Below are 55,972 nucleotides of genomic sequence, written 5' to 3'. Positions count from 1 at the left end.
ATCGGGTGCTTGGCCAGCGTGCGCTGGCGACGCCAGGCGCTAAGGGACCACATTGCGAGTCAGCGCGGGTGGGCTTTGGACGCGGTGTTGCCGAAGCGGCTGCGGATGACGCCGATGATCATCGGTACCAGCGACAGCAGAATGATACCGACCACCAGCAACGACAGGTTTTGCTTGATGAACGGTACGTTGCCGAAGAAGTAACCGAGGGTGACCAGGCCGCCGACCCACAGGATGGTGCCGAGAATGCTGAAGCCGAAAAAACGTGGATACGGCATTTTCGCCACACCGGCGACGAACGGGGCAAAGGTACGGATGATCGGCAGGAAACGCGCCAACGTCACGGTTTTGCCGCCGTGCTTGTCGTAGAAATCATGGGTTTGTTGCAGATAGTCGCGGCGGAAAATTTTCGAGTTCGGGTTGCTGAAGAGTTTCTCTCCTGCGGTTCGTCCGATCACGTAGTTGGTGCTGTCACCGAGAATCGCCGCCAGCATCAGCAGGCCGCCCAGCAGTACCGGGTCCATACCGCCGCCGGCCGCTACGGCGCCAGCAATGAATAGCAGGGAATCGCCCGGCAGGAATGGCATCACCACCAGGCCGGTTTCGCAGAAAATCACCAGAAACAGGATGGCGTAGATCCATGGCCCGTAGTTGTTCACTAGCAAGTCGAGGTAAACATCGAGATGCAGGATAAGGTCGAGCGGGTTGAAATCCATGGAGGGCACCTGTGGTGACGGCCCGACTCAGCAGGCCTGTGCGGATGACTTCGCGAAAGCCTACAGACGGGTGTAGTTTTTCTTACAAGCCGGAACGGTCGGCATTATACGGGCTGAGAGGTGAAAAGCGCGTCGAGTTTGTAGCCGGGAATGTCGATGGAGTTATATCGGTTGGGGGGGTAATCGTTTCCTGCGGGGTCGAGCCTGCTAGCGATTCAGGCACCTTGGTGTGTCAGTCACACCGAGGCGATGCTATCGCGAGCAGGCTCGCTCCCACAGTTTGCGGTACGAATCAGAGGCCTTCGCTGATCGGCAATACATAGTTCTTGAACTCGGTGTCTTCCTTGAACCCGATAGACTCGTAGGTTTTTTGCGCAACTTCGTTGTTGCTGCTGGTGGAAACCCGCATGCGCACGGCATTGGTTTCCTTGGCCATTTTCTTCGCGGTGCGGATCAGATTGTCGGCCACCAGTTGTCGGCGGGCTTCTTCGGCGACATAGATGTCGTTGAGGATCCACACGCGTTTAAGCGAAAGAGAGGAAAAGCTCGGGTACAACTGACAAAAGCCCATCAGTTTGTTGCTGTCATCATCGGCCAGGGCCAGGTAGATCACCGATTCCTTGCGGCGCAGGCGTTTTTCGAGGAACGCCCGGGACGAGTCCGGATACGCCAGAGAGCCATAAAACTCGCGATATTTGACGAACAACGGGGTCAGCAGGTCCAGGTGTTCGAGGGTCGCTTGAATAATCCGCATGGTAGGTCTCGTCTTCAAGTGGCTGTCTTGCGCGGTGACGGCGAGGGGGAAATCCTGGCAGCCGTGCTTCGATCCTGCCTGAAACGGGAATAGAAGCGCAATGCAGAAACGGTTCAGGAGTTCGGCGGAATCAGTAGGAAATTACCTTTCATGGCCGCTCCTGCGTCCGACTCCAGTGTCTGAACCTGGGCTTCGTCCTTCAAGTTGACCCCCGATAGCTGTCGTCGGCAGGCCTCGCGCATCAAATACAGCAATCGGTGTGCCGCCATGCCATAACTCAAGCCTTCGAGCCGCACATTGGAGATGCAGTTGCGATAGGCATCCGTCAGCCCGACCTTGGGATTGTAGGTGAAATATAACCCCAGGCTGTCTGGCGAACTGAGGCCAGGGCGTTCGCCGATCAGGATCACCACCATTTTTGCGCCCAGCAGCTCGCCGATCTCGTCAGCCACCGCGACCCGGCCTTGTTCCACCAGAATCACTGGAGACAAAGACCAGCCCTCAGCTGAAACCTGTTCTTCCACCCGCGCCAGAAACGGCAGGGTATGACGATGAACGGCCAGTGCCGATAAACCATCGGCGACGACGATAACCAGGTCTACACCGCCAGAATTGGCCGACGCGTATTCGCGCAGGATCTTCGCCGATTCATCACTTAGCTTTCGTCCCAGATCGGGGCGTTGCAGATAGCTGTCGCGATCCTTGGCCGCGCTGTGCAGTAGCAAACTCTCTCGCCCGCACTCGGCCAGTTGCGAGCTGAGCCCGGCATGGTCGAACGGCAAGTGCACCGCATCCCGAGCCTGGGCGTGGGCATACTGGAAATCCAATTGCGCGCTGGTTGGCATGCTGGTGCCGGTGCGGCCCAAGGCAATCCGCGCCGGGGTCAGGCGGCGCAGAGCCAGCAATGGATTTTGTGGATCAACAGGTGGTTTATCCATCTCAACACTCATCCCAGTTGCGCCATGGCCTGGCGAAAGGCTGGCGGCAGGTTGTTGCCGAAGTGAATCTTGCCATCCGCCTGAGTGAAGATGCCCATTTTTGCCAGCCATTGTTCGAACTCCGGTGCGGGTTTCAGGCCCAGCGTCTGGCGGGCGTAGAGCGCGTCGTGGAACGAAGTGGTCTGGTAGTTGAGCATGATGTCGTCGGAACCGGGGATGCCCATGATGAAGTTGATCCCGGCCACGCCCAGCAGGGTCAGCAGGGTGTCCATGTCGTCCTGATCGGCTTCGGCGTGGTTGGTGTAGCAGATATCGCAGCCCATTGGCACGCCCAGGAGCTTGCCGCAGAAATGGTCTTCGAGGCCGGCCCGAATGATCTGTTTACCGTTGTAGAGGTACTCCGGGCCGATGAATCCTACGACAGTGTTCACCAGGAACGGCTTGAAATGACGCGCCACGGCGTAGGCGCGGGTTTCGCAGGTCTGTTGATCGATGCCGTGGTGGGCGTTGGCCGACAAGGCGCTGCCCTGGCCGGTCTCGAAATACATCAGATTCTGGCCCAGCGTGCCGCGATTCAGGCTCAAACCGGCGTCGTAGCCTTCCTGCAACACATTCAGGTTGATACCAAAACTGGCATTGGCCGCTTCAGTCCCGGCGATCGACTGGAACACCAGGTCCAGTGGCACACCGCGATTCACCGCTTCAATCGACGTGGTGACGTGGGTCAGTACGCAGGCCTGGGTCGGGATCTCATAGCGCTGAATGATCGCGTCGAGCATCTCCAGCATGGCGCAGATCGAGGCGATGCTGTCGGTGGCCGGGTTGATGCCGATCATCGCGTCGCCGTTGCCGTACAGCAGCCCGTCGAGAATGCTCGCGGCGATGCCTGCCGGTTCGTCGGTGGGATGGTTCGGTTGCAGGCGTGTGGATAACCGACCGCGCAGGCCCATCGTGCCGCGGAACTGGGTGACCACGCGGATTTTCTGCGCCACCAGCACCAGATCCTGCACGCGCATGATCTTCGACACGGCGGCGGCCATTTCCGGGGTCAGACCGGGGGCGAGGGCGCGCAGGCTCTGTTCGTCGGCAGCGTCGCTGAGCAGCCAGTCGCGGAACCCACCGACGGTGAGGTGGCTGACCGTAGCGAAGGCCTGTTTGTCGTGAGTATCGATGATCAGCCGGGTGACCTCATCGGCCTCATAAGGAATCAGCACTTCCTGTAGGAAATGAGTCAGTGGGATGTCAGCCAAAGCCATCTGCGCGGCCACTCGCTCGCCATCGTTGAGTGCAGCGACACCCGCCAGAAAGTCCCCGGATCGCGCCGGACTGGCTTTTGCCATGACCTCCTTGAGGCTGGCGAAGCGGTAGGTCTGGGCGCCGACCGTGTGAGCAAAACTTGCCATACAGATTCTCCGTGACGGCGCAGACAGGGCCTGCGCCGTGATTTCTGGCCGTTAGTGCAGGGCTTCTTCAGCTTTCTGAATGGCCGCGAATTCTTCTTCGGGCGTGCCTGCTACCAAGTGATGCCGACTGTAGAAAGCAAAGTAAGCAATTAACACTCCATAGATGATCGCCGCGCCGATCACCACGCGCGGATCCACCAGAAAACCTGCTACCACGGCGATGCAAGCCAGCACCAACGCCACGCCTGAGGTGAAGATACCGCCCGGCGTGCGGTATGGCCGATCCATTTTGGGGCGCCGAATGCGCAGCGTGATGTGGGCCGCCATCATCAAGACATAAGAAATGGTGGCGCCGAACACCGCTACCAGAATCAGCAGGTCACCCTGACCGGTCAGCGACAACCCGAACCCGATGATGCCGGGAATGATCAACGCCAGCACAGGCGCCTTGCTTTTGTTGGTCTCGGAGAGTTTGCGCGGCAGGTAGCCAGCGCGGGACAGCGCGAAGATCTGCCGCGAGTAGGCGTAGATGATCGAGAAGAAACTGGCGATCAGCCCGGCCAGGCCCACCAGATTGACGAAGTGGCCCATCCAGGTCGAGCCGCCATAGGCCTTGCTCAGCGCTTCGACCAACGGATTGCCCGACGTCACCAGGGCATTGGCGCCCGCACCACCAGGGCCGATCACCAGAATCAGCAGGGCAAAGGTCGCTAGCACCAGCATGGCGCCGATCAGCCCGCGGGGCAGGTCGCGTTTTGGGTTTTTGGTTTCTTCGGCCGCCAGTGGCACACCTTCGACGGCCAGGAAAAACCAGATCGCGTAAGGAATGGCCGCCCACACGCCGACGTAGCCGAATGGCAGGAAGCTGCTGGCGCCCTTGGCGTCGGTCACCGGGATATCGAGCAGGTTGGCGACGCTGAAGTGCGGCACCATCGCCACCAGAAACACGGCCAGCGCCAGAGCGGCGACGGCGGTGATGACGAACATCAGTTTCAGGGCTTCACCGACGCCGAAAATATGGATGGAAATAAAGATGATGTAGAACGCCAGATAAATCATCCAGCCACCGATACCGAACAGTGACTCGCAATAGGCGCCGATAAACACCGCGATCGCCGCTGGGGCGATGGCGTATTCGATGAGGATCGCGGTTCCGGTCAGGAACCCGCCCCATGGGCCGAACGCACTACGGGCAAAACCGTATCCGCCGCCGGCGGTAGGGATCATGGAAGACAGTTCGGCCAGGGAAAAACACATGCACAGGTACATGGTCGCCATCAACAACGTGGCGAGAAACATACCGCCCCAGCCACCTTGGGCCAGGCCGAAGTTCCATCCGGCATAATCGCCGGAGATGACGTAGGCCACACCGAGCCCGACCAACAGGACCCAGCCTGCCGCACCTTTTTTCAGTTCACGCTGCTGGAAATAGTCGGAGCCGACTTTTTCAAAGTCGACCGAGGAGGTAGCCGGCTGCACGCTGGCTTGATCGCTAGGCATAGGGTTCACCTGTTCTTATTGTTTTTGACCGGCGTGATTGCCGGGTTGGCGCGAAGGCCTGATGTGCAAGCAAGCTCGCTCCCACAAGGGCAGCGGCTTGCTTGCGACAGGCGCTTTAGAAGAAGCCCAGCGGATTGATGTCGTAGCTCACCAGCAGGTTTTTGGTCTGCTGGTAGTGATCGAGCATCATTTTGTGGGTTTCACGACCGACGCCGGACTTTTTGTAACCACCGAATGCGGCGTGCGCCGGGTACAGGTGGTAGCAGTTGGTCCACACACGACCGGCCTTGATGGCGCGGCCCATGCGGTAGGCGCGGTTGATATCGCGGGTCCAGAGGCCGGCACCGAGGCCGAACTCGGTGTCATTGGCGATGGCCAGGGCTTCGGCTTCGTCCTTGAAGGTGGTGATGCTCACCACCGGGCCAAAGATTTCTTCCTGGAACACACGCATTTTGTTGGTGCCCTTGAGCAGGGTCGGCTGGATGTAGTACCCGGTCGCCAGGTTGCCCTCGAGTTTTTCCACTTTGCCACCGGTCAGCAGCTCGGCGCCTTCGCCCTTGGCGATTTCCAGGTACGAAAGGATTTTGTCGAATTGCTGCTCGGACGCCTGGGCGCCGACCATGGTGTCGGTGTCCAGCGGGTCGCCACGTTTGATTTGCAGGACTTTCTTCATCACGACTTTCATGAAGTCGTCATAGATCGATTCTTGCACCAAGGCGCGGGACGGGCAGGTGCAGACTTCGCCCTGGTTGAAGAACGCCAGCACCAGGCCTTCGGCAGCTTTTTCGATAAAGGTTTCTTCAGCTTGCATGATGTCGGCGAAGAAGATGTTCGGCGACTTGCCACCCAACTCCACGGTGGACGGAATGATGTTTTCGGCGGCGCATTTCATGATGTGCGAGCCGACCGGGGTCGAACCGGTGAAGGCAATTTTGGCGATGCGCTTGCTGGTGGCCAAGGCCTCACCGGCTTCTTTGCCGAAGCCTTGCACCACGTTCAGCACGCCCGGCGGCAGCAGGTCGCCGATCAGCTCCATCAGCACGGTAATGCCCAGCGGCGTTTGTTCGGCAGGCTTGAGCACTACGCAGTTACCGGCCGCCAGGGCCGGGGCGAGTTTCCAGGCGGCCATCAGGATCGGGAAGTTCCACGGAATGATCTGCCCGACCACGCCCAGCGGTTCATGGATGTGATAGGCCACGGTGTTGCCGTCGATCTCGGCGGCGCTGCCTTCTTGGGCGCGGATGCAACCGGCGTAGTAGCGGAAATGGTCGGCAGCCAGCGGGATGTCGGCGTTGAGGGTTTCGCGAACGGCTTTGCCGTTGTCCCAGGATTCGGTGATTGCCAGGACTTCCAGGTTCTGTTCGATGCGGTCGGCGATTTTCAGCAGCACCAGCGAGCGCGCCTGGACGGACGTGGCGCCCCAGGCATCGGCAGCGGCGTGGGCAGCGTCCAGGGCCTTGTCGATGTCTTCGGCCGTGGAACGCGGGAATTCGGCAATCGGTTGGCCATTTACTGGCGAGGTATTGGTGAAGTACTGACCTTTAACAGGCGCGACGAACTCGCCGCCGATGTAGTTACCGTATTTGCTCTTGAACGAAACGATAGCGCCTTCAGTACCGGGGTGAGCGTAACGCATGATGTTTTCTCCTTGGCTTTTGTACTTATGAGAGAGGCGCGCTTGTGCGCTTGCTATAAGCGTAGAGCAAAGGTCGGGCCACTGCCTTGCAGGTCAGGCAAATCAAGGCCTTGCGAGGTTCTTGTCGGGTAAGCGGGCGCAGCCTGTGACGGTTTCGGTACAGCCTGCGTGACACTTTGTACCGTTTGTGGCACAGGCTGTGACTGGACAGTCTTGCCAGCATTGCAATACCTGCCCGGCTGGAGGATGCTCGGCTTCGGCAGTTGCTACATAGAAGCGAGCCAGATCCTGCGGGGAGAACAATAAGAAATGCACGACAACCATTTGAGTCGCCATGCCCAGCAGGTCCTGACCGTCACTCAGGGGAAATCCCACCTGCACGGGCCCGGCAGCGATCCGTCGATTGCCCGTTCCTGGCTGCGCTGTCTTGAGGACTATCATCTCGACCCGGCCCTGACTATCGCACCGACGGTGCTGGAGCATGGCCGCGTCCTCGAAAGCCGCGAGCGCTTGCAGCAAGTGCTGCACATCGCCGGCAACGAAATGACCAGCCTTCATCAGCAACTTTCCGGCGCCGGCCACGCGGTGCTGCTGACTGACGCCCGCGGCGTGATCCTCAATTGCGTCACCGCGCCGGCCGAAAGTAAGATTTTCGAGCGCGCCGGCCTCTGGCTCGGCGCTGACTGGAGTGAAGCCTGCGAAGGCACCAACGGCATCGGCACCTGTCTGGTGGAGCGTCAGTCCCTGACCATCCACCAGGACGAGCACTTTCGCGGCCGTCACACCGGGCTGACCTGCTCGGCGAGCCCGGTGTTCGACCCCCACGGCGAACTGCTGGCGGTGCTAGACGTGTCCTCGGCGCGTCACGAAGTCTCGCGGCAGAGCCAGTTCCACACCATGGCCCTGGTCAATCTTTCGGCGAAGATGATCGAGAGCTGCTATTTCCTGCGTTACTTCGACAATCAATGGTTGCTGCGTTTTCACCTTCAGGCCGAATCCGTCGGGTTGTTCAGCGAAGGGTTACTGGCGTTTGACGGGGAAGGGCGGATCAGTGCCGTCAACCAAAGTGCGTTGAACCTGTTGGGGCATATTCGCGGCGGGTTGCTGGGCAAACCGGTGGAGGCGTTTTTCGATTGCTCGCTGGATGAGTTGCTCGGTCGCGCAAGCGTCAATGCCAACGCCAGTTGGCCATTGCGCACGCGTGACGGACGGAATTTGTTTGCCGTGTTGCGCGGGCAGCCACGCAGCATTCCGATGCCGGTGGTGCAAAGCCCGGTGATCGCCGAACCTTCGCGCTTGGCGGGCATTTGTCTGGGCGACACCGGGTTGCAGGAAGACTTCCGCAAATCCTTGCGTGTGTTCGAGCGGGACGTACCACTACTGATCAACGGCGAAACCGGATCCGGCAAAGAAGCGTTTGCCAAAGCCGTCCACCAGGCCAGCCTGCGAGCAGAAAAAGCCTTCGTCGCCCTCAACTGCGCCGCCATCCCCGAAAGCCTGATCGAGAGCGAACTGTTTGGCTATCGCGGCGGCAGCTTTACCGGCGCACGCAAGGAAGGCATGCGCGGCAAGTTGCAACAGGCCGATGGCGGGACCTTGTTCCTCGATGAAATCGGCGACATGCCCCTGGCCTTGCAGACCCGGCTATTAAGGGTGCTGGAAGATCGTCAGGTGGTGCCGATCGGCGGCGAGCCGGAATCGGTCAATGTGAGGATCATCAGCGCCACTCACCGTGATTTGCTGGCGCGGGTGCAGGACGGCAGCTTCCGCGAAGATTTGTATTACCGGCTCAATGGGCTGGAAGTAGCTTTACCAGCGTTGCGTGATCGCACGGATAAATCCCAACTGCTCGACTTTTTGCTGGCCGAGGAGGCGGGCGGGGAAACCGTGCTGATCGACAGTCCGGCACGCCAGGCGTTGTTGGCCTTCTCCTGGCCGGGGAACGTGCGGCAGTTGCGCAATGTGCTGCGTACGTTGGCGGCGCTGTGTGACGGCGGGCGAATCGGGCTGGAGGATTTGCCAGCGATGATTCGCCAGGCTCGGCCGGCGGTAGCGGTAGTGGTTGAGGAAGCGTCCGAGCATCCGTTGGATGATGCAGAACGGTTGGCGTTGTTGAATGCGCTGGAGCAAATGCGTTGGCATATGACTAATACGGCTGAACAACTTGGCGTCAGCCGTAACACGCTTTATCGGAAGCTGCGTAAACACGGCATCGCCCGCTCTGCGTGACTGATCGTTCCCACGCTCCGCGTGGGAATGCCTCCCGGACGCTCCGCGTCCGCTTCTGGGACGCAGAGCGTCCCTTGCTGCATTCCCACGCGGAGCGTGGGAACGAGCGGCTTACAGCTAAAGAGTGCGATTTTCCCCACCCTACGCTAACCTGCGGCCATGTTTACGAGGTCGACTATGCACATTCATATTCTTGGTATCTGCGGCACTTTCATGGGTTCGATGGCGGTTCTGGCCAAAGAGCTGGGCCATCACGTGACGGGCTCCGATGCCAATGTCTATCCGCCGATGAGCACTCAGCTTGAGGCTCAGGGCATTGAGTTGACCCAAGGTTACGACCCGGCGCAACTCGATCCGGCCCCCGACCTGGTGGTGATCGGCAACGCCATGTCGCGCGGCAATCCGGCCGTCGAGTACGTGCTGAACAAAGGCCTGCCTTACGTATCTGGCCCGCAATGGCTGTCTGATCACGTGCTGCAAGGTCGCTGGGTGCTGGCCGTCGCCGGTACGCACGGCAAGACCACCACCAGCAGCATGCTCGCCTGGGTACTGGAGCACGCGGGCATGAGCCCGGGTTTCCTGATCGGCGGCGTACCGCAGAATTTCTCGGTCTCGGCGCGTCTGGGCGACACGCCGTTCTTCGTGATCGAAGCCGACGAGTACGACAGCGCGTTCTTTGACAAGCGCTCCAAGTTCGTTCATTACCGCCCGCGGACGGCGATCCTCAACAACCTTGAGTACGATCATGCCGACATCTTCCCGGATCTCCCGTCCATCGAGCGGCAGTTCCACCATTTGGTGCGGACCATCCCGAGCGAAGGCCTAGTGATCCATCCGACCACCGAGCCTGCTTTGCAGCGCGTCATCGAGATGGGCTGCTGGACCCCGGTACAAACCACCGGAACAGGCGGTCAGTGGCAGGTCAAGCTACATAGCGAAGACGGTTCGAAGTTCGAAGTGATGTTCGAAGGTGTGGCCCAAGGCGTGGTCGAGTGGGACATGACCGGCCAACACAACGTCGCGAACGCGCTGGCCACGTTGGCTGCGGCGCGCCATGTCGGCGTCGTACCTTCGATGGGCATCGCGGCGCTGAGCGCATTCAAAAGCGTCAAGCGCAGGATGGAGAAAGTCGCGGAGGTCCGTGGCATTACCATCTATGACGACTTCGCTCACCATCCGACGGCTATTGCGACGACCCTCGACGGTCTGCGCAAGCGCATCGGCGATGCACCATTGATTGCGATCATCGAGCCGCGCTCCAACTCCATGAAACTCGGCGCTCACCGCGACGGCTTACCGGAAAGCGTGGTCGATGCCGATCAGGTGATCTGGTATGCGCCGGCCAACCTCGGTTGGGATCTGGGGGCTACCGCTGCGTTGTGCACGGTGCCGTCGATCGTCAGCGAATCGCTGGAAGGCATTATCGAGCGCGTGAAAAGCCAGGCCCAGCCCGGCACCCACGTGGTGATCATGAGCAACGGCGGCTTCGGCGGCCTGCACGGCAAACTCGCCGAGGCGCTGAAATGAACAACGGCCCGGAACGCATTACGCTGGCGATGACCGGCGCTTCGGGCGCCCAGTACGGTTTGCGACTGCTGGACTGCCTGATCCGCGAAGACCGCGAGGTGCACTTCCTGATCTCCAAGGCGGCGCAACTGGTGATGGCCACCGAAACTGACGTTACGCTGCCGCCAAAAACCCAGATGATGCAGGCCTTCCTCACCGAATACACTGGCGCTGCCGCCGGGCAGATTCGCGTGTACGGCAAAGAAGACTGGATGTCGCCGGTGGCCTCGGGTTCCGGCTCGCCGGCGGCGATGGTGGTGGTGCCGTGTTCCACCGGGACCTTGTCGGCCATTGCAACAGGTGCCTGTAACAACCTGATCGAGCGCGCTGCTGATGTGACGTTGAAGGAGCGCCGCCAGCTGATCCTGGTGCCGCGTGAGGCGCCGTATTCGAGCATTCATCTGGAGAACATGCTCAAGTTGTCGAACATGGGCGTGACGATTTTGCCGGCATCACCGGGCTTTTATCATCAGCCGCAGACCATCGATGACCTGATCGACTTCGTCGTGGCGCGGATTCTCAACCTGCTGAACATTCCACAAGACATGCTGCCGCGTTGGGGCGAACACCATCTGACCAGCGATGAATAAGCTGCTGACGATTGTGCTGGCGTTGCAATTGGCTGGCTGCGCCACGGCGCGCACGCTCGATGCCGCCAAACCCGGGGCGCCAGTGGTGTATTCGGGGACCCGGCTGGATTTGTATGCCATGAACGGCGGTTGCTGCGCCATGGACCGCTTCGGCGCAGAAGCACCGAGCTATCCTGGCATCGACCTGCCGGCCAGCGCGTTGCTCGATACGCTGCTGTTGCCGTTGTCGTTGCTCACGGTGATCGGCGTCAGTTTTCAGGCTACAGGCGGTCTCTGACAGATCGTTCCCACGCTCTGCGTGGGAACGCCTCAATGGACACTCTGCGTCCGCTTTGGGACACGGGGCGTCCCGGGCTGCATTCCCACGCGGAGCGTGAGAATGATCTGTGCTAGGTGATTATTTGCCGAGCTTTCTCAACTCATCCGACTCGACAATCCGCACTCCATTCTGCTCTTCCAGCGCCAGTCGCCACATGGCACGGGCTAGTTGGCAGGCTTCGATGCCACGGTATTTGCCGGGGATCAAGCGGGACAACGGCCCAGCGAATTGCTCGGCCAGACGCGGCTCAAGGCGATCGCCCAGCAGCAGCGAAGGGCGGCAAATGGTCAGTTGCGGCCAGTCCTGCGCGCGCAATGCGTGTTCCATCTCGCCTTTAACCTTGTTGTAGAAAATCGAGGATCTGCGATCAGCCCCCAAGGCACTGATCACGATCAGGTGCCGAGCGCCCATCTCCCGTGCACGTTTGGCGAACGCCACCACCATGTCCAGGTCCACCGCGCGAAACGCCTGTTCCGAACCGGCTTGCTTGATGGTGGTACCCAGGCAGCAGTAAGCGATGTCGACACGACCATTCAATTGCGGCAGAAACACCGCCGGGTCACCGACGGGGTTTTCAAGGTGGGGATGCTCGGCCAGTGGCCGCCGTGAAGGTGCCAATACCCTTGTGATCGTTGGCTCATTGAGCAGGCGATCAAGCAAATGTTCACCGGTTAACCCGGTAGCTCCGGCAAGCAATACGTGCTGAGGCGTCAAGTACATAGTGTTTCCCCCTTGATACTATTCAGCTTAGTTGCTCTTTGCATCCTTGCTGCTGATAGAGACACTTTGTAGTGCTTTTCGTGCCTGCTGTTTGCGTAACAGCTGCCAGTGAGAGAGGACGGTTTTCGGCGCCCAGATCTGCGGTTCAGAGGCTTCGAAGTTGTCGGCCAGCTCGCGTTCGGCAACGTTGGCCTTGGCCAGTTTGAAGGCTTGTTCCAGGTCATCGGTCTGGTTCAGCGCCTGGGCGAACAGGGCGTCGCCGAAGTAGGTGAAATTGGCTTCTTCCGAGCAGCCGAACGATACCCGGTCAGCGCGTGAGGCGGTCATGATCAGGGTGCGTTCATCCTTGAGGGCCGGGATGAAGCCGCCGGAGTAGCAGGACGAAATCACGATGATTTTGTCGCGGTTCTTCAGGGGCGCGAGGACGGCGGCGAGCTCGTCGGCCGGCAGATCGGCCAGCTCCATGCGTGGCTGGTCGAGCACCAGTTCGTGTTCGCTGGTGCCGTGGCTGGTCAGGTAGATGAAAATCAAATCTTCCGGGCCACTGCGTTCGGCCAGGGTCAGGGCCGCGCGACGCAGGCTTTCCCGGGTGGCCATCGGCCGGTCGACGAGGTGGTCGCGATGGTTCACCAGGCGGATCTGGCCGAACGCACCGAAGCGGCTGCTGAGCATGTTGCTGACGTAATCGGATTCGCGCAGGAAGACGCTCTGCTTGCCGTCACCACCGACCGTCAGGGTGTAGAGCTCCACCGCCGGGGTCGAGGCCGGCAAATTGAGCAGTGCATCGTCGAGCAAGCGACCCTGAGCCAGTAAACCGAGCTCGAGCGTGTCGGGCAGCAACTTGCCCTCGGCGTCGCGCACGCGCTGGCCATTGATCCAGCTGCCGTTCAGCACCGTGCCATCAGTCAGCACCAGCGTGCCGTGGCCCTGATAATTGTCGCTGTCAAACTGGCCGATGTAGAAGCTGCCGTCGGGCAGGTTCAGTCGCCCTTGCCCGGTGAAACGCCAGTCGCTGAACTGGCCGATGTAGTGGCTGCCGTCGGCACCGATCATCTCGCCTTTACCGTTCAGCGATCCTTCCTTGAACTGACCGAGCCAGACATCGCCGTCGGCGTTCTCGTAGCGGCCCTTGCCGTGCAGTTGATTATTCTTGAAGCCGCCGACATAGATGTCGCCGTCGGCGCTGTTGAACGTGCCATTGCCTTCCAGTTGACCGTTGACGAAATGCCCGGTGAACTGATTGCCACTGGCGTCGCCGCGCTGGCCTTCGCCGTTGGGTTTGCCGTGGGCGAACTGGCCCTGATACGAGCTGCCGTCTTCGAGTTCGAGACGACCGAGCCCTGAATATTGATCGGCCTTGAATTCGCCGCGGTAGGTCATGCCGCTTTCTTTGAGAGTGCCTTCACCGTCACGCCGACCGAGTTTGAAACCGCCGGTGTAGCTGCTGCCAGTGGTGGTCAGCGTGCCTTGGCCGTCGAACAAGCCCTGATTGAACAGGCCGCGATAGGCCTCGCCATTGCTGCCGTGCCACTCACCCTGGCCGTGCCATTGACCCTTGTCGAAGTCGCCGGCGTACCAGCTGCCGTTCGGGTAGTCGATGCGGCCCTGACCTTGCAGCAGCCCGTTGACCAGGTCGCCACGATAACGTCCGCCGTCCGGCAGGCGGGCGTCGGGGGGCAACAGCGATTCACCATCGCCGCAAGCGCTGAGCAGTAGGGTCAAAGCGAGGAGAGCAAGTGAGCGCATAGCAGGATCCGGGCAATTAGGCGACCGAGTATGCCGCAGCTCTATGACCTTATATAGACGGGAAAACAGCCGAGGGCGCGAAACAGCGTGAGCTGCTTCGCATCCGGGATGGTTTACACGAAGCAGAGGGACAGCGGTTCGGCGATATACGCCGGTTTGTCCGACCCTTCGATTTCCAGTGTGGCGGTGGCTTTGAGCAGCCATTGACCGGGTTTTTTCTCGGTGACTTCGTTCATGTCGACCTTGAGTCGCACCCGGGAATTGACCTTCACTGGCTGGATGAAACGAACGCTGTCCAGACCGTAGTTGACCACCATCTTCACCCCTTCAGGGAGGATGAGGATGTCTTCCATCAGTTTGGGGATCAGCGACAGTGACAGAAAACCGTGGGCAATGGTGCTGCCAAATGGCGTTTGCGCGGCTTTGACCGGGTCGACATGGATGAACTGATAATCCCCGGTGGCTTCAGCGAACAGGTTGATGCGCGCCTGATCGATGGTGAGCCATTCGGAACGTCCAAGTTCCTTGCCGACATAATCTTTGAGCTCTGCAACGGGAACATAGGGCATTGAGACTCTCCTTGGGTTCATCGGTATTTTTAGTTTTGAGGTGGGGGGATTTGGCCGCCCGGATTACCACTTTAGATCAACATGGCAAATGGCTCCGGTCAACTGACCATGCTTTTGGCGAATGCCGATCCATAGCGTTGACGTGCTTATAATGCTTGGCCCGCCACTGCGGGAGATAAGTTTTGCGGGAGAGGAAGGATGTTGTTACGTGGCCTGACCTGGCTCGTGCTGTTCCAATTGCTGGGCACAGCCATCAATCATTTGTTTTTACCGGTGCTGCCGGGGCCGATTGTCGGCCTGCTGCTGTTGCTGGTGTACCTGATCTGCCGTGGTCAGGTCGGCGAGCCGCTGAGCCTCGCGGCCAGCAGTCTGCTGCGTTACCTGCCTTTGCTGTTGGTGCCGCCCGCCGTGGGCGTGATGGTTTACGCGGCCGACATCGCGGCAGATTTCTGGGCCATTGTCGGCGCGCTGGTGTTGTCGCTGGTGCTGTCCCTGGCGTTTGCCGGTGTGCTGATGCAGCGCATGGTCAAGCGTCACGCTCATCCTGAGGACAGCCAATGATCTTCGACTGGCACGGCGCCTGGGCGTCGGTGATTCATCATCCGTTGTTCGGCATCGGTATTACCCTGGGTGCGTATCAACTGGTGTTGGCGGCGTTTGAAAAAACCCGCTGGATCTTTCTGCAGCCGGTGCTGGTCTCGATGCTGCTGGTGATTGGCGTTTTGGTAGGCTGTGGCCTGACCTACGCCGAGTACCGCAAGAGCACCGAGATCCTCAGTATCTTGCTCGGGCCGGCAACGGTTGCCCTGGCGGTGCCGCTGTACCTCAATCTGCGAAGGATTCGGCAGTTGTTCTGGCCGATATTTACTACGCTGGTGATAGGCGGTGTGGTTGCCACGGGAATGGGCGTGTTGTTGGGCTGGTGGTTCGGTGCCGAACACATGATCCTGATGACCATGGCACCCAAGTCGGTGACGTCGCCGATTGCCATGCTGGTGGCCGAGCAGATCGGTGGCGTCGCGGCGCTGGCGGCGGTCTTCGTGCTGATCACCGGCGTGATCGGCGCGATCTTCGGCCCGGCGCTTTTGACCCGGCTCGGCGTCCACAGCGCCGAAGCCCGCGGCATGGCACTGGGCATGACCGCCCACGCGGTCGGCACGGCGGTGGCGATGCAGGAAAGTGAGGAGTGCGGCGCCTTTGCGGCGCTGGCGATGAGTCTGATGGGCGTGGCCACGGCGGTTTTCCTGCCGTTGGCGGTGTCGATGGTGGTGTAAGGAAATGTCTATGAGCTTGCCGCTTTTTCCGCTGAACACGGTGCTGTTTCCTGGCTGCATCCTCGACTTGCAGATCTTCGAGGCGCGCTACCTGGATATGATCAGCCGCTGCATGAAACAGGGCGGCGGCTTTGGCGTGGTGTGCATACTCGACGGCGAAGAGGTCGGCATCGCCCCGGCGGGTTATGCGTTGGTCGGATGCGAGGCGCTGATCACTGATTTCAAGCAGCAGGACAACGGCCTGCTGGGCATTCGGGTGCAGGGTGGACGGCGTTTCCACGTGTTGCGCACCGAGACTCAGCGCGATCAGCTGACCGTCGCCGAGGTCGAGTGGCTGGAAGACGAGCCCGAGCAGCCGTTGCAGGATGAGGACGCCGACCTGGTCGCACTGCTCCAGGCCCTGGCGGAACATCCGATGGTCGAAGCGTTGAACATGGGCACCGAAGCGACCGGGCAACAGTCGCTGGCCAATCAGCTGGCGTACCTGCTGCCGTTTGCCGAGGTAGACAAGATCGACCTGCTGCAACTCGATGATCCGCAGCAGCGGCTGGATGCGATTCAGGCGCTATTGGATGAACTGCAAGGCGAATTGTTTGCCTAGACGCAGCTGCTGCAAGTGATCCGGCGTCAGTAGGCGTAGCGCAGCATCGTATGCGGCAAATGTCTCAGGGCAAAGAACCCGAACAATGCCACCATCGCCGGCAATACCAGCCACCAGACTTTGGGCGGCATGGCATTGAGTGATGTCTGACACTGACTCAGCCACAAGCACGCCGCACACACGCATGCCGCCAGTATCGCTCCGGCCAGCACGTCCGTTGGCCAGTGCGCCCCCAGATACACCCGCGACAGGGCAATCGCCAGCGCCGGCAAACAACCTACCAGCAACCACGTCAAGCGCATCCGCGGTGGTTGCCCGCGCCCGGCCAGCACCGCGAGGGTCAGAAATAGCGCGAAGGACCCCGACGCATGACCGCTTGGCATGCTGTAACTGGTCAGTGGGTCGCTCAATACTTCCGGGCGCACGCGAGCGAAAAAGTGTTTGGTCACGGTGTTGCCCAGCGCGGTGAACAGCAGGGTGCTGCAGGCAAAGATCGCTTGCCGCCATTGTCGAGTCAGCAGCAACAAGGCTGTCAGCAGGGCGCTGAATATCAGCATGTTGCGGAACTCGCCGATCAGCGTGAAGACCACGGCCACCTCATCGAGCATCGGGCTGCGGTGCTCCTGCACCAGGGTCATCACGCCTTGGTCGAGCGCGGTCAGGTGCGGGAAGCCGATAAACAGCCCTGCCAGAATCAGGAAACTCATACCGGTAATAAACACCGTGGCCTTGCGATGACGCCGCAAGCTGCTGGTTGCACTCAACCCCACCATCACCGCGATACTGCCGGCGACGATCCCGGCCTGAAGCCAGAAACCTTCCGGTAACGGCAAGCGAATCGCCGCACCCGTGGCCCAGCCGGGCAGCAGGTAGGCAACGCTCCAGCCGGCGGTGGCCAGCAGGCTGACGGCGGCGAAGCGCGGGAAGGGCATGTCGAACATCCCCGCGACCATCGGCAGCATGGGCCGCAATGGGCCGATGAAACGTCCGACCAACAGGCTGGCGATGCCGTAGCGCTGGAAATACGCTTCGGCGCCGGCAATCCATTCCGGATGATGGCGCAGGCCTGGCAGGCGCCGGATGTTCTGATGGAAATGTCGCCCGATAAAGTACGAAACGATGTCCCCCAGCACACCGGCGAGAAACCCCAGCAGCAATGTTTCACCCAACGACAGCGCGCCACTGCCGGCCAGGACCGCCACGGCAAACAGCAGCACCGTGCCGGGTACGACCAACCCGGCAATCGCCAGGCATTCCACAAAGGCCACTATGAACACCGCGGCGGCCAGCCATTGTGGATTGACCGTCAACCAGCCGGTCACGCTATCGAGCCATGGGCCCATAAAAACAACTCCATTGAATAATCACTTGGTCCAGAGGGACGAACGCAATGTTCAAAACTCTACAGATCCTCTGTGGGAGCGAGCTTGCTCGCGATAGCGGTGTATCAGGCAACATAAGTATCAACTGAAAGGCCACTATCGCGAGCATGCTCCCCACATGGGATTTTCATTGTTCAGGACAGCAAAAAATAATCGCGACCTTCGACCTGCCCTCGTCGCAGCGGGTTCCGCGTGCAATAAGGCGCGTAGGCGCCATCGACGAAGCGGTACATCAGGTGTTCGTCGCGGCCATGAGGGATGCCCAGACGTGTGGTCTGGATGATATGGGCCGGTGCCGGCCCGATATCCTCCACCAGTAGCACGTCGTGGTCGAAGCGCTTGGCGTCCCAGACCGGCACCTTCAGGCCCAGTGCTTTGCAGAGCAATGTCTGCCCGGCGCAGAGTTTTTGCGAGGGGCGAGGGCGGCCTTGGGCGTCGGGATTGTTCAACAGCATCTGCGCCAGGCTCGCCGGCCCGCTCAACTCATCGACCCACGGATAAGCGGATTTGATCAGCACGGCGTTCCCCGGCCCCATAGCGCTGAAATTCAGCGAGTCGCCGCCCCGGGCGTAATACATATAGATATGGCCGCCATCCAGAAACAAAGCCTTACGTTTTTCTGTGTAACCGAGCGAGGCGTGGCTGCCTTTCTCTTCAAAGTAATAGGCTTCGGTTTCGATGATCCGGGCGCTAAGCCACAGGTCGCCGACCCGGTGACGGATGACTTTGCCGAGTAAATCCCGGGCCAATGTCTGGGCGTCCCGGTCGAAAAACGCGTCCGGAAGTCCGGCAGGCAGGCTTGAAGTGGACGCGGGAACAGTCAGGTTGGACATGATGAACAGTGTTAATCAGGGCTGATTGAGTCGCGATGATAACAATTTGCAGCTTAATCACGGCTGAACGTCGGCAAATTGCCCTCCATTTCGACCATCCGCCCGTCACCGCTGTTAGTCGGGGGACGCGACAGCTATAATCTGCCGCTTTACTCTTTACCAAGACCTTAGCAAAGACCACTCCAGACCATGACTGAGTCCGTTCTTGACTACATGACCCGATTGGGTCGCGCTGCCCGCGAAGCTTCTCGCGTCATCGGCCGTGCCAGCACCGCGCAGAAAAACCGCGCCTTGCAGGCTGCGGCCAATGCGTTGGACGCAGCACGCGTCGAGCTGACGGCTGCCAATGAGCTGGATCTGGCGGCTGGCCGCGTCAATGGCCTTGAGCCTGCGCTGCTGGAACGTCTGGCGCTGACCCCGGAGCGTATTGACGGCATGATCGTCGGCCTGCGTCAGGTGGCGGCGTTGCCGGACCCGGTCGGGGCGATCCGCGACATGAGTTTCCGGCCGTCGGGCATTCAGGTCGGCAAGATGCGCGTGCCGCTGGGTGTGATCGGGATCATTTACGAGTCCCGGCCGAACGTGACCATCGATGCCGCCAGCCTGTGCCTGAAGTCTGGCAACGCGACCATCCTGCGTGGCGGTTCCGAGGCGATTCATTCCAACCGTGCCATTGCCGCCTGCATCCAGCGCGGCCTGGCCGAAGCCGATCTGCCGGCCGCTGTGGTGCAAGTGGTCGAAACCACCGATCGTGCCGCTGTTGGCGCGCTGATTACCATGCCTGAATACGTGGACGTCATCGTGCCCCGTGGTGGCCGTGGTCTGATCGAACGGGTCAGCCGCGATGCTCGCGTGCCGGTGATCAAGCATCTGGACGGCATCTGTCACGTTTACGTCAGCGCCCACGCCGATCTGCCGAAAGCCCAGCGCATCGCCTTCAACGCCAAGACTTATCGTTATGGCATCTGCGGCGCCATGGAAACGCTGCTGGTGGATCAAAGCGTTGCCAAAGATTTCCTGCCGTCGATGGCTGCACAGTTCCGCGAAAAAGGCGTCGAACTGCGCGGTTGCGAACGCACGCGGGCGATCATCGAAGCAGCTGCAGCGACTGAAGAAGACTGGAACACCGAATACCTGGCGCCCATTCTCTCGATCCGGGTGGTCGACGGACTGGACCAGGCGATCGAGCACATCAACAAGTACGGCTCCCATCACACCGATTCGATTGTCAGCGAAAACCTCGCCGACACACGGCGATTCGTGGCCGAAGTCGATTCGTCCTCGGTAATGATCAACACGCCGACGTGCTTCGCCGATGGCTTCGAATACGGATTGGGTGCCGAGATTGGCATTTCTACTGATAAGCTGCACGCCCGCGGCCCGGTGGGCCTCGAAGGTCTGACCTGCGAGAAGTACATCGTGGTCGGTGATGGCCAGTTGCGCGGCCAGGCGTCGGTCTGACTTGGGCGACTTCGACCTGTCAGCCCAGGAATCCGTCAGCGAGCCTGCGCCTCGACGCATTGGCATGCTGGGCGGTACTTTCGACCCGGTGCACGTCGGCCATTTGCGTGGGGCGCTGGAAGTCGCCGAATCGCTGGCGCTCGACGAGTTGCGTCTGACGCCCAGTGCCAGACCGCCTCATCGCGGTACGCCGCAGGTGTCGGCGAAAGACCGTCTGGCGATGGTCGAGTGCGCGGTGGCCGGTGTGGCGCCGTTAGTGGTGGACGCCCGCGAATTGCAGCGGGACAAACCGTCCTACACTATCGATACCCTGGAATTGATGCGCGCCGAAATGGCCGCCGAGACCCAGGTTTTTCTACTTTTGGGCTGGGACGCATTTTGCGGACTGCCCACTTGGCACCGCTGGGAAGAGTTGCTCCAGCATTGCCACATCCTGGTGCTGCAACGCCCGGATGCCGACAGCGAACCGCCGGATGCATTGCGCAATCTATTGGCGGCACGCTCGGTGAGCGACCCGCTGGCCCTTAAAGGGCCGAGCGGACAGATTGCATTCGTCTGGCAGACACCGCTCGCGGTATCCGCCACCCAGATCCGTCAACTGCTGGCCAGCGGTAAGTCGGTACGTTTCCTGGTGCCCGACGCGGTCCTGGCCTACATCGATGCGCACGGACTTTACCGTGCGTCGAACTGAAAAAGGGAGCGCTTCAAAACACGTGAACGCGTGAACCGAAGCGCCCGAACATACGAGCAAAACGAGTTTTATATGACGAACAAAGACGTAACTAAAGTAAAGCGTAAAGGCACGTTCAAAAGCGCCCCGCTGCCTGAGCCGGTTCTGACCAACGAGCCGCTGAAGGGTGATGAGCTGGTCAAGGTTGCCGTAGCCGCCCTCGAAGACGTCAAGGGCCAGGACATCCAGGTCATCGACGTTCGCGAAAAGCAGAGCATCACTGACTACATGATCATCGCCACCGGTACGTCCAACCGCCAGATCGGCGCGATGCTGGACAAGGTCCGCGAAGCGGTCAAGGCCCTGGGCGTCAAGCCCCTGGGTGAAGAAGGCAAGGGCGACAGCGACTGGGTGTTGCTGGATATGGACGATGTCATCGTGCACATGATGACTGCCTCGGCTCGTCAGTTTTACGACCTTGAGCGTCTGTGGTCCGGTGCAGAGCAGAGTCGTGCTCTGAACGCGGCTCACCACAGCCCTGAAAACAGCCATGAGCACTTCGTCAAGCTCAACAAAGACCAGCAATAAGGGATCGCTGTGCGACTGCGACTGATCGCTGTCGGTTCACGCATGCCCAAGTGGGTGGAAGAAGGCTGGCATGAATATGCCAAGCGTCTTCCGTCCGAGCTGGCGCTGGAACTGGTGGAAATACCGCTCAACACCCGTGGCAAGAACGCCGACGTGGCGCGCTTCATCCGTCAGGAAGGCGAAGCCATGCTGGCCAAGGTCGGGCCGAACGAGCGCGTTGTGACCCTCGAAGTCCACGGCAAGCCCTGGAGCACCGAGCAGCTGGCGGTCGAGCTCGATCGCTGGCGGCTGGACTCGCGCACGGTGAATTTCATGGTCGGCGGTCCCGAAGGGCTGGCGCCGGAAGTCTGTGCCCGGGCCGATCAGCGCTGGTCGCTCTCGCCGTTGACGTTGCCGCACCCGTTGGTGCGAATCCTGATCGGCGAACAGCTGTATCGTGCCTGGACAGTCCTGTCCGGCCACCCTTACCACAAGTAGTTCTGCCCTCATGCCCCAACCGATCCGCATCAAGGACCACGAAAAAGACGCCCGTCTGGTGCGTGGCCGCGTCGTGTTCGGGGCAATTGCGGTGGTGGCGCTGATCTGCGTGCTGATCGCGCGGCTGTATTTCCTCCAGGTGATTCAGTACGAGTACCACTCGACCCTGTCGGAAAACAACCGCGTCCATGTGCAGCCGATTCCGCCGACACGCGGGTTGATCTTTGATCGCAATGGCGTGGTGGTGGCCGATAACCGGCCCAGCTTCAGCTTGAGCATGACCCGTGAGCGCTCCGGCGACTGGCAGCAAGTGCTCGACGTCATTGTCGAAGTGCTGGAGCTGACGCCCGAGGATCGGGTGATCTTCGAGAAGCGCATGCGTCAGGGGCGTCGGCCGTTCGAGCCGGTGCCGATCCTGTTCGAGCTGACCGAAGAACAGATTGCCCGCATCGCGGTGAACCAGTTCCGTCTGCCGGGTGTGGAAGTGGTTGCGCAGCTGGTGCGTCACTACCCGCAGGGCCCGCACTTTGCGCACTCGGTGGGTTACATGGGGCGGATCAACGAGAAAGAGCTGAAGTCACTCGATCCGGTCAATTACAGCGGCACCCACCACATCGGCAAAACCGGTATCGAGCGCTTCTACGAGCCCGAACTGCACGGTCAGGTGGGTTACGAAGAAGTCGAGACCAACGCTCGAGGCCGTGTGTTGCGCGTGCTCAAGCGTACCGATCCGATTCCCGGCAAGGACATCGTCCTGAGTCTGGACATCAAATTGCAGGAAGCAGCCGAAGCCGCACTGGGTGGTCGTCGTGGCGCAGTGGTGGCGCTGGACCCGAAAACCGGCGAAGTGCTGGCGATGGTCAGTGCGCCGAGTTTCGATCCGAACCTGTTCGTCACCGGCATCAGCTTCAAGGCCTATGCCGAGTTGCGCGATTCCATCGACCGGCCGTTGTTCAACCGTGTCCTGCGCGGCCTCTATCCGCCAGGTTCGACCATCAAGCCGGCGGTGGCGATTGCCGGTCTGGATGCGGGCGTCGTGACTGCGTCGAGTCGGGTGTACGACCCCGGCTATTACCAGTTGCCCAATTACGACCACAAATACCGTAACTGGAACCGTACCGGCGACGGCTACGTCGATCTGGACACGGCGATCATGCGTTCCAACGACACCTACTTCTACGACCTGGCCCACAAACTGGGAATCGATCGCTTGTCGGCGTACATGAGCAAGTTCGGCATCGGTCAGAAGGTCTCGCTGGACATGTTCGAAGAGTCGCCGGGGCTGATGCCGACACGGGAGTGGAAGCGGGCAACCCGACGTCAGGCCTGGTTCCCGGGCGAAACGCTGATTCTCGGCATTGGTCAGGGCTACATGCAATCAACGCCCTTGCAACTGGCCCAGGCCACGGCACTGGTGGCGAGCAAGGGTGTGTGGAACCGTCCGCACCTGGCCAAGACCGTCGAAGGCGAGCGACCGAAGGATGAAGACCCGATGCCGGACATCATCCTGCGTGATCCGTCCGACTGGGCCAAGGTCAACCACGGCATGCAACAGGTGATGCACGGTGCCCGGGGTACGGCGCGTAAAGCGGCGATCGGTGCTCAATACCGCATCGCGGGCAAAAGTGGTACGGCTCAGGTGGTCGCGATCAAGCAGGGTGAGAAGTACGACCGCTCCAAGGTTCAGGAGCGCCATCGCGACCACGCCTTGTTCGTCGGCTTCGCGCCGGCCGATAACCCGCAAATCGTGGTGTCGGTGATGGTCGAGAACGGCGAGTCCGGTTCTGGCGTCGCAGCGCCGGTGGTGCGGCAAATCATGGACGCCTGGCTTCTGGACCAGGACGGTCGGTTGAAGGCCGAATACGCCAGCCCTATCAGTGCGGAGGCTACGGCCCGTGAAGAATAATTTCGATCGCATCCTCTCCAGCGAGGATGTGATGCGTCGCCGCGCGACGCTGTTGCAACGCATGCACATCGATGGCCCGTTGCTGATCCTGCTGCTGACCCTCGCCGCAGGCAGTCTGTTCGTGCTGTATTCGGCCAGCGGCAAGAGCTGGGATCTGCTGGCCAAGCAAGCCACTTCATTCGGTATCGGCCTGGTGTCGATGATCGTCATCGCCCAGTTCGAGCCGCGCTTCATGGCTCGCTGGGTGCCGGTCGGTTACGTGCTCGGCGTGCTCTTGCTGGTGGTCGTGGACGTGATGGGCCACAACGCCATGGGCGCCACGCGCTGGATCAACATTCCCGGGGTGATCCGCTTCCAGCCCTCGGAATTCATGAAGATCCTGATGCCGGCGACCATCGCCTGGTACCTGTCCAAGCGCACCTTGCCGCCGCAGCTCAAGCATGTGGGCGTCAGTCTGTTTCTGATCGGGCTGCCCTTCATCCTGATCGTGCGCCAGCCCGACCTCGGCACTTCGCTGCTGATCCTGGCGGGTGGCGCGTTCGTTCTGTTCATGGGCGGCCTGCGCTGGCGCTGGATCCTCAGCGTGATTGCCGCGGCTGTGCCGGTGGCTGTCGCCATGTGGTACTTCGTCATGCACGATTACCAGAAGCAGCGAGTCCTGACATTTCTTGATCCGGAGAGCGATCCGCTGGGGACCGGCTGGAACATCATTCAGTCCAAGGCCGCCATCGGTTCCGGCGGTGTGTTCGGCAAGGGCTGGTTGCTCGGCACCCAGTCGCACCTGGACTTCCTGCCGGAAAGCCATACCGATTTCATTATTGCGGTCATGGGCGAAGAATTCGGCCTGGTGGGTATCTGCGCACTGCTGCTGATTTACCTGCTATTGATCGGTCGCGGGCTGGTGATTACCGCTCAGGCCCAGACATTGTTCGGCAAATTGCTCGCGGGCAGCCTGACCATGACGTTTTTTGTTTACGTTTTCGTCAACATCGGTATGGTCAGTGGCCTGTTGCCGGTTGTGGGGGTGCCGTTGCCGTTCATTAGCTACGGAGGAACTTCGCTGGTGACGCTGCTGTCAGCGTTTGGGGTTTTGATGTCGATCCATACCCATCGTAAGTGGATCGCACAGGTTTGAATAAGGTGAAGATTTCAATGCAACTAATGCGTGGCTGGGCGACTCGATATGCGCCGTGGGTCGGCCTGGTAAGCATCCTTGGCACAGCGCAGGAAGCGTTGGCCGGCGATTACGAAGGCTCGCCCCAGGTGGCCGAATTCGTCGGTGAAATGACCCGCGACTACGGTTTTGCCGGTGAACAGTTGATGGGCGTGTTGCGCGAAGCCGAGCGCAAACAGTCGATTCTGGACGCGATCTCGAAACCCGCCGAACGGGTCAAGCAGTGGAGCGAATATCGTCCGATGTTCATCACCGACGCGCGTATTGCCCGTGGTGTGGATTTCTGGCGTCAGCACGAGGCAATACTGGCCCGTGCGGAGCAGGAATACGGCGTGCCGGCGCAGGTTATTGTTTCGATCATTGGTGTTGAGACCTTTTTCGGTCGCAATACCGGAAATTTCCGGGTGATCGATGCTTTATCGACCCTGGGTTTCGACTATCCTCCTCGTGCCGAATTTTTCCGCAAGGAATTGCGTGAGTTTCTGTTGCTGGCCCGTGAAGAGCAGGTCGATCCGCTGACCCTCAAAGGCTCATACGCCGGCGCGATGGGGTTGCCGCAATTCATGCCGAGCAGTTTTCGCGCCTACGCGGTGGATTTCGATGGTGACGGCCACATTAATATCTGGACCAATCCGGACGATGCCATTGGCAGCGTCGCCAGTTATTTCAAGCTCCACGGCTGGGTCGCCGGTGAACCTGTGGTCAGCCGCGCGGATGTTCGTGGCGATCAGGTGGACGAAGGTTTGACCACCGGCATTGAACCGACTAAAACCGTCGGGGAGTTGCGGGCTCTAGGGTGGTCAAGTCATGATGCGCTGCGCGATGATATGCCGGTCACGGCTTTTCGCCTGGAAGGTGACAACGGCCCTGAATACTGGATGGGTCTGACGAATTTTTACGCGATCACGCGTTATAACCGCAGCGTGATGTACGCCATGGCCGTACATCAACTGTCTGAACAGCTGGTCCAAGCACGGGGCGTCAAGTAATGCGGGCATTGCCTATGAATAAACCCCTGAAGCTGATGGCATTCGCCGCGTTGGCGTTGCTGGTTGCCAGTTGCTCGACCAGCCGCTCGCCGGCGCAAAAGTCCACGACTGCCGTGCGTTCTGCGCCGGGGCTGGACATCAACCGGGCCCACAAAGATGGCGCGCCATGGTGGGACGTCGACGTATCGCGCATCCCGGATGCCACGCCGACCCTGCATACAGGTCCTTATAAAGCCAACCCATACACCGTGCTGGGCAAGACTTATTTCCCGTTGCAGGAATCCAAGACCTACGTGGCTTCGGGCACTGCGTCCTGGTACGGCACCAAGTTCCACGGCCAGAACACCGCCAATGGCGAGGTTTACGACCTGTACGGCATGAGTGCCGCTCACAAGACCTTGCCACTGCCAAGTTACGTTCGGGTGACCAACCTGGATAACAACAAGAGCGTAGTCCTGCGAGTCAACGACCGTGGGCCGTTCTACTCGGACCGGATCATCGACTTGTCCTACGCCGCGGCCAAGAAACTCGGCTATGCCGAAACCGGCACCGCGCGGGTCAAGGTCGAAGGCATCGACCCGCAGCAATGGTGGGCAGCCAAAGGCCGTCCGGCGCCTTTGATGCTTAACGAGCCGCAAGTCGCGCAAAATAGCGCCCCGACGATTACGGCGTCGGCCGGCACCGTCGAACAATGGACGCCACCGCCTCAGCAACACGCCGCAGCTGTCGTGCCTGTGCCGATCGATGCAAAAAAAAACGCTTCTGTACCAGCCTCTGGCCAGTATCTGCAGGTGGGCGCGTTCGCCAACCCGGACGCTGCAGAACTCCTGAGATCGAAGCTCAGCGGGATGGTGAGCGCTCCGGTGTTCATCAGTTCGATCGTGCGCAATCAACAGACATTACATCGGGTGCGCCTGGGGCCGATCGGGTCGCCGGGTGAAATCCAGCAAGTGCAGAACAGCGTGCGACTGGCCAATCTCGGTTCGCCGAGCCTGGTCACCGCCGAGTAATACGTAGTAATTGATTGACGGTTCGCTTGCGGTTTGGGGGGTGAACCTGGTTGTTGGCTCGTTGAAGAACAAAAGCCCGGCAAGGGTTCTGAGTGAACAACTGAACACGCGACGGCCTGTTAGAAGCCGTCTGATTAGTTTTGCCCTTGGGCAGTTTCCATTAGCGATTTCGAGAGACGGATGAACATCACCACCTTTGCCAAACGCCTGTGCCTGCTAGTCCCGCTGCTCATCTCGCCTGCCGCTTTCGCGGTCGAGATGATGCCGTCGCCACCACAACTGGCCGCCAAATCCTACGTGCTCATGGACGCCAGCAGCGGCAACGTGCTGGTAGAGAACAACGGTGACCAGCGTCTGCCGCCGGCCAGCCTGACCAAGCTGATGACCGCGTACATCGCGACCCTGGAAATCCGTCGTGGCCAGATCGGTGAAAACGATCCGGTGACGGTCAGCGAAAACGCCTGGCGTACCGGCGGTTCGCGGATGTTCATCAAGGTCGGCTCGCAAGTGACTGTCAGCGACCTGCTGCACGGCATCATCATTCAGTCGGGTAACGACGCCAGTGTTGCGCTTTCTGAGCACATCGCCGGCAGCGAAGACGCGTTCGCCGACATGATGAACAAAACCGTGGTCGACCTGGGCATGACCAACAGCCACTTCATGAACCCGACCGGTCTGCCGAACCCAGAGCACTACTCGTCGGCTCACGACATGGCCGTGCTGGCTCGCGCGATCATCCACGAAGACCCGGCTCACTACGCGATCTACTCGCAGAAAGAGTTCTTCTGGAACGGCATCAAGCAACCTAACCGTAACCTGCTGCTGTGGCGAGACAAGACCGTTGATGGTTTGAAAACCGGTCACACCGAGGAAGCCGGCTACTGCATGGTGTCTTCGGCTGTACGTGATGGCATGCGCTTGATCGCCGTGGTGTTTGGCACCAACAGCGAAGTGGCTCGCGCCTCCGAAACCCAGAAGCTGCTGACCTACGGTTTCCGCTTCTTCGAAACCCAGACCTTCTATCAGAAAGGCGCCGAGCTGGCTCAGGCACCTGTCTGGAAAGGCACCACCAATCAAGTCAAGGCTGGCCTGGCCCAAGACCTGACCATGACTCTGCCGAAAGGCCAGCTGAAAAAGCTCGCTGCCAGCATGACCATGAACCCGCAACTGATTGCGCCAATCGCCAAGGGCGACGTAATCGGTAAAGTCGAAGTGAAACTGGACGACAAGGTTGTGCACAGCGCGGACCTGATCGCTCTGGACGCGGTCGACGAGGGTGGTATCTTCCGTCGCATGTGGGATAGCATCCGTCTATTCTTCTACGGCTTGTTCAACTGAATTAGTGTGGACTCGCATGGCCCCGCTCCAATCCGGAACGGGGCCATGTCCGTTGCCACGGCTTACGAGGCCGTTACGCCATGACCGACACCGAAGTAAAGGCGCCAAAAATCGAATTCCCCTGCGCGGATTACCCGATCAAGGTAATCGGCGACACCGGTGTGGGTTTCAAGGACAAGATCATTGCGATCCTTGAGAAGCACGCGACCGTTGACCACAAGACCCTGGCCGAGCGCCAGAGTACCAACGGCAAATACACGACCATCCAGTTGCACATCATCGCCACCGGCCAAGAACAGCTGTACGACATCAACAGCGAGTTGCGGGCTACCGGTTTCGTGCACATGGTGCTGTGATGTCTGCCGCGGTGGGCTTTCGCGAGCTCGGCCAGATGGCTTACGAGCCGGTCTGGCATGCCATGCAACGTTTCACCAACGAACGCGGCAGCGATGCCGCGGACGAGATCTGGCTGGTCGAGCATCCGCCAGTGTTCACCCAGGGCCAGGCCGGCAAGGCCGAGCACTTGTTGCTGCCGGGGGATATTCCGGTGGTACAGGTCGATCGCGGTGGTCAAGTGACATATCACGGTCCCGGCCAGCTAGTGGCCTATCTGTTGCTCGACGTACGCAAGCTGGGGTTCGGGGTGCGTGACCTGGTCACCCGCATGGAACACTGCCTGATCGAGCTGCTGGCCAGCTACGGAGTGACCGCAGCAGCCAAACCTGACGCGCCAGGTGTCTACGTCAATGGCGCGAAAATCGCGTCTCTGGGTCTGCGGATCCGCCACGGTTGCTCCTTTCATGGCCTGGCCCTGAACGTGGATATGAACCTGGAACCGTTTCGACGGATTAACCCCTGCGGCTACGCCGGGCTGGCGATGACCCAGCTGAGCGATCACGCAGGATCGATTGAATTTGCCGAGGTAAGTGCCCGGCTGCGCGCGCAGCTCGTCAAACACCTCGACTATGCTGAGCAGACGACCCTAACGGGCGGAATCGACTGATATGACTACTGATGCAGTGCAAACCATGATCCCGACGCTCGATGTCACTGAGCGTCCGGCCCCGCGTGCCAAGGTTGAAGCCGGCGTCAAGCTGCGCGGCGCCGAGAAGGTTGCACGTATCCCGGTAAAGATCATTCCGACCACCGAACTGCCGAAGAAACCTGACTGGATTCGCGTGCGCATCCCGGTTTCCCCGGAAGTCGACCGTATCAAGGCCCTGCTGCGCAAACACAAGCTGCACAGCGTGTGCGAAGAAGCCTCCTGCCCGAACCTGGGCGAGTGCTTCTCTGGCGGCACTGCGACCTTCATGATCATGGGTGACATCTGCACCCGTCGTTGCCCGTTCTGCGACGTTGGCCACGGTCGGCCGAAGCCACTGGACGTCAACGAACCGGAAAGCCTGGCCATCGCCATTGCCGACCTGAAACTCAAATACGTGGTAATCACCTCGGTTGACCGCGACGACCTGCGTGACGGCGGTGCCCAGCACTTTGCCGACTGCATCCGCGAGATCCGCAAGCTGTCGCCGAACGTGCAGCTCGAAACCCTGGTCCCGGATTACCGTGGCCGCATGGACGTCGCGCTGGAAATCACCGCTGCCGAGCCGCCGGATGTGTTCAACCACAACCTGGAAACCGTGCCGCGCCTGTACAAGGCTGCGCGTCCGGGTTCGGATTACCAGTGGTCTTTGACCCTGCTGCAACGCTTCAAGCAGATGATGCCGCACATTCCGACCAAGTCCGGCCTGATGCTGGGTCTGGGCGAAACCGATGAAGAAGTCATCGAAGTCATGAAGCGCATGCGCGAACACGACATCGACATGCTGACCCTGGGCCAGTACCTGCAACCGTCCCGCAGCCACTTGCCGGTCCAGCGTTTCGTGCACCCGGACGTGTTCGCCTGGTTCGCCGAGGAAGGTTACAAGATGGGCTTCAAAAACGTCGCTTCCGGCCCGTTGGTACGTTCCTCGTACCACGCCGACGAGCAGGCGAATCTGGTTAAATCCCAGCTGATGTCGTCCTGATACAAACCGCCCGCAAGGCTTGACCAGCCTTGCGGGCATTTTTTTGCCTTGCTCACGGCAATGACAGTCTTTTCCTGCAACCTGCCGGGCGATTGACCCTCTTCTGTTTGTCCCCGTTCCTGACTACTGTGTGTTGAAGCTTTCACACAGGGAGATTCATGGATGACCGTTCGACCGACCCACACGCTTTGTCCACACGCTCCTGTTCCGGCCTTGCCGTCGGAAGGGCTGATTGGCGTCATCGCGCCTGCAGGCCCCGCGGCGCTGGACACCGACAAAGCTATCGCCTGGATGCGCGCTCGTGGTTATTCGCTGCGGGTGTTTCCCGGGGTGTACGAGAAGGATAACTACCTGGCGGGTAGCGATGATGTGCGGCTCAACGACCTGCACACCGCGTTTGCCGACAACGAGGTCGACGCCATTATTTGCTTGCGCGGTGGCTACGGTACGCCACGGTTGCTTGATCGCATCGATTTCGACCTGTTGCGTAACAACGCCAAGCCGTTCATCGGCTACAGCGACATCACCGCGCTGCATTTGGCGATCAGCCGTTATGCCGGTTTCGTGACCTTCCATGGTCCGATGCTCAACGCCGACCTGTTGGGTGACAAGCAAAAACCAACCGAGCCCTCGTTTTTCAACATGCTCAGAGGGCAAGTGAAAGCGGGCAGCGTGCTGGCTCACCCGGTGGCCTGCCCGCTGACCATGATTGAGCCAGGCATCGCTCACGGGCGCTTGCTGGGCGGCAATCTGTCACTGATCGCCGCGACCATGGGCACGCCTTACGAGATCGATGCCGAGGGCGTCATCCTGTTCATCGAAGACATCAACGAGCCGCTGTATCGCATCGATCGGCTGCTGACCCATCTGCGTTTGGCCGGCACGCTGCACAAGCTGCGCGGGGTTCTGGTGGGGGATGTGGCGGGCGTGGACGTCGGCGCACTTGAGCGTTTGCTCAAGCAGACGTTTGAGCCGTTGTGCATACCGGTGCTGGCAGGGTGGCGCAGCGGACATTGTGATCCGAACCTGACGTTGCCCATGGGGGCGTTGGTGAGGCTGGATGCGGGGAACAAGGAGTTGGTGTTGGAGCAGGATGTGGTGGTCAAGTCTTAGAGCCTGGTCGTCTGATAGTCAGTCATCGCGGGCAAGCCCGCTCCCACACGTTCAAAGGTGAATGCGATAGTTGCGTTCAACTTGAATCCTGTGGGAGCGGGCTTGCCCGCGATGCTTTTAGCGGCTACGCAGGCCTTCGAGCAACTTGTGTGTCGGATACCCATCCGCCGGCCAGCCAAATGACTGCTGGGCGCTGCGGATCGCTTTGCGGGTGTTGGCGCCGATGATGCCGTCGGCGGTGCCCGCGTCGTAGTTCTGGGCGCTCAGCAGGCTTTGCAGCTCGATCCGTTCGGTACGGCTCAGCGGCAAATCATCCTTGGGCCACATGCCGTTGATAAAGCCTGAGCCGTTCAAGCGCTCGGACAACAGGCTCACGGCCAAAGCGTAGGACGACGAGTTGTTGTATTTGAGGATCGCGCGGAAGTTATCGAGCACCAGGAACGCCGGGCCACGATAACCGGCCGGCAGCAGCAGGGAGGCTGACAGGTGTTCGGAGCCTGGCGGAACCTGGCCGCCGTTGGGCAGTGAGACACCCAGTTGCTGCCATTCGGACAGGCTCTTGCGAATCGTGCCATCGGCCAATACGTAATTGAAGCTGCCCGGCAGTTGCACTTCGAAGCCCCACGGTTGGCCTCTCTGCCAGCCAGAGCTCTGCAGGTAGTGCGCGGTCGAGGCCAGGGCGTCGGCGGAGCTGCCCCAGATGTCGCGGCGTCCGTCGCCATCGAAATCCACGGCGTGGGTGTTGTAAGTGGTCGGAATGAACTGGGTCTGGCCCATGGCGCCGGCCCAGGAACCGAGCATTTTCTCCGGTTCGATATCACCCTGTTGCAGGATCTGCAGGGCGGCGATCAGTTGCGCGTGGGCGAAACCAGGGCGACGGCCTTCGTAGGCCAGGGTCGCGAGGGAGTTGATCACCGACTTGCTGCCCTGGAACTGCCCGAAGTTACTCTCCATGCCCCACACCGCGACCAGCGCCTGGCGATCAACGCCGTAGCGCTGTTCGATGCTTTGCAGGATGTCGGCGTACTGACTGACCAGCGCCTCACCTTTACGCACGCGCAGCGGCGAAAGGGCGCCGTCGAGGTATTCCCACACAGGGCGGGAGAATTCTGGCTGGCTGCGGTCGGCACGGATCACACTGGTGTCCACGCTGACATTGGCGAAGGCGCGGTCGAACAGGTCGGCGCGGATGCCGGCAGCCAAGGCGTCCTTGCGGAAACCCGCCTGCCATTCGGCGAAGGTCTGGGTGGGCTGGATGTTGAGGTCTTCACCGGTCGGAACCACGGGCGGAATGACCGCAGGGGCTGTCGCAACGGGGAGTGTCTGAAGCGGCTGGGCGTCGGCGGCGGTCGGTTTTTCCGCGCAGGCGACAAGCAAAATGAGGCTGGAGGCAGCGATCAGTTGGCGCAGGTGCCAACGACGGGAAAGACAAAAGGGCATGCACGGGTCCAGGGAATACGAATCAGGTGCAGACCTTAACATGTTGAGCGAGCGCTTGCCTTTCAGGCCGCCAGAAAGTAAGAAGCCTCCCAGCTATTAGACTGGAAGGCTTCGCGGCGGTAGCTGCCTTTGCCCTTGCCGGCTCGTTCCTGACGGCTGCGGAACAGTGGCTGGGCGACGATGGATTTGGCCTTGTTGGGGCCATGCGTGGATGGCTTTTTGCTCATGATGATTGCTCGCAAGTGAGTGGGTTTTGCGGGGCAAATCATCGGCCGAAGTTAGCGTTTTGTCTAGTCCCTGCATTGCGTAGGACCTTTCGTCGATCGCAGAACCTGTAGCTGCCGAACGCAGGCTTCGCCAGCGGCTAGCGTGTGATTACTCGGCAGGCAATGTCAGCCGCTGACCAGCCATCAACAACGACAACCGGCTCAAACTCATCCACGGCGAACCGGCAGCCTGGCCTTTGATCTGTGCGTCAATGCGCTGCGCTTCCAGCAACAACTGTGCCCAGCGTTGCGCCGAGTAGCGTTGCAGGGCTTTGCTCATCAGCGGTTTGCGTTTGTCCCAGATCGGCGGTCGGGCCTGACTGAAGGCTTTGTCCAGTGGCACCCCCTGGCTGTATTGCAACGACAGGTTGGCCAGCAGGCGCAGCTCCCGGGCCAGGGCCCAGAGAATCACCGGTGGTTCGACGCCTTCACCGCGCAATCCTTCGAGCATGCGCAAGGCATGGGCGGCTTCGCCGTTGAGAATTGCATCGGTCAGACCGAAGACATCGAAGCGCGCACTGTCAGCCACCGCAGCCTGCACGGTTTCAACAGTGATCTGACCACCTTCGGCCATCAACTTGAGCTTTTCGATTTCCTGGGCGGCGGCCAGCAGGTTGCCCTCGACTCGCGCGGCGATCAGTTCGACCGCGTCCTGGCTGGCGGAAAGACCGGCCTGGGACAACCGTTGACGGATCCAGCCCGGCAGCTGGCTGGCATCCACCGGCCAGATTTGCACGAACTGAGTCTGCTGGCCTTCGACCAGCGCCTTGCCCCACTTGGTTTTCTGCGCGCTGCCATCAAGCTTGGGCAGGCTGATCAGCAATATCGTGTCTTCGGCCGGTTTGGCGCAGTACTCGATGAATGCGGCGGCGCCTTTGTCACCGGGTTTGCCGGACGGCAGGCGCAGTTCCAGCAAACGTTTTTCGGCGAACAATGACATGCTAGCGCCAGCTTGCAGCAACGTGCCCCAGTCAAAACTGGCGTCGGCGGCGAATACCTGGCGTTCGTCGAAACCCTGTTGGCGGGCGGCGGCACGAATGGCGTCGGCGGCTTCCTGACACAGCAGTGGGTCATCGCCACTGATGATATAGACCGGCGCAAGGGAGCCTTGCAGATGTTTGGCGAGTTGGGCGGGGGCGAGTTTCATAGAGAGGGCGAACGGGGCGCCGGAGCGCCCCGTAAGTCTTACTGCTGCGGCAGTTGGATAGGCGACTGACGCGGAGTGTCCGCTTCAGCTTTCTGAGCGGCTTCCAGTGCCTGGGCTTCAGCCTTGGCCCTGTTGTCGGCGGTCTGTTGCAGTTGCTCCAACTGAGTCGGAGTGAGTTGTTGCAGACGCAGCATCATGCGTTGAACCAGCTCACGACGCATTTCTTTACGAGCATCGTTGGCTTCCTGGTCGGAACCCACCAGGTTGTTACCGTCATGGATGAAGACTTTCTGCACTTCGAGCTTGTCGCTCAAGAGCGGTAGTTCGCCCTGACCACGGATGTCGTAGCTGAGCACTGTGCTCATCTGGTACTCGCCAGTACGACCGGCACCTGCGTAGCTGAGAATGCGCTGGGTTTCCTGCTCGTCAGTCAGTACCAGTTTGTAAGGCGCACCGCTGTAGACCTTGACGCCACTGCCTTCCAGCACCTGACGCATTTGCGTCACGGTTTCGCCATAAGCGTTGCGGGCGCTCAGGTCGAGTTCCTTGAACGCCAGTTCAGTGGTGCCGGTGCCGCGCAGCTGGAAACCGCAGGCGCTCAGCAGAACGGCGAGGCCCATCACCAGCAAATTGCGTTTGATCATCTTGTTGCTCCCCTTGAAACCATGTGGGCCGATCTTGCGGCCCGAAAGGTTTAACTCGGCGCCAGGCATGACCTGGCGCCCGATCCAATTAGCTGGCGACGATATTGACCAGTTTCCCGGGCACTACGATCACTTTACGAATCGTCAGGCCGTCGACAAAACGCAGCACGTTCTCGTTGGCCCGTGCGGCGGCTTCGACTTCTTCGCGACTGGCGCTGGCCGGCATTTCGATGTGGCCGCGCAGTTTGCCATTCACTTGAATGACAAGCTGCAGGCTGTCCTGCACCAGAGCGCTCTCGTCCAGCACCGGCCAGCCCGCATCGATTACCGGGTCGGCGTGATCCAGTTGATGCCACAGTTCATGACTGATGTGCGGAGTGATAGGCGCCAGCAGCAGGACGACGGTTTCCAGGCCTTCGTGAACCAGCGCACGCTCCTGCCCGGTGCCTTGCGGGGCTTTTTCCAGCACGTTCATCAGCGTCATCACCTGGGCGATGGCGGTGTTGAATTTGTGGTTTTGGCCGACATCGTGGCTGGCCTGCTTGATGGCCTGGTGGATCGAACGGCGAATGACTTTCTGCTCGTCATTAAGGCTGGCGATGTCCAGTTTGCCCGGCAGGCCCCGAGTAACGTGCGCTTGAGCCAGACGCCAGACGCGCTTGAGGAAGCGGTGCGAACCTTCTACACCGGAGTCGGACCATTCCGCGCTCATGTCGGGTGGCGAGGCGAACATCATGAACAGACGGCAGGTGTCGGCGCCGAACTGGTCAATCATCGACTGTGGGTCGACGCCGTTGTTCTTGGACTTGGCCATCTTCTCGGTGCCACCGATTTCCACCGGCAGGCCGTCTGCGATCAACTTGGCGCTAACAACCTTGGCCTTGCTGTCACGCTCGAGTTCCACGTCCGCCGGGTTGAACCAGGTGTAAGCACCATTGGCTTCACGACGATAGTAAGTCTCGGCGATCACCATGCCCTGGGTCAGCAGGTTCTTGAACGGTTCGTTGGAACTCACCAGGCCTTCATCACGCATCAGCTTGTGGAAGAAACGGGCATAAAGCAGGTGAAGAATGGCGTGTTCGATACCGCCGATGTACTGATCAACTGGCAACCAATGGTCGGCCGCCGATTTTTCCACCAGGCCGCCTTCATAGTGCGGCGAGGCGTAGCGTGCGTAATACCACGAGGACTCGACGAAGGTGTCCATGGTGTCGGTTTCACGCTTGGCCGGTGCACCGCATTTAGGGCAGTTGCACTCGTAGAACTCGGGCATGCGCGCCAGCGGCGAACCGGCGCCGTCCGGCACCACGTCTTCCGGCAGTACGACAGGCAGTTGATCTTCCGGGACCGGCACATCACCGCAAGTGTCGCAGTGGATGATCGGGATCGGGCAGCCCCAGTAGCGCTGACGGCTGATGCCCCAGTCGCGCAGGCGGAACTGGGTACGCGAGGCGCCGAGGTTTTTCTTGATCAGCGCGACTTCCATGGCGTCGAAAGCGCCTTCGAAGTCGAGGCCGTCGAACTCACCGGAATTGATCAGCGTGCCGTGCTCGCCATAAGCGTCCTGCCACGGGGCCGGGTTGGTGTCACCGGAACTGGTGCGCACCACGGACTTGATCGGCAGGTTGTACTTGGTGGCGAACTCGAAATCGCGTTCGTCGTGAGCCGGAACCGCCATCACCGCGCCGTCGCCGTAGTGCATCAGCACGTAGTTGGCGACCCACACCGGGAGTTTTTCACCGGTCAGCGGGTGCTCGACGAACAGCGAGGTCGGCAGGCCTTTTTTCTCTTGGGTGGCGACGTCGGCTTCGGCGACGCTGCCGCCCTTGCATTCAGCGATGAACGCTTGCAGCTCTGGGTTGTTCTGCGCAGCCAGGGTCGCCAAATGGTGTTCGGCGGCTACGGCAACGTAGGTCGCGCCCATCAGGGTGTCCGGACGGGTGGTGAAGACTTTCAGTACGCCGCTTTCGCCGATGGAATCGACGTTGTACGGGAACTGTACTTCCATGCCGCGGGACTTGCCGATCCAGTTGCGCTGCATGGTCTTGACCTGTTCAGGCCAGCCCGGCAGATCGTCGAGGCCCGACAGCAACTCATCCGCGTAGGCGGTGATCTTGAAGTAGTACATCGGGATTTCGCGCTTCTCGATCAGCGCGCCGGAACGCCAGCCGCGACCGTCGATCACCTGTTCGTTGGCCAGGACGGTCTGGTCGACCGGGTCCCAGTTCACGGTGCCGCTTTTTTTGTAAATCACGCCTTTTTCGAACAGGCGAGTGAACAGCCATTGTTCCCAGCGGTAGTAATCAGGCTTGCAGGTAGTGACTTCGCGGGACCAGTCCACCGCGAGGCCCAGGCTGCGCAGCTGGGTTTTCATGTAGGCGATGTTTTCGTAGGTCCACTTGGCGGGCGCTACGTGGTTTTTCATTGCGGCGTTTTCCGCCGGCATGCCGAAGGCGTCCCAACCCATGGGTTGCAGGACGTTCTTGCCTAGCATGCGCTGGTAGCGGGAGATCACGTCGCCAATGGTGTAGTTGCGCACGTGCCCCATGTGTAGCTTGCCGCTGGGGTAAGGGAACATCGACAGGCAGTAGAAAGTCTCCTTGCCTGGCTGTTCACTGACTTCAAAGGACTTTTGCTCGTCCCAGAACGACTGGGCGGCGGCTTCGATTTCACGGGGCTGATATTGTTCGTGCATGGCTACTTTTGAACTGAATAGGGGTGGCCTAATCCTCTTCAATGCAACGCTGGACGGTGATCACGCCAAATCGGCGTTTCGGTGCCCAGACGAGCTGGAAGTGGAGTTACAGGAAGCGCCGTAGCATACATGACCGCGCTCTACCGAGGGAAACCCTGATTGCTGCCGCAGGTCTCCCGAAACCCGCTGCGAGGGCCGTTGGTCGCAGCACCCAGCCGGTTTGTTCATGGAAGCTAAGCTCTAAATGGGGAGTAAGTCTTATCTTCAATGAGGTGAGGGATGGTTGATTCACGGCAAAAAGTTACAAAACCACAGCTGTATGAACGACTGATCGATCGTCTGGGCATGGCCCTCGACGCGGCAAAAACCGCTGACCGGTTGCGCGATGAACGTCCCTTGGAGCTGGAGTTGCGTGGCCTTAGCCCCGCAGAGTTTGCACTGGTCAAAGCGTATCTGGATCGCAGTGAACGTGAGACACACGGATGCTTGTCAGAGGCAGTGAAGCAACTCGACGCACCACGTTCGGCCAAGATCATCTGGCTCAAGGACAAAACACCCGGCAGGGACGCGGTAAAGGTCCGGTCTCTGCAATTCAAGTAAGGGCGCAGAGCCATGACGTTTGGTTTTTTGAAGCATAGTCCTTCCGCGTTTGTTGTCGCATTGCGTCAACCCACTTAGGCTTCGGGCATCTTTAAGGAGATGCTCGATGCCTTTTCGCTATTTCGTTAAACAACTTCTATTACCTCCCGGCATTTTTTTGCTGCTGCTGCTTCTTGCCTGGTGGTTGCGCCGCTCCCGGCCGCGTCTTGCAAACGTGTGCTTTGCGTTGGGCGCGGGGGGATTCTGGCTGATGAGCCTGCCGATAATGGTGCAGTGGAGCGCCGAGATCCTTGAGCGCGAACCGCCACTGGTTCGCGACGAGTGGGCAACCTTGAGTCAGCGCGCGGATGCGATCGTGGTGTTGGGGTCGGGCCGTGAACGTGGCGACCGGGCCTGGGGCGCCGATCAGCCCACCGGCGTAGGCCTGGAACGCGAGCGTTATGCCGCGCGATTGGCCAAGTCGTCCGGCCTGCCGATCCTGACCAGCGGTGGCCTGCATTATGGTTCGCCGCCGAGCGAAGCCAAGTTGATGGCGGACTCTATGCTCGATGATTTCGGCGTGACCGTGCGTTGGCAGGAAGGGCGCAGCCGCACAACCTGGGAAAACGCGCAGTTCAGCGCTGAGGTGTTGTTGCCGGAGGGGATCAAGCGCGTGGTGGTCGTGACCCAGGCGTGGCACATGCCGCGCGCGGTGTGGAGTTTCCAGAAGGCAGGGTTTGAGGTGGTGCCGGCGCCGGTCGGATTTCTCGGCGGGGACAATGCCCGGCCATTGGGCGGCTGGATGCCGGAATTCAAGTCGATCTGGCAGAGCGGTCAATTGATGAACGAGGCGGTGGGGCAGGTGGGATATTCGCTTTTCTATCGCTAAAGTTCGATCGTTCCCACGCGCAGCAAAGGAATGCATCCCGTGACGCTCTGCGTCACAGCGTCAACAGCGGACGCGGAGCGTTCCTGGCGGCATTCCTTTGCTGCGCGTGGGAACGATCATTTACGGGTTAAACAGTCTTGGCCATCCGGTTCGCGACCAGCGCCCAGCCAAACAACAGCAAGCAAATGATGATCAGCGGCCACGAACGCCATTCCAGGTAGGGCGTCAGGTTGTGCATCGGCACCACTTCGCCGTAGAGGATGCCGCGTTCGAACTGCGGGATCTGCACCGTGATCTGACCGAATGGGTTAATCAGACCGGTCACGCCGTTGTTGGTGGCGCGAATCATCCAGCGACCGGCTTCAAGCGCGCGCATCTGCGCCATCTGCAAGTGTTGCAACGGGCCGATGGAGGTGCCAAACCAGGTGTCGTTGCTGATGGTCAGCAGCAGATCGCTGCGAGCGGCGAGGCTGGCGGCGAACTCCGGATAGACCACTTCGTAGCAGATGTACGGCGCAATTTGATAACCCTTGGCCTGCAACATCGGCTGATCGGCAGGGCCGCGGGCAAAATCCGACATCGGCAGGTCGAAGAAGGCGATCAGGCCGCGCAGAACGTCCTGCAACGGAACGTATTCGCCAAACGGCACCAGCTTCTGCTTGAGGTAGGTGCCATCGCCTTCACCGACGACGGTAATGCCGTTGAAGAAACGCTTTTCGTGGTGGACTTCCTCGCGAATCGGTACGCCGGTAATCAGCGCGGACTTACGCTCTGCGGCGAAGTTTCCCATCATGTTCAGGTAGCCCTCGGCGGACTCCTTGAGCACCGGGATAGCCGTTTCCGGCCAGATCAACAGGTCAACGCGTTTGGAGCTGAAGCTCATGTCGCGGTACAGCGCCAGCTGCGCATTGAGCTGCGCCGGATCCCACTTCATGCTCTGTTCGATGTTGCCCTGGATTGCGGCGACGCTCAGCGGTGCGCCGGCCGGGCTGGTCCAGGCGTGCTCCTTGAGTGCCATACCGGCCAACCAGGGGCCGATCAGTAGCAACACACCTGCGGCGATGAAACCTTTGCGTCCCGTTTTGAACAGACGCAAGGCGTTATAGATCAGCGCGGCTGTGAGGGCCAGAGTGAAGGAAATCAGCCACATTCCACCGACTGGCGCGAGCCCGGCCAATGGGCCGTCGAGCTGGCTGTAACCGGAATAGAGCCAAGGGAAACCGGTAAGAAACCAGCCGCGAAAGGCTTCCTGACCGACCCACAACGCTGCAAACGCCAGGGCATCGGCCAGCGGCGCTTCGTTACGGCGTAGCCAGCGCGCCCAGATCCATGCGGGCAGGGCGAAGAACCAGGCAATCGCCGCCGTGAAGATCAGCATCAGGAAACCGGCCAGCAGCACCGAGGCGCCGCCGAAGTGGTGAATGCTGTAGTAGATCCAGCTGGTGCCGGCGCCAAACAGACCGAAACCGAAACACCAGCCGCGGCCAAGGGCCTGACGGGGGCTCAGTTCACGCAAACCGGCATAGAAGAAGCCGACCGCCAGCAATGCCAACGGCCAGATATCATACGGCGCTAACGCCAGGGTGGTGATTGCACCGGCCACCACGGCCAGCAGGTTACCGGGCCAGCCGGGGCGGGTTATCCAGCGCATTTCTATCCTTAGTTTTTACCGGGCGATAGGTGTCAGGCGCAGCAGGTGAATCCGACGGCTGTCGGCGTTCAGGATGCGGAAACGATAAGGGCCGATTTCAGTGATTTCGTTGCGTTTTGGCAAGTGCCCGAACGCGCTCATCACCAGACCGCCAACGGTGTCGAATTCGTCATCGGAGAACTCGCTGTCGAAGAACTCGTTGAAGTTCTCGATCGGCGTCAGGGCCTTGATCAGGAAGTCACCGCTGGGCAGTGGCTTGATGTAGCTGTCTTCTTCGACGTCATGCTCGTCTTCGATGTCGCCGACGATCTGTTCCAGCACGTCTTCGATGGTCACCAGACCCGCCACACCGCCATATTCGTCGATGACGATGGCCATGTGGTTGTGGTTGGCGCGGAACTCGCGCAGCAGCACATTCAGACGCTTGGACTCCGGTACGAAAGTGGCCGGGCGCAGCAGGTCCTTGATGTTGAAGCTGTCGCCGTTCTCCTGGAGGATCAACGGCAGCAAGTCCTTGGCCAGCAACACGCCCATCACGTCATCGTGGCTTTCGCCGATCACCGGGTAGCGGGAGTGGGCCGAGTCGACCACGGCAGGCAGGAACTCGCGGGGTGTCTGGGTCGCCTTGATGCTGACCATCTGCGAGCGCGGGACCATGATGTCCCGTACTTGCAGGTCCGCAACCTGGATGGCGCCTTCGACGATGGCCAGCGCTTCGCTGTCCAGCAACTTGTTTTGGTGTGCGTCGCGCAGCAGCTCCAGCAGCTCCTGGCGGTTCTTCGGCTCGTGGGCAAAAGCCTGGGTGAGCTTACCCAGCCAAGACTTTTGCCCGTTGCTCGATCGATCTTCGCTCATAGCGATTACTCTGAATCCTTTGTTGTAACGATAGGGGATGCGTCTGTTTCGTCGTCCGCATAAGGGTCGGGATAGCCCAACTCTGCAAGCAACGTTTGTTCCAGTGCTTCCATTTCTTCAGCTTCGTCGTCATCTATATGGTCGTAACCCAGTAGATGCAAGCAGCCGTGAATGACCAGGTGCGCCCAGTGGGCCTTGAGTGCCTTGCCTTGTTCGGCGGCTTCGCGCTCGACCACCGCCACGCAGATCACCAGATCGCCCAGCAGGGGAATGTCGAGAAATTCGTCGGGGACATCGGCCGGGAACGACAAAACGTTGGTGGCATAGTCTTTATTCCGCCAGGTGGAGTTGAGCTCGCGGGCTTCTTCTTCATCGACCAAACGGATGGTCATTTCGGAGTCGGCGGTGCGCTGGCGCAAGGCCAGTTCGCACCATTGGCGGAACTCGGCTTCGCTGGGAACAGGCGCTTCAGTGGCCAGTTGCAGATCAAGCTCAAGCATCGTGGCGTTTATCCTTTGGCGCTTCTTCGGCGACGCGATTCTCGAAGCGCTCGTAGGCTTCGACAATGCGTTGCACCAATGGATGGCGTACGACGTCCTTGGGCATGAAATGGGTGAAGCTGATGCCCGGCACGTCTTTGAGCACTTCGATCACATGGTGCAGCCCGGACTTGGTGCCTTTCGGCAGGTCGACCTGGGTGATGTCGCCAGTGATGACCGCGGTAGAGCCGAAGCCGATGCGGGTCAGGAACATTTTCATCTGTTCGACGGTGGTGTTCTGGCTTTCGTCGAGGATGATGAAGCTGTTGTTCAACGTCCGACCGCGCATGTAAGCCAGCGGCGCGACTTCGATCACCTGGCGCTCGATCAGCTTGGCCACGTGTTCGAAGCCGAGCATTTCGTAGAGTGCGTCGTAGAGCGGGCGCAGGTACGGGTCGATTTTCTGCGACAGGTCGCCGGGCAGGAAACCGAGTTTTTCACCTGCTTCAACCGCCGGGCGCACCAGCAGGATGCGGCGAATCTGCTCGCGTTCCAGCGCATCTACTGCGCAGGCAACGGCCAGATAGGTCTTGCCGGTACCGGCCGGGCCGATGCCGAAATTGATGTCGTTACCGAGGATTTCCTTCACGTAGCGCAGCTGATTCAAGCCACGGGGGCGAATCATGCCTTTTTTGGTGCGCAGGGCCACGGAGGGTTCGCCGGGGGAGACGTTGTCCAGCTCTTCGACGGCCGATTCCTGCAGGAACAGGTGAACCACGTCTGGCGACAGCTCGGTACCCTTGGTTTCCCGGTACAGGCGGCGCAGGAGGTTTTCCGCGGAGGTGGTGTGCTTGGGATCGCCGATCAGTTCGAACTGGTCGCCGCGGTTGCGGATCTCGATATTCAGGCGCTGTTCGATCAAGCGCAGATGCTCGTCGAATTGCCCGCACAGATTGGCGAAGCGGCGAGCCTCAAAGGGCTCGAGGATGAAACGATGTGGTTCTATGGGTGCGTTCAAGGTCGTATTTAGCCGCCCTGGGGCAATTAAGATGAAATCAAGGATAACGCCAGTGGCCTGGGTGCGAAAGCTCTTATACAGACCAATGTTGAACAGCTTCCCCTGTGGGAGCGAGCGTGCTCGCGATGACGGTCTGACATTCAACATTTAAGTTGTATGGGCTGGCGCCATCGCGAGCAAGCTCGCTCCCACAGGGAAATATGGTGTTACTGAACCAGTGAGCCCCGCAGCGAGTGCGGTTGTGCGGCGTCGATATGCACATCGGCGAACTGCCCGATCAAGGTTGGATTGTCGCAGCGGAAGTTGACGATACGGTTGTTCTCGGTCCGGCCTTGCAGTTCGCCGGGGTCTTTTTTCGAATAATCGGTCACCAGGATCCGCTGGATCGAACCGACCATTTGTCGGCTGATCTCGAAACCTTGCTGGTTCAGGCGATGTTGCAGGGCGTTCAGGCGTTCTTTTTTCAGCGCTTCCGGCGTTTCGTCGGCCAGATCGGCAGCCGGGGTGCCCGGGCGCTGGCTATAGACGAACGAGTAGGAAAAGTCGAAACCGACGTCTTCGATCAGCTTCATGGTCTGTTCGAAGTCTTTTTCGGTCTCACCCGGGAAGCCGACGATGAAGTCCGAGCTGATGCAGATCCCCGGCACGGCAGCCCGCAGCTTGCGCAGTTTGGATTTGTATTCCAGCGCGGTGTGGTTGCGCTTCATCGCCGAGAGAATCCGGTCCGAACCCGACTGCACCGGCAAGTGCAGGTGCTTTACCAGTTCCGGCACTTCGGCGTGGGCCTGGATCAGGCTGTCGGAGAATTCCAGCGGGTGGGACGTGGTGTAGCGGATGCGGTCGATGCCATCGACGGCGGCCACCACCCGGATCAGCTCGGCCAGGTCCGCCAGGCGTCCGTCGTGAGTGGTCCCGCGATAGCCGTTGACGTTCTGGCCCAGCAAGGTCACTTCACGCACGCCGTTTTCGGCCAGGTGAATGATCTCGGCAATCACATCGTCGAACGGTCGGCTGACTTCTTCGCCGCGGGTGTACGGCACCACGCAAAAGGTGCAGTACTTGCTGCAACCTTCCATGACCGATACGTAAGCACTCGGGCCATCGATGCGCGGCTCGGGCAAGTGGTCGAATTTTTCTATTTCCGGGAACGAGACGTCAACCTGTGGCAGTTTGGTCAGGCGTGCAGCGTCGATCATTTCCGGCAGGCGGTGCAGGGTCTGCGGGCCGAATACCACATCGACATAAGGCGCGCGATCGCGGATGGCCGCGCCTTCCTGGCTGGCCACGCAACCGCCGACGGCGATCACCATGTCCGGGTTTGCCAGTTTCAGTTCGCGCCAACGGCCGAGCTGGGAATACACCCGGTCCTGGGCACGTTCGCGGATCGAACAGGTGTTGAGCAGGATCACGTCGGCGTCTTCAGCGCGAGCGGTGACTTCCAGGGCCTGGTGTTCACCCAGCAGATCGACCATGCGCGAGCTGTCGTACTCGTTCATTTGGCAACCGTGGGTTTCGATGTAAAGCTTCTTGGCCATGGAAAGAGTCATCACGTGATTCAAAGAACCGCGCATTATAGGGAACATGTCCCCAGGTTCCTACCGCTGCGCGTCCGGCGGCTATGCTATAGTTCGCGCCCTCATTTTTATCCCCGATGTGTTGCTCGCCCACCATGACCAAACGTGAAGCTCCAATCTACAAGGTGATTTTCCTCAACCAGGGCCAGGTGTACGAAATGTACGCCAAGCAGATCTATCAAAGTGATCTGTGGGGCTTCCTGGAAGTGGAAGAGTTCGTCTTTGGCGAGCGCACACAAGTCGTCGTCGATCCGAGTGAAGAGAAGCTCAAGGCTCAGTTCGAAGGTGTTGTGCGCAGTTTCGTGCCGATGCATTCGATCGTGCGCATCGACGAAGTCGAGCGCCTCGGCACGCCGAAAATCAGCGAAGCCCGCGGCGCGGTCGGCAATGTCATGCCGTTTCCGATGCCGATGCCTGAGAAGTAAGCCTCAAGATCGAGTCGCCCCCATTCGCGAGCAAGCCCGCTCCCACAGTAGACCGTGTCCTTAAGTTAGAACGCGGTTAAATGTGGGAGCGGGCTTGCCCGCGAAGGGGCCAGAAAGTTCGATGCAGAAATCAGGGAAGTGGCGAGAACGGCGTACGCCCATCGGCGCTCTGCAATTCCATCAGGTACTTGCGGAAGATTTGCCCCAGTACCTGGGTTGCAACTTCCAGATCTTCGCGGGGCATTTTCTCGGCGACTTCGTCAGCCGTGTCCAGCGCATCTTCAGCGCCATTGACCGCGGCCATTTTCAGCACGATATACGCTTGGACGTTATTGGCCGGTACGCCTTCGCCATGAAAGAACATGGTGCCAAGTTTGAATTGCGCCTGAGCGTGGCCTTGCAGCGAGGCTTTTTCGAAGTAGTTCAGGGCTTTATTGAGGTCGCGCGGCGTGTTTTTGCCGTCGTAGTAGAACTCACCCAACTCGTATTGCGCTTGCGCATCCCCTTCCTCCGACGCTTTCTGGCAGGCAGCGAGAGCCTGTTCCAGGTCTTGCGGCTGGGTATTGAGGGTGCAACGACCCATCGCTGGGATTAACAACGAGTTGCCGCCTGCTTGTGCGAGCGCGAGCAGGGGCTGAAGGAGCAACAGGCAGCCCAGTGCAAGGGCGCGGCCGGTGCGGTTCATGGGAATCGACTTACCTCTGAAGGGCGCGCGGACCCATCGAGGGGATCCAATAAGCGCGCATTATGAAATAAGCAGGGCCAACCTTACAAAGTCTTTACTCGTTTTTCTGCTGCGCGGGGAATATATCGCCCACTTTGCGGGAGATTATTAGTAGAAGCGCAGGAAAAGCGACAGGAATGTAGGTGAAAGCTGACGCTGGCAATCGCCAACGTCAGCGGTACAGCGTTATTTCAATGCGGCAAATGCGCGCTCGGCGGCATCCAGGGTCAGTTTCAGCTCGGTTTCGCCGTGGGCGATCGAGGTGAACCCGGCTTCGAAAGCGCTCGGCGCCAGGTACACGCCACCTTCCAGCATCAGGTGGAAGAAACGTCCGAACAGCTTGGCATCGCTGGCCATCACATCCTCGAAGGTCACGATGTCGTCGGCGCCGCTGAAGTACAGACCGAACATGCCGCCAGCCTGAGTGGTCACGAATGGAATGCCAGCGGCGTCGGCGCGCTGTTGCAGGCCATCGAGCAGGCGGCTGGTGTAGTCAGTCAGCTCGGCGTGGAAGCCAGGACGGCTGATCAGGCGCAGAGTCGTCAGGCCGGCCGCCATCGCCAGCGGGTTACCCGACAAGGTGCCCGCCTGGTAGACCGGGCCCAGTGGCGCGATGTGCGACATGATTTCGCGCTTGCCGCCGAAGCAGCCGACCGGCATGCCGCCACCGATGATCTTGCCGAAGGTGGTCAGGTCGGGTGTCACGCCGTAATGCGCTTGTGCACCACCTAGCGCGACGCGGAAACCGGTCATCACTTCGTCGAAAATCAGTACCACGCCGTGCTTGTCGCACAGGGTGCGCAAGCCTTCGAGGAAACCTGGCGCCGGTGGTACGCAGTTCATGTTGCCGGCCACGGGCTCGACGATGATGCAGGCCACGTCCTGGCCGACTTCGGCGAGCATGGTTTCAACTGCGTCGATGTCGTTGAACGGCAGGGTCAGGGTGTGTTTGGCAAACGCAGCCGGTACACCGGCAGAGCTCGGCACGCCTTGAGTCAGGGCGCCGGAACCGGCCTTGACCAGCAGGCTGTCGGAGTGGCCGTGGTAGCAGCCTTCGAACTTGATGATGCTGTCGCGGCCGGTGAAACCACGGGCCAGACGGATAGCGCTCATGGTTGCTTCGGTGCCGGAGCTGACCATGCGCACCATTTCCATCGACGGTACGATCGAGCAGACCAGATCAGCCATCTGGGTTTCCATCTCGGTCGGCGCGCCGTAGGACAATCCGTGTTCAAGCTGTTTGCGCACGGCGTCGAGCACGTCCGGGTGGCTGTGGCCGAGAATCATCGGCCCCCAGGAACCGACGTAATCCACATAACGCTTGTTGTCTTCGTCGGTGACGTAGGCGCCTTCTGCGTGTTTGAAGAACAGCGGCGTACCGCCAACGCTCTTGAACGCGCGAACAGGCGAGTTCACGCCACCGGGAATGTGTTTCTGGGCATTGGCAAACAGGGTTTCGGAACGAGACATGATCGGGCTCTCAAATCAGATTTTTAAGCTACTTAAATAGAAAGCAGGTCGTTGAATGCACGGGCGCGGCGGGTGACTTCAGCCGTACTCTCGGCGCCAAACAGGCCATGGACCACCGCCAGCAAATCGACCCCGTGGGCTACCAGTGGTGCGGCGTTTTCCAGGGTGATGCCGCCAATCGCGCAAATCGGCATGTGCAGTTTGCTGCGGGCCTGGTCGAGCAGTTCGAGGCTGCAGGTCGGTGCGCCGGGCTTGGTGTTCGAGTTGAAGAAACGACCGAAGGCGACATAACTGGCGCCTTCCTTGGCCGCTTGTTCAGCGAGTTCGAGTTGTGCGTGACAGGTCGACCCGATGATCGCCTGGCGACCGAGCAGTGCGCGGGCCGGAGTCAGCGGCCCATCGATCTGGCCCAGGTGCACGCCGACGTTCAGGCGCGCGGCCAACTCGGCGTCATCATTGATGATCAACTGAGTCTTGTAGCGCTCACACAAATTGCGCAAGGCTTCGGCCTCGCGCAGGCGGCGGGCCTCGTCGCTGCTCTTGTCGCGGTATTGCAGCAGGGTGACGCCACCTTCCAGCGCCGCCTCCACGTACGAAAGAAATTTACCGGCCAGCAGCTGACTATCGGTAATGGCGTACAGGCCACGTAGTTTCATCGGACAGGCCTCTTGGCTTACGAACAGAAATCCAGCGGCAGACGGCGCGGCACGAACTGGCCTTTGCCCAGTTGCTCCGCATCTCGCAGGGTGCGCCAAGTGTAGTCAAGTGCGGTTTTCACGGCGCTGACGAGGTTTTCACCCTGGGCCAGACGACCGGTCAAAGCGCTGGCCAATGTGCAGCCGGAACCGTGATAACTGCCGGGCAGGCGCTGGCAGGTAAAGGTTTGGCGGCTGCCGTCACGGCTGTACAAGCGGTTGTGAATTTCGTGTTCATCGCCATGGCCGCCAGTGATCAGCAGGTGTTTGACGTATGGCAGGAGTTTTTCAGCGCACTCGTCCGCGGTGCCTTCGGGCAGTTCGGCGAGGATGCGGGCTTCGGGAAGGTTAGGGGTGGCAATGATGGCCAGGGGCAGCAGGCGTTCGCGCATGGCGTAGCCGACTTCGTCCTTGCCCAATCGTCCGCCGCCACCGGCGCGCAGCACCGGGTCGCAGACCATCGGCAAATGCGGGTGTGCCTGAAGCAGTTCGACCACGGTGTCGACCATTTCAAGGGAACCGAGCATGCCCAGTTTGACGGCGGCGACTTCGGAATCGTTGAGCACGGCATTGGCCTGGGCCAACACCCACTCACGGTCGAGGACGCGGAAGTCAGTGACATTGACCGTGTCTTGCACGGTCAGGGCGGTGACGGCCGGAGCCGCATGACAACCCTGGGCGAGCAGGGCTTCGATATCTGCCTGCAGGCCGGCGCCACCACTTGGGTCGTGGCCGGAGAGACAGAGGACAACGGGGCGAGAACTGTAGATATTCATGGTGCGCGAGCTTACCACCAAACATGTTTTTTCGGGTGTCGACCAATGAACCGTGGGACGCGAATACCTGTGCTCTGCTGAGCCATTGTCACAATTTGACCGGGGAAACAGCTCTAGCTCAATGCATGGCACTGGAACGCCCGTGCTAGAGCCTTTGTAGGAAAAATTTCGATAGTGCTCAATGGCCATCAACGGCTATGCTAGAGTGGATCCAAACCAATAACAGGTAATACCGGTTTTACGTCTACTCAAAAGGAATGGGGGGCTTCCTGACACAACCGGACAGGCCACGCTGGGGCTTAAATGCGCTATTTGCTAATGTTGCTGTTGTGCTTGCCCCTCCTGGCGAGCGCAGTCGAATTCGATGAATTCACTCAAAGCCTTCCCCTGGGCCGAACTCTGCAAATGTTCGAAGACGCGGGTGGTCAGGCGACCATCGCCGATGTCCGTGCGCAAGCGGCGGCGGGAAACTTCAAACCCCACGATAAAGCCACGCTCAACGCCGGTTATTCGCGCTCGGCGTTCTGGCTGAAAATCGACCTGCGTTACCGCCCGACCAACCCCGCGGCGCAACGTACCTGGTTGCTGGAACTGGCCTATCCACCCCTCGATCACATTGATCTGTACTTGCCTGATGCTGGCGGTGGTTATCAATTGGCCCGACAGACCGGCGATGCCTTGCCGTTCGCCAGTCGCGAAATCCATCAGAACAACTACCTCTTCGAACTGGACTTCATTCCTGATCAAGCGCAAACCGTGTACCTGCGGCTGGAAAGCGAAGGGTCGATCCAGGCACCTGTCACGTTGTGGTCGAGCACCGCGTACCTCGAAGAGCAGCCGGTCCGACTCTATGTACTGGGGCTGATCTACGGCGTTTTGCTCGGGATGCTGGTCTACAACCTGTTTATCTACCTCAGCGTGCGTGACACCAGCTACCTCTATTACATCTTCTACATCGCCTCGTTCGGCCTGTATCAGTTGTCGGTGAACGGTGCGGCCGTGGAGTATTTCTGGCCGGACAATCCCTGGTGGGCCAACGCCTCGACACCATTTTTCATCGGTTGCGCAGGGCTGTTCGGCAGCCAGTTTGCTCGCAGCTTCTTGCAGACGGCGACTCACAGTCGTTGGCTCGATCGTTTGCTGCTGGGGCTGATTGCGTTCAGTGCGATGGTGGTCGGATTATCACTGATGACCAGTTATGCCCTGGCCTTGCGGCTGGCGACGGCCCTGGCGCTGGTCTTCACAGTGGTGATTTTTGCTGCGGGGATTTTCGCCTGGCTGCGCGGCTTGCGGGTGGCGCGGTATTTCATCATCGCCTGGTCGGCGTTTTTGCTCGGCGGCATCGTCAACACAATGATGGTGCTGGGTTATCTGCCCAATGTGTTCCTGACCATGTATTCCAGCCAGATCGGTTCGGCGATCGAAGTGGCGTTGCTGTCCCTGGCCTTGGCCGACCGCATCAACGCCATGCGCGAGCAGCAGGCGCAGACGCTGTTTGATGCGGGTCAGAAGCTTGAAGTGCTCAACCAGCAACTGGCGTGCAGTAACAAACTCAAGGACGAATTCCTCTCCACACTGACCCACGAATTGCGCACACCCATGAACGGTGTGATCGGTTCGCTGGAGCTGATGCAGACTGTCGAGATGGACCCGGAACTGGAGCAATACCAGCAAACGGCCGCGGGTTCGGCGCGAGACATGATGCGCATGGTCAATGGCATCCTCACCCTGACCGAGTTGCAGGCTGGCAAACTCAAAGTCTATCCGGCCACCTTCAGCTTGCGCAGCGTTGTCGAGAACTTGCGCGTGCAGTTCGAAGGCAATGCCTTGAGCAAGTCGCTGGACTTCAAAGTCGAAGTGGCGCAAGGACTGCCGGATCGCTTGCACGGCGATAGTGCCAAGTTGACGCAATGCCTGGAATGTCTGCTGGACAACGCAATCAAGTTCACTCGCGTCGGTGGATTGGCACTGCGGGTGTCGGGCAAACCGGTGGAATCCGGCCGGTTGACGCTGTCCTTTGCGGTGATCGACACCGGTATCGGTTTCACCGATCTGGGGGAGGCAACGTTGTATCAACGGTTCCTCCAGCTCGACGGCTCGACGACCCGTGAGTACGGCGGTCTGGGCGTCGGCCTGGCGATCTGTCGGCAACTTGTCGAATTGCTGGGCGGGCGCCTGACTCACCGCTCCGAACCTGGACGCGGCAGCCGCTTCCAGCTCGACGTCGAGTTCGAACTGCCGGTCGTGGAACGACGGTCAGCGCCCTTCATGACCCAGGATTTCCCTCGCCTGCGACTGCCTCAGGATTGCTCGGTGTTGCTGGTGGATGACAACAGCATCAATCAGTTGGTGATGCGCGGCATGTTGCTCAAGCTCGGGTTCCGCGTGCGCACCGTCGACAGCGGGTCCGCCGCGCTCGATCTTTTACAGTGCGAATCCTTCGACGCGGTGTTACTCGATTGTCAGTTGCCACCCATGGACGGCGTTTCCATCTGCTGCCAGATCCACGCCTTGCCGGGCTGCACCGAATTGCCGGTGTTCATCGTGGCCCTGAGCGTTGATCGGGAGCGCTGCCCGACCGGCGCGCTGATCGATTACCTGAGCAAACCGGTGAAATTCGAAGATTTGCAGGCAGCGCTTTATCGGCGGGTGCTTTGTCCGGGACAGGGTGAAAGCGCCGACAGTTAGGCAGATATGACACTTTGTTCGGCCAAGGCGCGGTGCTTAACTGAACTCCCTTGGCTGACCAAAGGAGCCCCGTCATGAACCTGCATCAGTTCGCCGAAACCCACGAAGTCACCAACCAGCCACCGTCGCTGGATGGCACCAACCTGTATCGCATCGACCTGCCTTTGCAGGAGTGGTCGCGGCGTTTTGGTGCCGGGTGGGCCGAGTCGCGCATCGATGCGTACGGCGCACTGGCCGGTGGACCGCTGATGGAAGCGGGGTTCCTGGCCAATCAGAACAAACCGGTATTCGTCAGCCATGACCGTTATGGCCATCGCATCGACCTGGTGGAATTTCACCCGGCCTATCACGAACTGATGCGCACGGCGGTCGAGCACGGTTTGACCTCGCTGCCCTGGGCACATCCGCAGTCCGGCGCCCACGTCGCCCGTGCGTCCATGACCTATTTGCACAGTCAGGCCGAAGCCGGCAGTGGATGCCCGCTGACCATGACGTTCGCCAGCGTCCCGGCAATGCGTCTGCAAGCGGATCTGGCGGAACATTGGCTGCCGAAAATCATCTCTACCGAATATGACCCACGCAACGTTGGCATGGCCCATAAGGCTGGCGTCACCATCGGCATGGCCATGACCGAGAAGCAGGGCGGCACCGATGTGCGGGCCAACACCACCAAGGCTTATCCGGTCGGCGCGAGCGGTCCGGGCCAGGCCTATGAACTGGTGGGCCACAAGTGGTTTTGTTCGGCGCCGATGTGCGATGCCTTCCTGACCCTGGCCCAGACTGACAAGGGGTTGACCTGTTTCCTGCTGCCGCGCCATCGTCCGGATGACACGCGCAATCAGTTCTACATACAGCGACTGAAGAACAAACTCGGCAATTGTTCCAATGCGTCCAGCGAAGTGGAGTTCCGTGGCGCTTTGGCCTGGATGGTCGGCGAAGAGGGCCGGGGCGTTCCGACCATCATCGAAATGGTCGCCATGACCCGCTTCGATTGTATGGTCGGCTCCAGTTCGCTGATGCGCCAGGCCCTGACCCAGGCCAGCCATCACTGCGCTCACCGCAAGGTCGGCGGCAAGTTACTCAGCGAACAACCCTTGATGCAGAACGTACTGGCCGACCTGGCCCTGGAAAGCGAAGCCGCCCTGGCCTTGAGCCTGCGCATGGGCAAGGCGCTGGATCATCTGGATGACAGCCATGAGGCGAAATTCGCACGACTGGTGACGGCAGTGGGCAAGTACTGGATCTGCAAACGCGCACCTGGAATGATCAATGAAGCCGCCGAATGCATGGGCGGTGCGGGCTATGTAGAAGAAAGCATCCTGCCGCGGCTGTACCGTGAGGCACCGGTGAATTCGACGTGGGAAGGTTCCGGTAACGTGCAATGCCTCGACGTGTTGCGGGCATTGTCGAAAGAGCCGGGTGTGCTCGATGTGCTGTTCAGCGAGTTGGGCGATGGCCATGGCGACAAGCGTCTGGCCGCGCACATCAGTCAATTGCAGGTGGCTTTCAAGGACACCAGCGACATTCAATATCGCGCCCGCCAGCTCACCGAAGACATCGCCTTGGGCCTTCAGGCCAAGTTGTTGCTGGAGGCCGGCAACTCCGTTGTCAGTGATGCCTTCATCGCCAGCCGCCTCGGTTCGGCCGGTCGGGTGTATGGCGCGTTGCCACGTGGGCTGGATGTGGAAGCGATTGTCGCGAGGTCTACGCCGCTTCGATGATCGACCCCGATCCAATGTGGGAGTGAGCCTGCTCGCGATGACGGTTCAACATTCAACAGTTATGTCGACTGTCATACCGCTATCGCGAGCAGGCTCGCTCCCACAGTGGATCTTTGCGCATCGTCATTGGCGTGTAGCCAACACGCCACTGTTCCCGTGAAGCGACGATGCAGGCAAGATGAAGGCCTGCAAGTCAGAACACAGGATGCTGATCGTGACCGAAGCTTTTATTGTCGTTCAAACCGCCGAGCAAGCCGTGGACCGGCTTGCGCTCTTGCACAATCGTGCAACCACCGAGCTGAACCAGGCGCTCAAGCGTTACCTCAAGGATCGAGTCGAACCGGACGCCGAACAGCGTGCGATGTTTCGCTATCCCGAATTGCGTCTGACCTACCATTGCCAGGGCGAAGTCCCACAGACTACGCGCGCCTACGCCAAGGTTCAGTTGCCCGGCACCTACAGCGTCACCGTCACCCATCCGGCGGCTTTCCGTAAATACCTGTTGGAGCAACTTGTTCCGTTGATGCATGACTTCACCGTGACGGTCGAAGTCGGCATCAGCCAGCAGAACATTCCTTATCCGTACGTGGTCGAGCAGGGCGATGAACTGGCCGGCTCTGGCGTCACTGCGGCCGTGTTGGCGCGGGTGTTCCCGAGTACCGACCTGTCGGCCGCGACCGATGGCATTGCCGATGGCTTATACGATTGGGAAAACACCGATCCGCTGCCCCTGGCCCTGTTCGATGCCGCGCGGGTGGATTTCTCCCTGCGCCGCCTGGTGCATTACACCGGCAGCGACTGGCGTCATGTGCAGCCGTGGATTCTGCTGACCAACTACCACCGCTATGTCGACCAGTTCATCGTTCATGGTCTGGAACAGTTGCGCAGCGACCCGCGTTTCGTGCGCATGATCTTGCCGGGCAACGTGATCATCGAAAAAAGCATGGATCACGGCGAAGCCTCGGCGATTGCCGCGGGCGTGGTCTGGCACCGTTACCAGATGCCGGCCTATCACCTGATCGCCAGTGATGGCCACGGCGTGACCCTGGTGAACATCGGCGTCGGCCCTTCCAACGCCAAGAACATCACCGACCACCTGGCGGTGCTGCGTCCGCATTGCTGGCTGATGATCGGCCACTGCGGCGGTTTGCGTCAGTCGCAGACGATTGGCGATTACGTGCTGGCTCACGCCTACATGCGCCGCGACGGGATTCTCGATCGGGTCGTACCGCCGAACATTCCGATCCCGGCACTGGCCGAAGTGCAGATGGCCTTGCAGCAAGCTGCGGCCAACATCACTGGCGAAAAGGGCGACGAGCTGAAAAAGCGCCTGCGCACCGGCACCGTGCTGACCTACGACGATCGTAACTGGGAACTGCGCTGGGCCCAGGAACGTCCGCTGATCAACCTGTCCCGCGCCGTGGCGGTGGACATGGAAAGCGGCACCATTGCGGCTCAAGGTTATCGCTTGCGGGTGCCGTACGGCACGTTGCTGTGCGTGTCGGACAAACCGCTGCACAGCGAAATCAAGCTGCCGGGTTCGGCCAACGCCTTCTATGAGCGCGCGGTCAGCCAGCATTTGAAGATCGGTATCGAGGCGGTGGATCTGTTGCGCACCGAACTCAACTCGCTGCACTCGCGCAAACTGCGCAGCTTCGACGAGCCGCCGTTCCGCTAGATTGTTGTCATGGTCATTTGGCGGTCAGGGCACTAGCATTAGCAGCCCTGACCGTTAGATGTTCCTTTTCCCATGTCCCGTCCTCAACGTCCCGTTTCCCGCCGCCCTGGTGTGAAGCCTGCGCCATCGTCCTCAGCCCCGCGCCGTGTCGCCAAAGCGCCGCCGGCCGAGCCGAAGCTGATTCTGTTCAACAAACCGTTCGATGTGCTGACGCAATTCAGCGACGGCGAAGGGCGGGCGACGCTCAAGGATTTCATCGATATTCCGGGGGTTTACCCGGCAGGACGGCTGGACCGCGACAGCGAAGGCTTGCTGCTGCTGACCAACGATGGTCAGCTCCAGGCGCGGATTGCCGATCCGAAACACAAACTGGCCAAGACTTATTGGGTGCAGGTGGAAGGCGAGCCGAGCGCCGAGCAGTTGCAGCGCTTGCGCGAGGGCGTCGAGCTCAACGATGGCATGACCTTGCCGGCCGAGGCGCGGCAACTGGATGAGCCGCAGTTGTGGCCACGCAACCCGCCCGTACGCTTTCGCAAAAGCGTGCCGACGAGCTGGCTGGAATTGGTGATTCGCGAAGGGCGCAACCGTCAGGTTCGGCGCATGACCGCAGCGGTCGGCTTGCCGACGTTGCGTCTGGTACGGGTCAGAATCGGCGACTGGTCGATCGAAGGGCTCGATCAGGGCCAGTGGAAGGAAGTGCCGGCGCGCTTATGACGAGCCGTTTTCGATGTACGCGATGACCACACTTTTGATGATGAACGCGAAAATCCCCAGGCCCAATACGAAGAACAGAATGAGCGTTCCGAACTTGCCGGCCTTGGACTTCTTCGCCAGATCCCAGACGATGAAACCCATGAATATGATCAGGATAGTGACCAGTCCGGTCATCATCCACTCTTCGAATACTGCAGGATCCATCGAACATCTCCAGCGCGGGCGGGGCTAAAAAGGGCGGGGCGAGTATACGCCATGGCGGATTGGCGGGGGATTGACCTGCGGCAGTGTGTCGCGGTTATTCGTCGCCTGTGC

General features: G+C 60.1%; 54 protein-coding genes (1 of these 54 running past the window's edge). 27 read left to right on the top strand and 27 right to left on the bottom strand.

What is annotated here, in order from left to right:
- From FQ185_RS17540 to FQ185_RS17510, 7 genes are all read right to left on the bottom strand, one after another.
- Positions 1-53: the 5' portion of a zinc-dependent peptidase gene (locus FQ185_RS17540; protein WP_149418505.1), read on the bottom strand. It extends 760 nt beyond the left edge of the window; only the first 53 of its 813 coding nucleotides appear in the window; it begins with the start codon at positions 51-53; the stop codon falls past the left edge of the window.
- Positions 54-59: 6 nt separating this feature from the next.
- Positions 60-716: a DedA family protein gene (locus FQ185_RS17535; RefSeq protein WP_149418504.1), complete on the bottom strand. Its 657-nt coding sequence runs from the start codon at positions 714-716 to the stop codon at positions 60-62.
- A gap of 292 nt (positions 717-1,008) precedes the next feature.
- On the bottom strand, positions 1,009-1,470 hold the full coding sequence (locus FQ185_RS17530; RefSeq protein ID WP_149418503.1) for an N-acetyltransferase: 462 nt from the start codon (positions 1,468-1,470) through the stop codon (positions 1,009-1,011).
- A 113-nt stretch (positions 1,471-1,583) separates the two neighbouring features.
- Complete coding sequence (gene eutC / locus FQ185_RS17525; RefSeq protein ID WP_178113550.1) at positions 1,584-2,408, bottom strand: ethanolamine ammonia-lyase subunit EutC; 825 nt, start codon at positions 2,406-2,408, stop codon at positions 1,584-1,586.
- Between the two features lie 8 nt (positions 2,409-2,416).
- Positions 2,417-3,811, bottom strand: a complete 1,395-nt coding sequence (locus tag FQ185_RS17520) for an ethanolamine ammonia-lyase subunit EutB (protein ID WP_149418501.1) — start codon at positions 3,809-3,811, stop codon at positions 2,417-2,419.
- Between the two features lie 51 nt (positions 3,812-3,862).
- A complete protein-coding gene (gene eat, locus FQ185_RS17515; RefSeq protein ID WP_149418500.1) occupies positions 3,863-5,311 on the bottom strand; it encodes an ethanolamine permease in 1,449 nt (482 codons plus the stop codon).
- Positions 5,312-5,426: 115 nt separating this feature from the next.
- Positions 5,427-6,947 carry an aldehyde dehydrogenase family protein gene (locus FQ185_RS17510; RefSeq protein WP_149418499.1) on the bottom strand — a complete coding sequence of 507 codons (1,521 nt, stop codon included), beginning with the start codon at positions 6,945-6,947 and terminating at the stop codon, positions 5,427-5,429.
- A 309-nt stretch (positions 6,948-7,256) separates the two neighbouring features.
- On the opposite strand from FQ185_RS17510, the gene FQ185_RS17505 reads away from it, so the two are divergent.
- From FQ185_RS17505 to FQ185_RS17490, 4 genes are all read left to right on the top strand, one after another.
- On the top strand, positions 7,257-9,176 hold the full coding sequence (locus FQ185_RS17505; RefSeq protein WP_149418498.1) for a sigma-54-dependent Fis family transcriptional regulator: 1,920 nt from the start codon (positions 7,257-7,259) through the stop codon (positions 9,174-9,176).
- Between the two features lie 177 nt (positions 9,177-9,353).
- A complete protein-coding gene (gene mpl, locus FQ185_RS17500) occupies positions 9,354-10,703 on the top strand; it encodes a UDP-N-acetylmuramate:L-alanyl-gamma-D-glutamyl-meso-diaminopimelate ligase (RefSeq protein ID WP_149418497.1) in 1,350 nt (449 codons plus the stop codon).
- Positions 10,700-11,332, top strand: coding sequence for a flavin prenyltransferase UbiX (gene ubiX / locus FQ185_RS17495; protein ID WP_149418496.1), 633 nt, complete (start codon positions 10,700-10,702; stop codon positions 11,330-11,332). The genes mpl and ubiX overlap by 4 nt, the downstream gene beginning before the upstream one ends.
- Positions 11,325-11,609: a YceK/YidQ family lipoprotein gene (locus FQ185_RS17490; RefSeq protein ID WP_149418495.1), complete on the top strand. Its 285-nt coding sequence runs from the start codon at positions 11,325-11,327 to the stop codon at positions 11,607-11,609. Before ubiX ends, FQ185_RS17490 begins: the two co-directional genes overlap by 8 nt.
- Before the next feature lie 120 nt (positions 11,610-11,729).
- Here the strand turns inward: FQ185_RS17490 and FQ185_RS17485 are convergent, their stop codons facing one another.
- The 3 genes from FQ185_RS17485 to FQ185_RS17475 form a co-directional block, all read right to left on the bottom strand.
- Complete coding sequence (locus FQ185_RS17485; RefSeq protein WP_149418494.1) at positions 11,730-12,371, bottom strand: oxidoreductase; 642 nt, start codon at positions 12,369-12,371, stop codon at positions 11,730-11,732.
- Positions 12,372-12,398: 27 nt separating this feature from the next.
- Complete coding sequence (locus tag FQ185_RS17480; protein WP_149418493.1) at positions 12,399-14,117, bottom strand: C13 family peptidase; 1,719 nt, start codon at positions 14,115-14,117, stop codon at positions 12,399-12,401.
- A gap of 113 nt (positions 14,118-14,230) precedes the next feature.
- Positions 14,231-14,686 carry a MaoC family dehydratase gene (locus FQ185_RS17475; protein WP_149418492.1) on the bottom strand — a complete coding sequence of 152 codons (456 nt, stop codon included), beginning with the start codon at positions 14,684-14,686 and terminating at the stop codon, positions 14,231-14,233.
- Between the two features lie 198 nt (positions 14,687-14,884).
- On the opposite strand from FQ185_RS17475, the gene FQ185_RS17470 reads away from it, so the two are divergent.
- The 3 genes from FQ185_RS17470 to FQ185_RS17460 are packed head-to-tail and all read left to right on the top strand — an operon-like array spanning position 14,885 to position 16,561.
- Positions 14,885-15,247 carry a CidA/LrgA family protein gene (locus FQ185_RS17470; RefSeq protein ID WP_149418491.1) on the top strand — a complete coding sequence of 121 codons (363 nt, stop codon included), beginning with the start codon at positions 14,885-14,887 and terminating at the stop codon, positions 15,245-15,247.
- On the top strand, positions 15,244-15,960 hold the full coding sequence (locus tag FQ185_RS17465) for an LrgB family protein (RefSeq protein WP_149418490.1): 717 nt from the start codon (positions 15,244-15,246) through the stop codon (positions 15,958-15,960). The genes FQ185_RS17470 and FQ185_RS17465 overlap by 4 nt, the downstream gene beginning before the upstream one ends.
- A gap of 10 nt (positions 15,961-15,970) precedes the next feature.
- Positions 15,971-16,561, top strand: coding sequence for an LON peptidase substrate-binding domain-containing protein (locus FQ185_RS17460; protein ID WP_149418489.1), 591 nt, complete (start codon positions 15,971-15,973; stop codon positions 16,559-16,561).
- A 26-nt stretch (positions 16,562-16,587) separates the two neighbouring features.
- Here FQ185_RS17460 and FQ185_RS17455 read toward each other — a convergent pair whose 3' ends face one another.
- Positions 16,588-17,904 carry a bifunctional DedA family/phosphatase PAP2 family protein gene (locus tag FQ185_RS17455; RefSeq protein WP_149418488.1) on the bottom strand — a complete coding sequence of 439 codons (1,317 nt, stop codon included), beginning with the start codon at positions 17,902-17,904 and terminating at the stop codon, positions 16,588-16,590.
- A gap of 173 nt (positions 17,905-18,077) precedes the next feature.
- Entirely contained in the window at positions 18,078-18,776 is a 699-nt protein-coding gene (locus tag FQ185_RS17450) for a DNA-3-methyladenine glycosylase (protein ID WP_149418487.1), read from the bottom strand.
- Between the two features lie 189 nt (positions 18,777-18,965).
- Between FQ185_RS17450 and FQ185_RS17445 the strand changes: the two genes are divergently transcribed.
- The 13 genes from FQ185_RS17445 (at position 18,966) to FQ185_RS17385 (ending at position 31,529) form a co-directional block, all read left to right on the top strand.
- Positions 18,966-20,237 (top strand): glutamate-5-semialdehyde dehydrogenase, encoded by a 1,272-nt coding sequence (locus tag FQ185_RS17445; protein ID WP_149418486.1) that lies wholly within the window; start codon positions 18,966-18,968, stop codon positions 20,235-20,237.
- On the top strand, positions 20,206-20,928 hold the full coding sequence (gene nadD / locus FQ185_RS17440) for a nicotinate-nucleotide adenylyltransferase (protein WP_149418485.1): 723 nt from the start codon (positions 20,206-20,208) through the stop codon (positions 20,926-20,928). Before FQ185_RS17445 ends, nadD begins: the two co-directional genes overlap by 32 nt.
- A gap of 72 nt (positions 20,929-21,000) precedes the next feature.
- Positions 21,001-21,495: a ribosome silencing factor gene (gene rsfS / locus FQ185_RS17435; RefSeq protein ID WP_149418484.1), complete on the top strand. Its 495-nt coding sequence runs from the start codon at positions 21,001-21,003 to the stop codon at positions 21,493-21,495.
- 9 nt (positions 21,496-21,504) lie between these two features.
- Complete coding sequence (rlmH, locus tag FQ185_RS17430) at positions 21,505-21,972, top strand: 23S rRNA (pseudouridine(1915)-N(3))-methyltransferase RlmH (protein WP_007937439.1); 468 nt, start codon at positions 21,505-21,507, stop codon at positions 21,970-21,972.
- A gap of 10 nt (positions 21,973-21,982) precedes the next feature.
- Positions 21,983-23,878: a penicillin-binding protein 2 gene (mrdA, locus tag FQ185_RS17425; RefSeq protein WP_149418483.1), complete on the top strand. Its 1,896-nt coding sequence runs from the start codon at positions 21,983-21,985 to the stop codon at positions 23,876-23,878.
- 31 nt (positions 23,879-23,909) lie between these two features.
- Positions 23,910-25,013, top strand: coding sequence for a rod shape-determining protein RodA (rodA, locus tag FQ185_RS17420; RefSeq protein ID WP_178113555.1), 1,104 nt, complete (start codon positions 23,910-23,912; stop codon positions 25,011-25,013).
- Positions 25,014-25,030: 17 nt separating this feature from the next.
- Entirely contained in the window at positions 25,031-26,041 is a 1,011-nt protein-coding gene (mltB, locus tag FQ185_RS17415) for a lytic murein transglycosylase B (protein ID WP_149418481.1), read from the top strand.
- Positions 26,041-27,051 (top strand): septal ring lytic transglycosylase RlpA family protein, encoded by a 1,011-nt coding sequence (locus FQ185_RS17410; RefSeq protein ID WP_149418480.1) that lies wholly within the window; start codon positions 26,041-26,043, stop codon positions 27,049-27,051. The genes mltB and FQ185_RS17410 overlap by 1 nt, the downstream gene beginning before the upstream one ends.
- Positions 27,052-27,231: 180 nt before the next feature.
- Positions 27,232-28,389 carry a D-alanyl-D-alanine carboxypeptidase family protein gene (locus FQ185_RS17405; protein ID WP_149418479.1) on the top strand — a complete coding sequence of 386 codons (1,158 nt, stop codon included), beginning with the start codon at positions 27,232-27,234 and terminating at the stop codon, positions 28,387-28,389.
- 80 nt (positions 28,390-28,469) lie between these two features.
- Complete coding sequence (locus tag FQ185_RS17400) at positions 28,470-28,745, top strand: DUF493 domain-containing protein (RefSeq protein ID WP_008152827.1); 276 nt, start codon at positions 28,470-28,472, stop codon at positions 28,743-28,745.
- A complete protein-coding gene (gene lipB / locus FQ185_RS17395) occupies positions 28,745-29,392 on the top strand; it encodes a lipoyl(octanoyl) transferase LipB (RefSeq protein WP_149418478.1) in 648 nt (215 codons plus the stop codon). The genes FQ185_RS17400 and lipB overlap by 1 nt, the downstream gene beginning before the upstream one ends.
- A 1-nt stretch (position 29,393) precedes the next feature.
- The gene (gene lipA / locus FQ185_RS17390; RefSeq protein WP_149418477.1) at positions 29,394-30,416 is read left to right on the top strand and encodes a lipoyl synthase; all 1,023 of its coding nucleotides are present in this window, start codon (positions 29,394-29,396) and stop codon (positions 30,414-30,416) included.
- Between the two features lie 162 nt (positions 30,417-30,578).
- Entirely contained in the window at positions 30,579-31,529 is a 951-nt protein-coding gene (locus FQ185_RS17385; RefSeq protein WP_149418476.1) for an LD-carboxypeptidase, read from the top strand.
- Between the two features lie 117 nt (positions 31,530-31,646).
- On the opposite strand, the gene FQ185_RS17380 is transcribed toward FQ185_RS17385, so the two are convergent.
- The 5 genes from FQ185_RS17380 to leuS form a co-directional block, all read right to left on the bottom strand.
- Positions 31,647-32,969: a lytic murein transglycosylase gene (locus FQ185_RS17380; RefSeq protein ID WP_149418475.1), complete on the bottom strand. Its 1,323-nt coding sequence runs from the start codon at positions 32,967-32,969 to the stop codon at positions 31,647-31,649.
- Between the two features lie 62 nt (positions 32,970-33,031).
- Entirely contained in the window at positions 33,032-33,196 is a 165-nt protein-coding gene (gene arfA / locus FQ185_RS17375; protein ID WP_095057248.1) for an alternative ribosome rescue factor ArfA, read from the bottom strand.
- 148 nt (positions 33,197-33,344) lie between these two features.
- Positions 33,345-34,382 (bottom strand): DNA polymerase III subunit delta, encoded by a 1,038-nt coding sequence (gene holA / locus FQ185_RS17370; RefSeq protein WP_149418474.1) that lies wholly within the window; start codon positions 34,380-34,382, stop codon positions 33,345-33,347.
- Between the two features lie 38 nt (positions 34,383-34,420).
- Positions 34,421-35,026, bottom strand: a complete 606-nt coding sequence (lptE, locus tag FQ185_RS17365; RefSeq protein ID WP_149418473.1) for an LPS assembly lipoprotein LptE — start codon at positions 35,024-35,026, stop codon at positions 34,421-34,423.
- A gap of 88 nt (positions 35,027-35,114) precedes the next feature.
- Positions 35,115-37,721, bottom strand: coding sequence for a leucine--tRNA ligase (gene leuS, locus FQ185_RS17360; RefSeq protein WP_149418472.1), 2,607 nt, complete (start codon positions 37,719-37,721; stop codon positions 35,115-35,117).
- A 279-nt stretch (positions 37,722-38,000) separates the two neighbouring features.
- Here leuS and FQ185_RS17355 point away from each other — a divergent pair, with 279 nt between their 5' ends.
- A complete protein-coding gene (locus FQ185_RS17355) occupies positions 38,001-38,321 on the top strand; it encodes a hypothetical protein (RefSeq protein WP_149418471.1) in 321 nt (106 codons plus the stop codon).
- A gap of 106 nt (positions 38,322-38,427) precedes the next feature.
- Positions 38,428-39,189, top strand: coding sequence for a YdcF family protein (locus FQ185_RS17350; RefSeq protein ID WP_149418470.1), 762 nt, complete (start codon positions 38,428-38,430; stop codon positions 39,187-39,189).
- Between the two features lie 127 nt (positions 39,190-39,316).
- On the opposite strand, the gene lnt is transcribed toward FQ185_RS17350, so the two are convergent.
- The 5 genes from lnt to miaB form a co-directional block, all read right to left on the bottom strand.
- Positions 39,317-40,840: an apolipoprotein N-acyltransferase gene (gene lnt, locus FQ185_RS17345; protein WP_149418469.1), complete on the bottom strand. Its 1,524-nt coding sequence runs from the start codon at positions 40,838-40,840 to the stop codon at positions 39,317-39,319.
- A gap of 15 nt (positions 40,841-40,855) precedes the next feature.
- Positions 40,856-41,695: an HlyC/CorC family transporter gene (locus FQ185_RS17340; RefSeq protein WP_149418468.1), complete on the bottom strand. Its 840-nt coding sequence runs from the start codon at positions 41,693-41,695 to the stop codon at positions 40,856-40,858.
- Between the two features lie 5 nt (positions 41,696-41,700).
- Positions 41,701-42,195, bottom strand: coding sequence for an rRNA maturation RNase YbeY (gene ybeY, locus FQ185_RS17335; protein ID WP_149418467.1), 495 nt, complete (start codon positions 42,193-42,195; stop codon positions 41,701-41,703).
- Entirely contained in the window at positions 42,188-43,192 is a 1,005-nt protein-coding gene (locus tag FQ185_RS17330) for a PhoH family protein (protein WP_149418466.1), read from the bottom strand. The genes ybeY and FQ185_RS17330 overlap by 8 nt, the downstream gene beginning before the upstream one ends.
- A gap of 206 nt (positions 43,193-43,398) precedes the next feature.
- Positions 43,399-44,727, bottom strand: a complete 1,329-nt coding sequence (gene miaB / locus FQ185_RS17325; RefSeq protein ID WP_178113549.1) for a tRNA (N6-isopentenyl adenosine(37)-C2)-methylthiotransferase MiaB — start codon at positions 44,725-44,727, stop codon at positions 43,399-43,401.
- Positions 44,728-44,861: 134 nt separating this feature from the next.
- Here miaB and FQ185_RS17320 point away from each other — a divergent pair, with 134 nt between their 5' ends.
- Positions 44,862-45,191 (top strand): DUF1820 family protein, encoded by a 330-nt coding sequence (locus FQ185_RS17320; protein ID WP_007894425.1) that lies wholly within the window; start codon positions 44,862-44,864, stop codon positions 45,189-45,191.
- A gap of 130 nt (positions 45,192-45,321) precedes the next feature.
- Here FQ185_RS17320 and FQ185_RS17315 read toward each other — a convergent pair whose 3' ends face one another.
- From FQ185_RS17315 to FQ185_RS17295, 4 genes are all read right to left on the bottom strand, one after another.
- Complete coding sequence (locus tag FQ185_RS17315) at positions 45,322-45,876, bottom strand: tetratricopeptide repeat protein (RefSeq protein WP_149418464.1); 555 nt, start codon at positions 45,874-45,876, stop codon at positions 45,322-45,324.
- Between the two features lie 225 nt (positions 45,877-46,101).
- Positions 46,102-47,385: a glutamate-1-semialdehyde 2,1-aminomutase gene (hemL, locus tag FQ185_RS17305; RefSeq protein ID WP_149418463.1), complete on the bottom strand. Its 1,284-nt coding sequence runs from the start codon at positions 47,383-47,385 to the stop codon at positions 46,102-46,104.
- A 32-nt stretch (positions 47,386-47,417) separates the two neighbouring features.
- Positions 47,418-48,041, bottom strand: coding sequence for a thiamine phosphate synthase (gene thiE, locus FQ185_RS17300; RefSeq protein WP_149418462.1), 624 nt, complete (start codon positions 48,039-48,041; stop codon positions 47,418-47,420).
- Between the two features lie 17 nt (positions 48,042-48,058).
- Positions 48,059-48,856 (bottom strand): hydroxymethylpyrimidine/phosphomethylpyrimidine kinase, encoded by a 798-nt coding sequence (locus FQ185_RS17295; protein ID WP_149418461.1) that lies wholly within the window; start codon positions 48,854-48,856, stop codon positions 48,059-48,061.
- Positions 48,857-49,159: 303 nt separating this feature from the next.
- On the opposite strand from FQ185_RS17295, the gene FQ185_RS17290 reads away from it, so the two are divergent.
- From FQ185_RS17290 to FQ185_RS17275, 4 genes are all read left to right on the top strand, one after another.
- A complete protein-coding gene (locus FQ185_RS17290) occupies positions 49,160-51,544 on the top strand; it encodes a hybrid sensor histidine kinase/response regulator (protein WP_149418460.1) in 2,385 nt (794 codons plus the stop codon).
- Positions 51,545-51,618: 74 nt separating this feature from the next.
- Positions 51,619-53,265, top strand: a complete 1,647-nt coding sequence (locus tag FQ185_RS17285; protein ID WP_149418459.1) for an acyl-CoA dehydrogenase family protein — start codon at positions 51,619-51,621, stop codon at positions 53,263-53,265.
- Between the two features lie 178 nt (positions 53,266-53,443).
- Entirely contained in the window at positions 53,444-54,943 is a 1,500-nt protein-coding gene (gene amn, locus FQ185_RS17280) for an AMP nucleosidase (protein WP_178113548.1), read from the top strand.
- A 72-nt stretch (positions 54,944-55,015) separates the two neighbouring features.
- Positions 55,016-55,657: a pseudouridine synthase gene (locus FQ185_RS17275; protein ID WP_149418457.1), complete on the top strand. Its 642-nt coding sequence runs from the start codon at positions 55,016-55,018 to the stop codon at positions 55,655-55,657.
- Here the strand turns inward: FQ185_RS17275 and FQ185_RS17270 are convergent.
- A complete protein-coding gene (locus tag FQ185_RS17270; RefSeq protein ID WP_149418456.1) occupies positions 55,652-55,861 on the bottom strand; it encodes a DUF2788 domain-containing protein in 210 nt (69 codons plus the stop codon). The genes FQ185_RS17275 and FQ185_RS17270 overlap by 6 nt on opposite strands.
- Positions 55,862-55,972: the final 111 nt, after the last annotated feature.

This window comes from Pseudomonas sp. ANT_H12B (assembly GCF_008369325.1).
GTDB lineage: Bacteria > Pseudomonadota > Gammaproteobacteria > Pseudomonadales > Pseudomonadaceae > Aquipseudomonas.
The sequence above is the reverse complement of the archived record's forward strand: the minus strand, read 5'-3'. Positions and strand labels throughout refer to the sequence as shown.

Excerpts from the sequence above, each read along its gene's own strand:
- FQ185_RS17275 (WP_149418457.1), top strand. The coding sequence starts at position 55,016 with ATGTCCCGTCCTCAACGTCCCGTTTCCCGCCGCCCTGGTGTGAAGCCT.
- FQ185_RS17450 (WP_149418487.1), bottom strand. The coding sequence starts at position 18,776 with ATGTCCAACCTGACTGTTCCCGCGTCCACTTCAAGCCTGCCTGCCGGA.
- FQ185_RS17520 (WP_149418501.1), bottom strand. The coding sequence starts at position 3,811 with ATGGCAAGTTTTGCTCACACGGTCGGCGCCCAGACCTACCGCTTCGCC.
- FQ185_RS17285 (WP_149418459.1), top strand. The coding sequence starts at position 51,619 with ATGAACCTGCATCAGTTCGCCGAAACCCACGAAGTCACCAACCAGCCA.
- FQ185_RS17530 (WP_149418503.1), bottom strand. The coding sequence starts at position 1,470 with ATGCGGATTATTCAAGCGACCCTCGAACACCTGGACCTGCTGACCCCG.
- FQ185_RS17475 (WP_149418492.1), bottom strand. The coding sequence starts at position 14,686 with ATGCCCTATGTTCCCGTTGCAGAGCTCAAAGATTATGTCGGCAAGGAA.
- FQ185_RS17405 (WP_149418479.1), top strand. The coding sequence starts at position 27,232 with ATGAACATCACCACCTTTGCCAAACGCCTGTGCCTGCTAGTCCCGCTG.
- mltB (WP_149418481.1), top strand. The coding sequence starts at position 25,031 with ATGCAACTAATGCGTGGCTGGGCGACTCGATATGCGCCGTGGGTCGGC.
- FQ185_RS17535 (WP_149418504.1), bottom strand. The coding sequence starts at position 716 with ATGGATTTCAACCCGCTCGACCTTATCCTGCATCTCGATGTTTACCTC.
- nadD (WP_149418485.1), top strand. The coding sequence starts at position 20,206 with ATGGCCAGTTGCGCGGCCAGGCGTCGGTCTGACTTGGGCGACTTCGAC.
- FQ185_RS17400 (WP_008152827.1), top strand. The coding sequence starts at position 28,470 with ATGACCGACACCGAAGTAAAGGCGCCAAAAATCGAATTCCCCTGCGCG.
- FQ185_RS17470 (WP_149418491.1), top strand. The coding sequence starts at position 14,885 with ATGTTGTTACGTGGCCTGACCTGGCTCGTGCTGTTCCAATTGCTGGGC.
- ybeY (WP_149418467.1), bottom strand. The coding sequence starts at position 42,195 with ATGCTTGAGCTTGATCTGCAACTGGCCACTGAAGCGCCTGTTCCCAGC.
- FQ185_RS17465 (WP_149418490.1), top strand. The coding sequence starts at position 15,244 with ATGATCTTCGACTGGCACGGCGCCTGGGCGTCGGTGATTCATCATCCG.
- FQ185_RS17355 (WP_149418471.1), top strand. The coding sequence starts at position 38,001 with ATGGTTGATTCACGGCAAAAAGTTACAAAACCACAGCTGTATGAACGA.
- thiE (WP_149418462.1), bottom strand. The coding sequence starts at position 48,041 with ATGAAACTACGTGGCCTGTACGCCATTACCGATAGTCAGCTGCTGGCC.
- FQ185_RS17380 (WP_149418475.1), bottom strand. The coding sequence starts at position 32,969 with ATGCCCTTTTGTCTTTCCCGTCGTTGGCACCTGCGCCAACTGATCGCT.
- lipA (WP_149418477.1), top strand. The coding sequence starts at position 29,394 with ATGACTACTGATGCAGTGCAAACCATGATCCCGACGCTCGATGTCACT.
- FQ185_RS17410 (WP_149418480.1), top strand. The coding sequence starts at position 26,041 with ATGCGGGCATTGCCTATGAATAAACCCCTGAAGCTGATGGCATTCGCC.
- lnt (WP_149418469.1), bottom strand. The coding sequence starts at position 40,840 with ATGCGCTGGATAACCCGCCCCGGCTGGCCCGGTAACCTGCTGGCCGTG.
- eutC (WP_178113550.1), bottom strand. The coding sequence starts at position 2,408 with ATGGATAAACCACCTGTTGATCCACAAAATCCATTGCTGGCTCTGCGC.
- eat (WP_149418500.1), bottom strand. The coding sequence starts at position 5,311 with ATGCCTAGCGATCAAGCCAGCGTGCAGCCGGCTACCTCCTCGGTCGAC.
- FQ185_RS17315 (WP_149418464.1), bottom strand. The coding sequence starts at position 45,876 with ATGAACCGCACCGGCCGCGCCCTTGCACTGGGCTGCCTGTTGCTCCTT.
- FQ185_RS17350 (WP_149418470.1), top strand. The coding sequence starts at position 38,428 with ATGCCTTTTCGCTATTTCGTTAAACAACTTCTATTACCTCCCGGCATT.
- FQ185_RS17480 (WP_149418493.1), bottom strand. The coding sequence starts at position 14,117 with ATGCGCTCACTTGCTCTCCTCGCTTTGACCCTACTGCTCAGCGCTTGC.
- miaB (WP_178113549.1), bottom strand. The coding sequence starts at position 44,727 with ATGGCCAAGAAGCTTTACATCGAAACCCACGGTTGCCAAATGAACGAG.
- FQ185_RS17445 (WP_149418486.1), top strand. The coding sequence starts at position 18,966 with ATGACTGAGTCCGTTCTTGACTACATGACCCGATTGGGTCGCGCTGCC.
- amn (WP_178113548.1), top strand. The coding sequence starts at position 53,444 with ATGAAGGCCTGCAAGTCAGAACACAGGATGCTGATCGTGACCGAAGCT.
- FQ185_RS17340 (WP_149418468.1), bottom strand. The coding sequence starts at position 41,695 with ATGAGCGAAGATCGATCGAGCAACGGGCAAAAGTCTTGGCTGGGTAAG.
- rsfS (WP_149418484.1), top strand. The coding sequence starts at position 21,001 with ATGACGAACAAAGACGTAACTAAAGTAAAGCGTAAAGGCACGTTCAAA.
- arfA (WP_095057248.1), bottom strand. The coding sequence starts at position 33,196 with ATGAGCAAAAAGCCATCCACGCATGGCCCCAACAAGGCCAAATCCATC.
- lptE (WP_149418473.1), bottom strand. The coding sequence starts at position 35,026 with ATGATCAAACGCAATTTGCTGGTGATGGGCCTCGCCGTTCTGCTGAGC.
- FQ185_RS17455 (WP_149418488.1), bottom strand. The coding sequence starts at position 17,904 with ATGGGCCCATGGCTCGATAGCGTGACCGGCTGGTTGACGGTCAATCCA.
- holA (WP_149418474.1), bottom strand. The coding sequence starts at position 34,382 with ATGAAACTCGCCCCCGCCCAACTCGCCAAACATCTGCAAGGCTCCCTT.
- lipB (WP_149418478.1), top strand. The coding sequence starts at position 28,745 with ATGTCTGCCGCGGTGGGCTTTCGCGAGCTCGGCCAGATGGCTTACGAG.
- ubiX (WP_149418496.1), top strand. The coding sequence starts at position 10,700 with ATGAACAACGGCCCGGAACGCATTACGCTGGCGATGACCGGCGCTTCG.
- FQ185_RS17320 (WP_007894425.1), top strand. The coding sequence starts at position 44,862 with ATGACCAAACGTGAAGCTCCAATCTACAAGGTGATTTTCCTCAACCAG.
- mpl (WP_149418497.1), top strand. The coding sequence starts at position 9,354 with ATGCACATTCATATTCTTGGTATCTGCGGCACTTTCATGGGTTCGATG.
- leuS (WP_149418472.1), bottom strand. The coding sequence starts at position 37,721 with ATGCACGAACAATATCAGCCCCGTGAAATCGAAGCCGCCGCCCAGTCG.
- FQ185_RS17295 (WP_149418461.1), bottom strand. The coding sequence starts at position 48,856 with ATGAATATCTACAGTTCTCGCCCCGTTGTCCTCTGTCTCTCCGGCCAC.
- FQ185_RS17505 (WP_149418498.1), top strand. The coding sequence starts at position 7,257 with ATGCACGACAACCATTTGAGTCGCCATGCCCAGCAGGTCCTGACCGTC.
- FQ185_RS17270 (WP_149418456.1), bottom strand. The coding sequence starts at position 55,861 with ATGGATCCTGCAGTATTCGAAGAGTGGATGATGACCGGACTGGTCACT.
- FQ185_RS17485 (WP_149418494.1), bottom strand. The coding sequence starts at position 12,371 with ATGTACTTGACGCCTCAGCACGTATTGCTTGCCGGAGCTACCGGGTTA.
- FQ185_RS17460 (WP_149418489.1), top strand. The coding sequence starts at position 15,971 with ATGAGCTTGCCGCTTTTTCCGCTGAACACGGTGCTGTTTCCTGGCTGC.
- FQ185_RS17290 (WP_149418460.1), top strand. The coding sequence starts at position 49,160 with ATGCGCTATTTGCTAATGTTGCTGTTGTGCTTGCCCCTCCTGGCGAGC.
- mrdA (WP_149418483.1), top strand. The coding sequence starts at position 21,983 with ATGCCCCAACCGATCCGCATCAAGGACCACGAAAAAGACGCCCGTCTG.
- hemL (WP_149418463.1), bottom strand. The coding sequence starts at position 47,385 with ATGTCTCGTTCCGAAACCCTGTTTGCCAATGCCCAGAAACACATTCCC.
- FQ185_RS17385 (WP_149418476.1), top strand. The coding sequence starts at position 30,579 with ATGACCGTTCGACCGACCCACACGCTTTGTCCACACGCTCCTGTTCCG.
- rodA (WP_178113555.1), top strand. The coding sequence starts at position 23,910 with ATGCGTCGCCGCGCGACGCTGTTGCAACGCATGCACATCGATGGCCCG.
- FQ185_RS17490 (WP_149418495.1), top strand. The coding sequence starts at position 11,325 with ATGAATAAGCTGCTGACGATTGTGCTGGCGTTGCAATTGGCTGGCTGC.
- FQ185_RS17510 (WP_149418499.1), bottom strand. The coding sequence starts at position 6,947 with ATGCGTTACGCTCACCCCGGTACTGAAGGCGCTATCGTTTCGTTCAAG.